At 69.5% G+C, this 48,865-nt stretch carries 32 protein-coding genes, 3 tRNA genes and 2 pseudogenes (1 of these 37 running past the window's edge); 21 read left to right on the plus strand and 16 right to left on the minus strand.

Annotated elements, in window-relative coordinates:
* From ABD848_RS13810 to ABD848_RS13820, 3 genes are all read right to left on the minus strand, one after another.
* Window positions 1-2,847, minus strand: partial view of a type I polyketide synthase gene (locus ABD848_RS13810; protein WP_344971761.1) — the 5' portion only. Its footprint begins 885 nt before the window's first position; only the first 2,847 of its 3,732 coding nucleotides appear in the window; the start codon lies at window positions 2,845-2,847; its stop codon lies off the left edge, out of view.
* A 10-nt stretch (window positions 2,848-2,857) separates the two neighbouring features.
* Entirely contained in the window at window positions 2,858-6,796 is a 3,939-nt protein-coding gene (locus tag ABD848_RS13815; RefSeq protein WP_344971763.1) for a type I polyketide synthase, read from the minus strand.
* A gap of 879 nt (window positions 6,797-7,675) precedes the next feature.
* Window positions 7,676-8,944 carry a styrene monooxygenase/indole monooxygenase family protein gene (locus tag ABD848_RS13820; protein ID WP_344971765.1) on the minus strand — a complete coding sequence of 423 codons (1,269 nt, stop codon included), beginning with the start codon at window positions 8,942-8,944 and terminating at the stop codon, window positions 7,676-7,678.
* 308 nt (window positions 8,945-9,252) lie between these two features.
* Here ABD848_RS13820 and ABD848_RS13825 point away from each other — a divergent pair, with 308 nt between their 5' ends.
* Window positions 9,253-10,026, plus strand: coding sequence for a hypothetical protein (locus ABD848_RS13825; protein ID WP_344971767.1), 774 nt, complete (start codon window positions 9,253-9,255; stop codon window positions 10,024-10,026).
* Between the two features lie 99 nt (window positions 10,027-10,125).
* Here the strand turns inward: ABD848_RS13825 and ABD848_RS13830 are convergent, their stop codons facing one another.
* On the minus strand, window positions 10,126-10,764 hold the full coding sequence (locus ABD848_RS13830) for a TetR/AcrR family transcriptional regulator (protein ID WP_344971769.1): 639 nt from the start codon (window positions 10,762-10,764) through the stop codon (window positions 10,126-10,128).
* A 198-nt stretch (window positions 10,765-10,962) separates the two neighbouring features.
* Between ABD848_RS13830 and ABD848_RS13835 the strand changes: the two genes are divergently transcribed.
* The 3 genes from ABD848_RS13835 to ABD848_RS13845 all read left to right on the plus strand — a co-directional run bounded on the left by ABD848_RS13835 (window position 10,963) and on the right by ABD848_RS13845 (window position 16,744).
* Window positions 10,963-12,138 (plus strand): acyl-CoA dehydrogenase family protein, encoded by a 1,176-nt coding sequence (locus ABD848_RS13835; RefSeq protein ID WP_344971771.1) that lies wholly within the window; start codon window positions 10,963-10,965, stop codon window positions 12,136-12,138.
* 195 nt (window positions 12,139-12,333) lie between these two features.
* Entirely contained in the window at window positions 12,334-15,372 is a 3,039-nt protein-coding gene (locus tag ABD848_RS13840) for an alpha-mannosidase (protein WP_344971773.1), read from the plus strand.
* A gap of 847 nt (window positions 15,373-16,219) precedes the next feature.
* A complete protein-coding gene (locus tag ABD848_RS13845; protein WP_344971775.1) occupies window positions 16,220-16,744 on the plus strand; it encodes a gluconokinase in 525 nt (174 codons plus the stop codon).
* A gap of 114 nt (window positions 16,745-16,858) precedes the next feature.
* Here the strand turns inward: ABD848_RS13845 and ABD848_RS13850 are convergent, their stop codons facing one another.
* Window positions 16,859-17,443, minus strand: coding sequence for a TetR/AcrR family transcriptional regulator (locus tag ABD848_RS13850; protein WP_344971830.1), 585 nt, complete (start codon window positions 17,441-17,443; stop codon window positions 16,859-16,861).
* A 128-nt stretch (window positions 17,444-17,571) separates the two neighbouring features.
* On the opposite strand from ABD848_RS13850, the gene ABD848_RS13855 reads away from it, so the two are divergent.
* Window positions 17,572-19,116, plus strand: coding sequence for an MFS transporter (locus ABD848_RS13855; RefSeq protein ID WP_344971777.1), 1,545 nt, complete (start codon window positions 17,572-17,574; stop codon window positions 19,114-19,116).
* Between the two features lie 155 nt (window positions 19,117-19,271).
* On the opposite strand, the gene ABD848_RS13860 is transcribed toward ABD848_RS13855, so the two are convergent.
* A complete protein-coding gene (locus tag ABD848_RS13860; RefSeq protein WP_344971779.1) occupies window positions 19,272-20,516 on the minus strand; it encodes a molybdopterin molybdotransferase MoeA in 1,245 nt (414 codons plus the stop codon).
* 295 nt (window positions 20,517-20,811) lie between these two features.
* Between ABD848_RS13860 and ABD848_RS13865 the strand changes: the two genes are divergently transcribed.
* The 4 genes from ABD848_RS13865 (at window position 20,812) to ABD848_RS13880 (ending at window position 24,425) form a co-directional block, all read left to right on the plus strand.
* Window positions 20,812-20,883: transfer RNA gene (locus ABD848_RS13865), tRNA-Gly, on the plus strand.
* A 38-nt stretch (window positions 20,884-20,921) separates the two neighbouring features.
* Window positions 20,922-20,992 (plus strand) — tRNA-Cys (locus ABD848_RS13870).
* Window positions 20,993-21,023: 31 nt separating this feature from the next.
* A tRNA-Val gene (locus tag ABD848_RS13875) sits at window positions 21,024-21,098 on the plus strand.
* Between the two features lie 591 nt (window positions 21,099-21,689).
* The gene (locus ABD848_RS13880; RefSeq protein WP_344971781.1) at window positions 21,690-24,425 is read left to right on the plus strand and encodes a cation-translocating P-type ATPase; all 2,736 of its coding nucleotides are present in this window, start codon (window positions 21,690-21,692) and stop codon (window positions 24,423-24,425) included.
* A gap of 459 nt (window positions 24,426-24,884) precedes the next feature.
* On the opposite strand, the gene ABD848_RS13885 is transcribed toward ABD848_RS13880, so the two are convergent.
* Together ABD848_RS13885 and ABD848_RS13890 are read right to left on the minus strand one after the other, a co-directional pair.
* Complete coding sequence (locus ABD848_RS13885; protein ID WP_344971783.1) at window positions 24,885-27,578, minus strand: bifunctional acetate--CoA ligase family protein/GNAT family N-acetyltransferase; 2,694 nt, start codon at window positions 27,576-27,578, stop codon at window positions 24,885-24,887.
* A gap of 36 nt (window positions 27,579-27,614) precedes the next feature.
* Entirely contained in the window at window positions 27,615-28,028 is a 414-nt protein-coding gene (locus tag ABD848_RS13890; protein WP_344971785.1) for an OsmC family protein, read from the minus strand.
* A gap of 787 nt (window positions 28,029-28,815) precedes the next feature.
* Here ABD848_RS13890 and ABD848_RS13895 point away from each other — a divergent pair.
* The 3 genes from ABD848_RS13895 (at window position 28,816) to ABD848_RS13905 (ending at window position 32,318) form a co-directional block, all read left to right on the plus strand.
* A complete protein-coding gene (locus tag ABD848_RS13895) occupies window positions 28,816-29,487 on the plus strand; it encodes a response regulator transcription factor (protein ID WP_344971787.1) in 672 nt (223 codons plus the stop codon).
* A 231-nt stretch (window positions 29,488-29,718) separates the two neighbouring features.
* On the plus strand, window positions 29,719-29,985 hold the full coding sequence (locus ABD848_RS13900) for a hypothetical protein (RefSeq protein ID WP_344971789.1): 267 nt from the start codon (window positions 29,719-29,721) through the stop codon (window positions 29,983-29,985).
* A 608-nt stretch (window positions 29,986-30,593) separates the two neighbouring features.
* Window positions 30,594-32,318, plus strand: a complete 1,725-nt coding sequence (locus tag ABD848_RS13905; RefSeq protein ID WP_344971791.1) for a sensor histidine kinase — start codon at window positions 30,594-30,596, stop codon at window positions 32,316-32,318.
* A gap of 33 nt (window positions 32,319-32,351) precedes the next feature.
* On the opposite strand, the gene ABD848_RS13910 is transcribed toward ABD848_RS13905, so the two are convergent.
* Window positions 32,352-33,323, minus strand: coding sequence for a universal stress protein (locus ABD848_RS13910; protein WP_344971793.1), 972 nt, complete (start codon window positions 33,321-33,323; stop codon window positions 32,352-32,354).
* Window positions 33,310-33,666 (minus strand): hypothetical protein, encoded by a 357-nt coding sequence (locus ABD848_RS13915; RefSeq protein ID WP_344971795.1) that lies wholly within the window; start codon window positions 33,664-33,666, stop codon window positions 33,310-33,312. The genes ABD848_RS13910 and ABD848_RS13915 overlap by 14 nt, the downstream gene beginning before the upstream one ends.
* Window positions 33,667-34,251: 585 nt before the next feature.
* Between ABD848_RS13915 and ABD848_RS13920 the strand changes: the two are divergent.
* From ABD848_RS13920 to ABD848_RS13945, 6 genes and pseudogenes are all read left to right on the plus strand, one after another.
* Window positions 34,252-34,434 (plus strand): annotated as a pseudogene (locus ABD848_RS13920) (pyridoxamine 5'-phosphate oxidase family protein); the annotation flags it as partial.
* A gap of 377 nt (window positions 34,435-34,811) precedes the next feature.
* Window positions 34,812-35,360 carry a hypothetical protein gene (locus tag ABD848_RS13925; protein ID WP_344971798.1) on the plus strand — a complete coding sequence of 183 codons (549 nt, stop codon included), beginning with the start codon at window positions 34,812-34,814 and terminating at the stop codon, window positions 35,358-35,360.
* A 400-nt stretch (window positions 35,361-35,760) separates the two neighbouring features.
* A complete protein-coding gene (locus ABD848_RS13930; RefSeq protein ID WP_344971802.1) occupies window positions 35,761-36,045 on the plus strand; it encodes a CBS domain-containing protein in 285 nt (94 codons plus the stop codon).
* 447 nt (window positions 36,046-36,492) lie between these two features.
* The gene (locus tag ABD848_RS13935) at window positions 36,493-37,266 is read left to right on the plus strand and encodes an HAD family hydrolase (RefSeq protein WP_344971804.1); all 774 of its coding nucleotides are present in this window, start codon (window positions 36,493-36,495) and stop codon (window positions 37,264-37,266) included.
* The gene (locus ABD848_RS13940) at window positions 37,263-39,683 is read left to right on the plus strand and encodes a glycoside hydrolase family 65 protein (protein WP_344971806.1); all 2,421 of its coding nucleotides are present in this window, start codon (window positions 37,263-37,265) and stop codon (window positions 39,681-39,683) included. Before ABD848_RS13935 ends, ABD848_RS13940 begins: the two co-directional genes overlap by 4 nt.
* A 1,996-nt stretch (window positions 39,684-41,679) precedes the next feature.
* Window positions 41,680-41,946, plus strand: coding sequence for a hypothetical protein (locus ABD848_RS13945; protein ID WP_344971808.1), 267 nt, complete (start codon window positions 41,680-41,682; stop codon window positions 41,944-41,946).
* Here ABD848_RS13945 and ABD848_RS13950 read toward each other — a convergent pair.
* The 5 genes and pseudogenes from ABD848_RS13950 to ABD848_RS13965 form a co-directional block, all read right to left on the minus strand.
* On the minus strand, window positions 41,912-42,454 hold the full coding sequence (locus ABD848_RS13950; protein WP_425567539.1) for an MFS transporter: 543 nt from the start codon (window positions 42,452-42,454) through the stop codon (window positions 41,912-41,914). The genes ABD848_RS13945 and ABD848_RS13950 overlap by 35 nt on opposite strands.
* Window positions 42,455-42,479: 25 nt before the next feature.
* Window positions 42,480-43,025: pseudogene (locus ABD848_RS25025) on the minus strand (MFS transporter); the annotation flags it as partial.
* Window positions 42,928-43,296 (minus strand): MFS transporter, encoded by a 369-nt coding sequence (locus ABD848_RS13955; protein ID WP_344971812.1) that lies wholly within the window; start codon window positions 43,294-43,296, stop codon window positions 42,928-42,930. The gene ABD848_RS13955 and the pseudogene ABD848_RS25025, both read right to left, overlap by 98 nt.
* A 62-nt stretch (window positions 43,297-43,358) precedes the next feature.
* Complete coding sequence (locus ABD848_RS13960; protein WP_344971814.1) at window positions 43,359-43,886, minus strand: flavodoxin family protein; 528 nt, start codon at window positions 43,884-43,886, stop codon at window positions 43,359-43,361.
* Window positions 43,887-43,923: 37 nt separating this feature from the next.
* Window positions 43,924-44,379: a hypothetical protein gene (locus tag ABD848_RS13965; RefSeq protein ID WP_344971816.1), complete on the minus strand. Its 456-nt coding sequence runs from the start codon at window positions 44,377-44,379 to the stop codon at window positions 43,924-43,926.
* A gap of 134 nt (window positions 44,380-44,513) precedes the next feature.
* Between ABD848_RS13965 and ABD848_RS13970 the strand changes: the two genes are divergently transcribed.
* Entirely contained in the window at window positions 44,514-45,116 is a 603-nt protein-coding gene (locus ABD848_RS13970; RefSeq protein ID WP_344971818.1) for a TetR/AcrR family transcriptional regulator, read from the plus strand.
* Window positions 45,117-45,381: 265 nt separating this feature from the next.
* Here the strand turns inward: ABD848_RS13970 and ABD848_RS13975 are convergent, their stop codons facing one another.
* A complete protein-coding gene (locus ABD848_RS13975; protein WP_344971820.1) occupies window positions 45,382-46,926 on the minus strand; it encodes an MFS transporter in 1,545 nt (514 codons plus the stop codon).
* Between the two features lie 104 nt (window positions 46,927-47,030).
* On the opposite strand from ABD848_RS13975, the gene ABD848_RS13980 reads away from it, so the two are divergent.
* Together ABD848_RS13980 and ABD848_RS13985 are read left to right on the plus strand one after the other, a co-directional pair.
* Entirely contained in the window at window positions 47,031-47,945 is a 915-nt protein-coding gene (locus ABD848_RS13980; protein ID WP_344971822.1) for a helix-turn-helix domain-containing protein, read from the plus strand.
* A gap of 745 nt (window positions 47,946-48,690) precedes the next feature.
* On the plus strand, window positions 48,691-48,865 hold a 175-nt coding region (locus tag ABD848_RS13985; protein WP_344971832.1), incomplete at its 3' end, for an IS110 family transposase.

Below are 48,865 nucleotides of genomic sequence, written 5' to 3' on the forward strand. Positions count from 1 at the left end.
CAGTGATTCGAGGGCGACCTGGTCGACGGGCAGGTCGGGGTCGATCTGCGTGGGGTCGACGCCGCCGGCGCGGGCCAAGCGCCGGCGCAAGACCTCGAGGACCTCGCCGGCCGTGGCGGGCCGCCGGGCCGGCGACGGGTGGGAGCCGTGGGACGGGGCCGTCTCGTGGTCGGTGAACCAGTGGCGGCGGTGCTGCCACGGATAGTGTTCCAGCTCGACGTGGTGACTGGGCGGCGGCTGGACGGCGGTGAAGTCCACGTCCACCCCGGCTTCGTAGAGTCCGGCCAGGGTGGTGGCGAGGTGGTGGCGCGCGGACTCGCCGCGGCGCATCGTGGCCAGCGGGGGGTGGCGGAACGGGGGGTCGGCGACTTCGGCGAGGCGTTGCAGGTCACCGGCGAGGATGGCGTGTGGGGAGCATTCGACCAGCACGAGATTGCCGCGGTCGGGAAGGGCGGTGATCGCCTGGGCGAAGGAGACGGGCTCGCGCATGTTGCGGCCCCAGTAGTAGGCGTCCAGCGGCTCAGTGTAGCGCCGGCCGGTGACGGTGGAGTGGAACGGCACCGTGGCGGGGCGCCCCTGGATGCCGGCGAGGGCGTCGACGAGTTCACGTTCGACACTGTCGGTGATGAGGCGACAGTGCGAGGCGTGCTCGACGCCGATGCGCTTACAGCGCACGCCGCGCCGCTCCAGGTCGGCGAGGAGCTCGGTGACGGCGGCGGCGGGTCCGGCCACCACTAGGGAGGTGGGGGCGTTGACGGTGGCGATGTCGACGCGGGGGTGCTCGCGCAGGATCTCGCGCATGCGGTCCTGGTCGAGGGTGACGCTGGCCATACCTGCGCCGTGAGTGTTGGCGTGGATGATGCGTCCGCGGTGGGCGAGGATCTCGAACATCTCGGCGCGGTCGAGAGCGCCGGCAAAGGTGGCGGCGGTGACCTCGCCCATACTGTGGCCGACGACCGCTGCGGGGCGAGCGCCCCAGTCGGTGAGCTGGCGCGCCAACGCCAACTGCACGGTGGCCAGGCAGAACTGGGCGCGTTGCAGGTCGGCCAGTGGCTCGGCGCCGGTGGTGCGGCGCAGCTCCTCGCGCAGGGACCAACCGTAGCGCTCGGCGACGATGCTCTCGCAGGCGGCGATCTCGGCGGCACAACCGGGCAGATCTTCCAGGTCGGCTCCCATACCGGCCCATTGGGAGCCCTGGCCGCTGAACACGAGTACGGCGCCGACCGGGTCGGGCGAGGGGTGGGGTGCCGGCGTCCAGGGTTCGGTCAGGGCGGCGCGCAGCTCGTCGGCGGTGTCGCCGGTGACCATGCGGCGCAGCGGGTGGTGGTCGCGATGGTGCATCAGGGCGGCGGCGAGGTGGGCGGCGCCGGTGTCGTCGAGCTCGGCGAGGCGTTTGGCGTAGGCGTCGCTGAGGTCGGCCAGCGCTTGGGGGGAGCGCGCCGACAGCGGCAGCACCATGGGGAGAACGGGGGGCGGGGCGGGGGCAGGCGGCTCGGCTGGGGCGGGGGCGGCTTCGAGCACGACGTGGGCGTTGGCGCCGCCGAACCCGAACGAGCTCACCGCGGCCAGGTCGCCGGCGAGGTCGTTGAGCTGGTCGGGGATGTAGAAGCGGGTGCCGTCGATGTCGATCTCGGGGTTGAGCCGCTGGAAGTGGGCTTGGGCGGGGATGCGGCGGTGTTTGAGGACGAGCACGCTCTTGAGCAGCCCGGCGATGCCGGCCGCGGCTTCGAGATGGCCCACGCGCGCTTTGAGGGAGCCGATGGCGCACGGCAGGCCGTCGGTGCCGTAGGCGTCGGTGATGCCGGTGACCTCGATGGGGTCGCCCACGGTGGTGCCGGTGCCGTGGCCCTCGATGTAGCCGATGTCGGCGGCGGCGACATCGGCGTTGGCCAGGGCGGCGCGCATCACCGCGGTGTGGGCGGCGGGGTTGGGGGCGGTCAGTGCGCTGGCTCTGCCGCCGTGGTTGGTGGCGCTGCCGCGGATGAGGGCGTGGACGCGCCGCCCCTGCTCGCGGGCGCTGCTGTGGCGCTGGAGCACCATGACCGCGGCGCCCTCGCCGCGGGCGTAGCCGTCGGCGTCGGCGTCGTAGCTGCGGCACCGGCCGTCGGAGGCCAGCGGCAGACACTGCTCGCAAATTTCGCTGGAGTGGGGGGTGAGGATAGTGTTGACACCGCCCACCAGCGCGATGTCGCAGGTGCGGGCGCGCAGCGCCTGCACGGCGAGGTCGACGGCGAACAGCGACGCCGAGCAGCCGGTGTCGACGGCGAGGCTGGGGCCGGTGAGGTCGAGGAGGTAGGAGAGCCGGTTGGCGATCATGCAGTGGGCAACCCCGCTGGCGGAGTAGGCGGAGAAGCCGTCGGGGTGCTGGCTTTGCAGCAGGTAGTAGTCACTGCCGTAGACGCCCATGTAGACGCCGCAGGGGCTGCCGCGGAGCTGGCCGGCGGGGATGTTGGCGTCCTCCAGCGCTTCCCATGCGGTCTCCAGCACGAGTCGCTGCTGCGGGTCGATCCAGTCGGCTTCAAAGGGCGAGATGCCGAAAAACTCCGGGTCGAAGCCGTCGACCTCGTCGAGGACCCCGGCCGGGCGCCACTGCTCACGCTGGGGGACGCGGCGGCCGTCGGCGGCGCGGTCGAGCCATCCCATCGGGTCGACGTGGTGGTTGAGGAGGAGGTCCCAGTAGGAGTCGAGGTCGGTGACCCCGCCGGGCAGGCGCAGGCCGACGCCGGTGACCGCGATCGGCTCGCGGGCGGCGCCCTCCAGTTCGCGGATTCGTTCTTGCAGGGCGCGTTGCCGGCTCACCGCACTCTCCAGGGCGCGGCGGGCCTCGGGCGGTAGGTCGGTACTCATCGCGGTCTCCTCACTCAGGGCCGGCCAGCTCGGCAATCAGGTCCTCGGTGGTCATCGCCTCTGGGGCGGTACGCGACGGTGTCGAGGCGCGGTCGGTGGCGGGGGTGGGCTCGACGGTGACCGTTGCGGGCACGGTGGTGGCGTCGGAGTTCATGCGGCTCAACAGGTGGGCGCTGAGCTCCTCGACGGTGGGGTGGGACCAGATGGCGGTGGCGGGGATGCGTTGCCGGCAGGCGGCTTGCAGGGCGTCGCGGGCGCGGATGGCCATGAGGGAGTCCATCCCCAACTCCATGAACGGTCGCCGCAGCGGGACCTGATCGGTCTCGCAGCCCAGTACGTCGGCGACGGTCGCGCGCACGGTCGTGCGCATCAGTTCGGTGCGCGTCGCCGGGGAATCGGCGGCGGCCAGTCGGGTGACCAGGCCGGCCGCCTGCTCCTGGCGGGGCGCCACGGTGGTGGTGTCGGTGGCGGCTGAGACCAGGCGGACCCGTACCCCCTCCAAAACGGCGGCGGGCTGGTCGGTGTCGTCGGCCAGGGTGACGGTGGCGACGAGTTCCTCGGGGTCGGCGCGGGTAAGGCGGGCGTGGCAGGTGAGGCGATCGGGGGCGGCGCCGCTGAACCACACCGCGCTGACACCCACCGGAACGGCCAACTGCACCGGGCCGGGCAGGGCGCGGGTCAGCACCGAGACCAGTTGCAGGCCCGCGTCGAACAGGAGGGGGTGAGGTGCCCCGGGGGCGGGCCGCGTCGCGTCGGTGATCTCGACCGTGGCCACAGCCTCGCCGTCACCGGATGCGACCGCCCGCAGGGGGCGGGCTGTGGGGCCGCACGCCACGCCCAGATCGGCGAGAGCCGCATAGACCTCGTCGACGGTCACGGGGGTGGTACAGCGCGTGTGGGCGGCGGCCACACTCGGTACCGCCCCGACGTCGGCGACGTCGCGGGCGCGGCCTTGCAGGTGCTCGCGTGTGATGCCGTCGGTTGCGCGGGAGGTGACGGTGACGGCGGAGGCTCCGGCGTCGCCGGTCACGGCGAGCTGCACCTGGGGCTGCTGGGCGGTGGTGGCCAGCTCCAGCGGGTCGGTGAGGAGGATGTCGCTCACGCGCCGCCACCGCCCCGGCGCAGGCGGCAGCGCGCGGGCCAGCACCGCCAACAACACTCCCACGGTGGCGGCCCGGTGGCCGTTGACGGTGTAGTCGTCGAGGTAGGGCACGGTCGGTGGGGCGGGGCGCACCGGGAACACGGTGGTGTCGGGCTGGTGCAGGACTTCGACCGGCTCGCCTACGAGGGGGTGGTGCCCCGGCGCGGCGGCGGAGGTGTCCCGGTAGTCGACGCGGTCGATGTGGCGGTGGTGCCAGGGGGCGGGGGGCAGCACCAGCGCCGGTAGGTCCTCGGGCGTGGGCCATGCCACGTCGACGCCGAGGGTGTGCAGGTGGGCGAGCGAGGTCAGCATCGTGTCGCGCTCGTCGCACTCGTGGTGGCCCGAGGCCAGCACCACGCTGCCGTCCTCCTCTGCGGCGGGTTCGCCGGGCTGGGCGGTGATGGTCTCCTCGACGGCGCGGGCGAGCACCGGCCGGGGGGCGAGTTCGACGAAGGCGGTGGGGGTGGTGGCCAGGTCGGCGATGGCCTCGGCGAAGCGCACCGGTTGGCGTAGGTTGTGCGCCCAGTACTCGGTGCCCAGTTCCGGGCCGTCAACGGCGGCTCCGGTCACGGTCGAGCGCATCGGCAGTCGGGCGGGCTGGGCGGTGACCTCCCCGACCATGGTGCGCAGGCGGGGCAGCAGCTCATCGATATAGGGGCTGTGGGCTGGGAAGTCCTCGCCCACACGGGAGGCGTAGGCGCCCATGGCGGCCAGTTCGCGTTGGAGGTCGGTGAGCGCGCTCACCTCGCCGGAGACGACCGTGGTGTGGGCGGAGTTGAGCGCTGCTACGCCGAGCCGGTCGGCGCGTGTGGCGATGTGGTGTTCCACGGTGGCCGGGTCGAGGTCGGTGACGACCATCCCGCCCTGGTCGGCGACCTCGGCCAGGAGTTGACTGCGAGCGTGGACGATCCGGCAGGCGTCAGCCAAGTCCAGCGCGCCGGCGACGTGGGCCGCGGCGACTTCGCCGAGGCTGTGGCCCACGACCACGTCGGGGGTGACGCCCCAGCGGCGCCAGGTGCGGGCCAGGGCCACCTGAACGGCGAAGACGGCGGGCTGGATGAGGTCGACTCCGGCCAGTTCACGCTCGTCGCCGGGGCGCCACAGTTCGTGGCCGAGCGCGGCGAAGCCGGCGCGACACTCGTCGAGAGCCTGGCTGAAGTCGGGGGTGGTGGCGCTGAGCGTCTCGCCCATGCGTATCCAGTGGGAGCCGTGTCCGGAGAAGACGAAGGCCACGCGCGGGCGCTGGGCGGGTACGGGGCGCGGTCCGATCAGGTCGGGGTGGCGTCGTCCGGCGCTGAGCTGCTCCAGGACCGTGGCCGCCTCCTCGGCGGAGCCGGCCAGCAGCGCCGCGCGGTGACTGCGCGGCGTGTGGCGGTGGGCGGCGCTGCCGGCGACCCGGTCGATCTCGCCGGCGGCCACCTGTGGTGCCCATGCGGCGGCCAGGTCGCGTACCTCGTCGGTGGAGCGCGCCGAGATCGGTATGACCACACGCTGGGGCTGCCTGCGCTGCGGTGGCACGGGCGCCGCGGGTGGGGACTCCAAGACGACGTGGGCGTTGGTGCCGCCGAAGCCGAACGAGCTGACGCCGGCCAGCCGGGAGGTATCGCGGTGGGGCCAGGGCTCGGTGGTGTGCTGCACGGCGATGGGCCGCTGGTCGAGGCGCAGGTGCGGGTTGGGATGCTCGTAGTGGATCGTGGCGGGCAGCACCCCGTGGTGCAGCGCCAGCATGGTCTTGATGACGCCGGCGATACCGGCGGCGGCCTCCAGGTGGCCGAGATTGGACTTGACCGAGCCGACCCGAAGCGGGTGGGCGGCGTCGCGGCCCTTGCCCAGGGTGGCGGCCAGCGCTGCCACCTCCATGGCGTCGCCCAGGGTCGTGCCGGTGCCGTGGGCTTCGACATAGTCGACCTGGTGAGGGGCGATGTCGGCGCGGCTGTAGACGTCGCTGAGCAGGTGCTCCTGGCTGAGTCGGTTGGGCGCGAACAGCCCGTTGGACAGCCCGTCGGAGTTGACGCCGCTCTCGCGCAGCAGCGCATAGACCCGGTCGCCTTCGACGTGGGCGTCGTCGAGGCGCTTGAGGATGACTACTCCGGCGCCCTCGCTGCGGACGTAGCCGTTGGCGCGGTGGTCAAAGGGGGTGCAGCGCCCGTCGGGGGCCATGAAGCCGCCCTTGCTGAAGCTGACGGTGAGCATGGGGTTGAGCAGCACGTTGACACCGCCGACGATGGCCACGTCGATCTCGCCGCGTCGCAGCGCGTTGGCGGCCAGGTCGAGGGCCACCAGCGACGAGGAGCAGGCAGTGTCGACGGTGAGACTGGGGCCGCGCAGGTCGTAGCAGTAGGAGATGCGGTTGGCCAGCACGCTGGCCACCGAGCCGCTGAGCGCGTAGGGAGTGGCTTCCTGGCCGGCGGCCAGGCGCAAAACGGCGAAGTCGGGGGCGGCGCTGCCGATGTAGACGCCGGTCCTGCTGGCGCGCAGTCTCGCCTCGGGCAGGGCGGCGTCGTGGAGGGCTTCGGCGACCACCTCCAGCGTGAGGCGCTGCTGGGGGTCCATGTCGCGGGCCTCGCGCGCCGAGATCCGGAAGAAGTCGGCGTCGAAGCCGTCGATGTCGTCGAGAAGACCTGCCCATCGGGTGCTCATGGTGCCCGGATGGTCGGGGTCGGGGTGGTACAGCCGCCCCATCTCCCAGCGTTCGTCGGGGATCTCGCGCACCGCGTCGGTCCCGGTGGTGAGCAACTGCCAAAACTCGTCGAGCCCGCTGGCCTGGGGGAAGCGACACCCCATGCCGATAGCCCCAACTGCCACCATGTACTTGCCCCTATCTCACTAGCCTCCACTGGCACGAGTTTCTTCAGCCTCGTGCGGCGGCACCGGCAGCTCTGCTGAACCCAGGCGCCGATATTGGGGGCGTGGAGGTTCCGGAAACGGATGACCAACTCAGGTGCCGGCGCGGCCGATGTGGCCTGCCGGCGACTGTGGTCGTACCGGTAAGGCAGAGCGCGACGAGACGTCGCGGGAGTGGCGCGCCGCCCTGGGCGAACGTCGACGCTGTGGCCGCACGGCGCGAGCTCCCATGGGGAGAAGTCGCATGCCCTGGGCTGAATGGCGGCGCAAGCGGCTCCGCGGCGGGTGGGTCGAGCGTGGTGAGGAACGCAGTGGGGTGGGGTGGTCGCGGGTGGGACGCGCCGGCGCGGATGGGGCGGCTAGGAGCAGGAACGCTGTGGTGCTGGAGGACGTTTCGCCGGCCCCATAGGGGATATGACCAAGATCGCTGTCCTGAAATGCGGTTTTCCCTAGTTTCGGACAGGAGCACATAACTTTTCGGCGCTCACGACGGATGTGGTGACCATCGATCCCCGGCATCGCCGACGGAGAGCCGCCGACGCTTGAGGAAGAGGGACAATCCTCCCCAGCGCGCGGGCTCCTCCGGTCTCGCATACAGCGCCCTACTCACCGCGGATTGTGTTTCGGACCATAGCAATTCACTATAAAAACACGACAGATCAGCTATAGAGGTGACTATAGACGCATAATTAAGAAAGAGCAATGATCTACCATATTTTGGACGAAATACGGACGATTATAGTTCGGTACCTATGATCTTGCGCACACACGACAACGGCCCCACAACACCGCTCGTCGAAGGCGTTGTGGGGCCTACCGCAGCCGCAGCGACCAGCGCGGCTCCTATCCGTTATTGCTATTACGTGCTTGCACCTCGGCCAGGTAGGCGCGGGTGAGATCCGGCGCGAACAGCCAGTTCTGGTAGTCGGTGGGGTCGTTCCACCCCTGCACCCACCGGTCGGCGACCTCGGGGTAGGTCATGGCCGCGCCGATGAACTCGGCGAAATGCTCAGGCGGCGTGGCGCTTTCCCCCATGGTGGCGATGCTTTGCACGAACTGCTCAGCGTGCTGGCCATACTCCCAGAACCGCTCGAACATGCCCGCGAGGGTGTCGCGGTCAAAGGGCCGATCGCCGTGCTCCAGGATGCTGCTGAGGTAACTTTCCGCACATCGGGTGGAATTGTTCCACCCCTGCCCCCCAGCAGGGTCGGAGGTGATGACCACGTCGGCGATGCCGAGGACGGAGCCGCCCGAGGGCAGGGTTCCCACCGGCTTACGCACCTGCGGGCGCAGCGTTTGCAGCAGCACGCTATTGCCGTCGACCAACGAGGCGTCCTTACACCGCTCGTAGTACTCCGGCGCGCAGCGTTTGAGGACGCCCTTCATCTGGTTCAACACCTCGTCGGGGTCGGGGTGACGGTCGGGCTTGGACAGATCCATGAGGTTGCCCGGCTTGTCGACCACGAACAGCGAGTGGCAGGGACCCTGCGAGGTGAGCACCGGCACGAGGAAGATGTGCCCACCGTTGGAGGTAGAGGCCACCCATCCGGCGTCGCCGTCGCCGTAGCTGTCGGAGGTGACGTCGTAGAGGTAGGCCTGGGTGAGGACGCGGGGACGGGCGCCACTGAACCGATTCGGGTCGTGGTCGAAGAGGTCGCCTAGCTCACCGGCGCCGACGGCGATGACGACGAGATCGAACATTCGGGAGAAGTAGTCGAGGTCGGAGAGCGTCACCCCGTGGATGACGACCTTGCCGCCGCGGTCCTCGAAGTACTCCAGCCAGTCGGCCATTTTGACGCGGCGATCGACCGAGATCGCGTACTGGCCATCACCGAAGTTGCCCCGCAGCGAGACCCCAGGACCACCGCCCGAGTACAGCGACACGTTGAACTCCTCCATCCGAGGAGCCACGCCGGCCCAGAAGTCGAGGTGGTGGGCTTGCTCATACTTGAGGACGGTGGGCAGCGTGAACTGCGTAACCGCCGGACGTCCCGTGCGGATTTCAGTAGAGGTCTTGGCTGTGATCAACGTAACGTCATAGTCGTGGCTCAGCAGTCCGTGGGCCAGATGAAGACCTGACTGCCCCGCCCCAACGACGAGGACCTTGCGCATGTGTGTACACCTTCTCGCAGAGATGGCAAAAGGGGGGAGAAGAGAGGCGTGCCCACCACAGCATGTAAGCGCCGACCTGCCTAAGAGCACCAGTAGCGCACGCCAGCGATAGCGTAACGGCGCCCACCCAACCTGAAACGCCGCCAGATTAGCGCAGAAACCCTATTGGAGCCGACAAATCGCCTTCGAGGGTTGGGACATATAAACCTGCTGAGTAGCAGCCCCAACACGCCGCGGAGTCGCACCCCTGCCCCGGGAGCACTCACTGTTCATCACACTGCGGGTTATGAGAGAGGTCAGTACCCACCGTGGTCTCCCCCACCCCTAATACCGACAGCCCCGAACGCCGGTACTGTCAGGTACCGCTGTGCCTGCATACGCGGGTTGTCACCACTCCAGAAGTGGTGCGACTCGCCAAGATCTTGCTTCCTCCCTCTGCGTATGCGCTCTACGAGCACATCGCCTGCTCACCCACCGGCTTGGCCATCGCCGAACTCGCCCACCGCAGCGAGACACCGGTTGGGGCGACCAAGATCACAGTTCAGTCACTTCTGTCGAGCGGGTTGGCCCATACCCGCGACGAGGACCGGTCGGTGACGGTGGCCGGTGCGAACTTGAAGCGGGAGCAGACCCTCATCTCGACGGTGTGCCCCGATCCCGTCGAGATGAGGGTCCAGATGCCGTTTCGTGGCGAGCGGGCCGTCACGATCACCTCACATTTCGGGCGGGCCCGGTTGTCCAACGGCACCGCGCCGATTTCGCTGACCGGCTCCCCCCGCCACTGGCGCCATCAGGGACAGTGGGACGAGGCCACCCGGGGCACGCTGGGCATGGTGATCCTGGTCGAACCCGACGACCCGCGCGCCACGGACGCCGCGCTGGCCTACTGCCGCAAGCACCGGCTCCCTTATGTCCTGGCCGTTCCCCTACAGGGAGCGATCCACCACGCGCGTCGGCGGATTCGCCGGGAGCTGGAACTCAACGAGACCCCCATCCTCGGCTGCGACCCCCACGACTCCCGCGACGTCACCGAGGTGCTGTGGACCCTGCTGCACTTAGTACGCGCTGCGGACCGGTCCTAGCCACGGGGCGGCGTGGCCGCCCCAGCGGCGCGGGGGTGACGGTTCACGGCAGCGCCATCCCCGCGCTAGGGCGGGGGTACCCGCCCGTCTTAAGCGCGGTCACCCGGCGGATTCCCCGCTGGTCTCGTAGAGGTGGCTGAGTCCGTCCAAGAAGGCGGTCAGCGCCAGTTCAAAGCTGTCGTGGTCGATCTCGGCGGCGTGCTCGGCCAGCCGGTGGGCTTGAGAGAGGTTGGGGTAGCGGTCGCGGTAGACGCGGATGTCGGCGTCGAAGCCGCGGGAGAACGAATGGAGCGCGGCCCCCACCACGAGATACTTCGTGGAGGCACCGATCATGGTGGCCAACCGCGCGGGCCACCCCGCCCCCACCAATCCGCCGTGGACGGCATCGGCCATGCGCAGGGCCGCGTCCCGGCGTCCCGGGCCGCTGGCGATGAACGGGACCATGTTCGGGTGGGCCGACAGCGCCGCAAAATAGGAGCGCGCCCACAGCCTGATCCCCTGGCGCCAATCGCCGGCCTCGAATCCGGAGACGTCGATACCGGCGGCCATCTCCTGGGCTATGTCGGTGAGTAACTCCTCTTTGGTCCGGTAGTGGCTGTACAGCGACGCGGCGCGCACGTCCAACTCTTGGGCGAGTTTGCGCATCGACAGTCCTTCGAGCCCGTCGCGATCGACCAGCGCCAACGCGGTCGAACGGATCACCTCTGGACTCAACAACGGCGTCTTGGGCCGACCCACGAAGCTACTCCCCTCCCCTGTGCGACAGCAGCGTCTCCCATCATCGCCCATCCACGACCATCGCTCTTGCCAAGTGGTCACTGCCGTCATACCCTGCAAAACCGAACACTGTTAGTTTAACGGGGTAGCGCGATCCCAACGGGCCCGTACACGCAGCCGGTCCGGCGACCCCCGAGGCGGCTTGGCAAGGAGAAGTAGATGGTCGACTTTTCACTCAGTGACGAGCAGCGCCAGATCCGTGACTGGGTGCGAACCTTTGTCGAACGAGAGATCATGCCGCTGGAACCCGAGGTGCTGCGCCGGGAGCGCCGCGGCGAGGCCCAGGGACTGACCTCCAAAGAACTGCACGACCTGCAACAGTTGGCCAAGAAGTCCGACTTCTGGGGCGTGCAGACGCCCCCCGAGTATGGCGGCATGGGCCTCGACGCCGTCACTACGGCACTCATCGAGATCGAACTGGGACGTTCCTTCGTCCCCTTCAGCTTCGGCGGCAGCGCCGACAACATCCTCTACTACGCCAACGCTGAGCAACGGGAGCGCTACCTGCTGCCCACCATCGCCGGCGAGCGCAAGTCCTGCTTCGCCATTACCGAGCCCGGCGCGGGCTCCGACGCCAAAGCCATCCGCACCCGCGCCCACAAGGAGGGCTCGGAGTGGGTCATCAACGGCGAGAAGACCTTCATTTCCCGTGGCATGGAAGCCGACTTCACCATGGTCTTCGCCGTCACCGACCCGGAGAAGGGCGCCAACGGCGGGGTCACCTGCTTCCTGGCCGACCGCGAGTCCGGCTGGCGTTCCGAGCACATCGACACCATGGGTGAGTGGGGCCCTGCCTCGCTGATCTTCGAGGACGTGCGCGTGCCCGAAGAGAACGTGCTCGGCGAGGTCGGCCAAGGCTTCGCTTTGGCCATGCAATGGATCGGCCGTGGCCGCTACCTGCTGCCGGCCCGCGCGCTGGGCGCATGCGAGCGGCTGTTGAACATGGCGATCGAGTACGCCAACACACGCGAGACCTTCGGCGCCCCCATCGGCGAACGCCAGGCCATCCAATGGATGATCGCCGACTCCCAGGTCGAGATCGAGGCCCTGCGGCTGCTGGTGCTCAACGCCGCCTGGCAGGTCGACAACGGCGCCGACTCTCGCCACGCCCAGTCCATCGCCAAGCTGTACGGCGGTGAGAAGGCCAACCAGATCGTCGACCGGGTCATGCAGATCCACGGCGGGATGGGCTACACGCGCGAGCTGCCCATCGAACGCTGGTACCGGGAGCTGCGGCTGCTGCGCATCTACGAGGGCACCGACGAGATCCAGCGACGCACGATCGCCCGTGACCTGCTCAAGGGGCGTGTGACCGTGGGACGGACGCTGGAGTAGGGAGCCGCGCTCCCCCGCGAAGGCACGGGCGCGGGGACGTTGGGGACTCGCCCCCGGGCACCGGTGGGTCGCGGTGGGGTCACCAGTGCGGGTGCCCCTGGCCGTCTAGACGGCCAGGGGCACCCGCATGCGTCTTGACGGGACCTCGTCGCCCTGAAAACCTGCACCCGAAACGACGATTTTACGGAGCGTGCGGTGCACGACGACCGCCTACTGGTGGAACAGCGCCTCGATCGGGTCCTGGGACAGCGGATCTGGACCGCGATTTATCCGACCTCGATCCCCCTCACCATCGAACGGTGGGACGTCGCGGGCGAACCGGTGCCGGTCGAGACAGCCCTGGCCGCCCCCTACCGCCCGGCCCGCGTGGGCGAGCCGTGGGGACCGCCCTGGGCGACGACGTGGCTGCGCCTATCGGGCACCGTGCCCCCGCAGTGGGCAGGGTGCACCGTAGAAGCCGTCATCGATCTCGGCTTCGCCCCGGAACGGCCGGGATTTTGCGCCGAAGGGCTCGCCCACCGCCCCGACGGCACCGTCATCAAAGGGCTCAACCCGCGCAACCAGTGGCTACCGGTCGCCGACACCGCACGCGGCGGCGAGGAATTCCAGTGCTACATCGAAGCCGCCGCCAACCCCCTCATCCTGGGCCCCGACGGCTTCACCCCCACCGCGTTGGGCGACGACCGCACCGCCGGCGAACACCCCCTCTACACGCTGCGCCGCCTCGACCTGGCGATCTTCGACCGCACCGTGTGGCATCTGGCCATGGACCTGGAGGTGCTAGGCGGCGTCATGGCCGAGCTGGCGCCCGACACCCCGCGCCGCTGGGAGATCCTGCGGGCCGTCGAACGCTGCCTGGACCGGCTCGACCTGGCCGACGTGGCCGGCAGCGCCGAGGCCGCCCGCGGCGAACTGGCCGAGGTGCTGGCCGCACCCGCTCACGCCAGCGCGCACCGCGTCTCGGCCGTGGGCCACGCCCATATCGACTCGGCGTGGCTGTGGCCGCTGCGCGAGACGGTGCGCAAGGTAGCGCGCACGACCGCTAACGTTACCTCCCTCATGGACGACGACCCCACCCTCGTGTTCGCGATGTCGCAAGCCCAGCAACTGGCGTGGCTGCGCGATCATCGGCCCGACGTCTACGCACGGGTGCGCGAGCGCGCCGCCGAGGGCCGGTTCGTTCCGGTGGGGGGCATGTGGGTGGAAGCCGACACCAACATGCCCGGCGGTGAGGCGATGGCGCGCCAGTTCAGCCATGGCAGGCGCTTCTTTCGCGACGAGTTCGGCGTGGACACCCCTGAGGTGTGGCTGCCCGACTCCTTTGGCTACTCCGCTGCCCTGCCGCAACTCATCCGGCTTTCGGGCGCCTCGTGGTTTTTGACGCAAAAAATCTCGTGGAACCAGCACAACCCCTTCCCACACCACACGTTCTGGTGGGAGGGCATCGACGGCAGCCGCGTCTTCACCCACTTCCCCCCGGTCGACACCTACAACTGTGAACTGAGCCCTGGCGAGCTGGGCCACGCCCAGCGCAACTTCCGCGAGAAGGGGCGCGCTCGCTGGTCGCTGGTGCCCTTCGGCCACGGCGACGGTGGCGGCGGCCCCACCCGGGAAATGCTGGCCCGCGCCGAACGCATGGCCGACCTGGAGGGAGCGCCGCGCGTGCGCCTGGAACGGCCGGCGGAGTTCTTCGCCCGGGCAGCCGCGGAATACCCAGACGCTCCCGTCTGGGAGGGCGAGCTGTACCTCGAACTGCACCGCGGCACCTACACCAGCCAAGCCGCCACCAAGCGGGGCAATCGGCGCAGCGAACACCTGCTGCGCGAGGCGGAACTGTGGGCGGCCACGGCCACCGTGCGTATCGGCGCGCCCTACCCCTACGAGCAGCTTGACCGCCTGTGGAAACGGGTCCTACTCCACCAGTTCCACGACATCCTGCCCGGCACCTCGATCGCCTGGGTCCACCGGCAGGCCGCCCAAACCTACGCCGAGATCGGTGCCGAACTCACCGAGATCATCGACACCGCCCAGCAGGCGCTGGCCGGCGACGCCACCACCGGCCAGCACATCGAGTTCAACGCCGCCCCCCACGCCCGTGACGGTGTCCCCGCGCTGGGCGCCGCCCCCGCCTTCCCTACCGAGGAGGGCGAAGTGACGGTGAGCACCACCTCCGGCGGCCACGTGCTGGACAACGGCCTGCTACGCGTCAGTGTGGACCCGCGCGGCCTCGTAACCTCGGTGCTGGACCTGGCCAGCGGGCGTGAGGCGATCGCGCCGGGAGCCGCCGCCAACCTGCTGCAACTCCACCCCGACTTGCCCAACGCCTGGGACGCCTGGGACGTCGACTCCTTCTACCGCAACCGGGTCAGCGACCTGGTCGAAACCGAGGAGCCGGTCACAGTGCTCCCGGAGGGGCGGGCGGCAGCGGTGACCGTGCGGCGCCGTTTTGGCGACTCGACCGTGCGGCAGACGGTGACGCTGCGCCCGGGCGCGCACCGGCTGGATATGACGGCCGACGTCGACTGGCGCGAGCGCGAAAGCTTCCTCAAGGCGGCCTTCCCGCTGGACGTGCGCGCCGGCACCGCCGCTTCGGAAACGCAGTTCGGACACGTGCACCGGCCCACCCACACCAACACCTCCTGGGACGCGGCGAAGTTCGAGACGTGCGCCCACCGCTGGGTCCGGGTGAGCGAACCCCACTACGGCCACGCCCTGGTCAACGCCGAGACCTACGGCCACGACGTGACCCGTGACGTGCGCGACGACGGCGGCACCACCACGACGGTGCGGCTGTCGCTGCTGCGGGCGCCGCGCTTCCCCGACCCTGAGACCGACCAGGGTCGACACGCCTTCAGCTACAGCCTCGTGCCCGGCGCCGGCATCGCCGACGCCATCCGCGAGGGCTACCGGATCAACTTGCCCGCGCGCCGCGTGGCGGGCGACACGCCGGTGCCGCCACTGGTGACGGTGGACGCGCCGGGCGTGGTGGTGGAGTCGGTCAAGCTCGCCGACGACCGCTCGGGCGACGTCGTGGTGCGCCTCTACGAGGCCCACGGCGACCGCGCCAGCACCGAGGTACGGGCCGGTTTCGACGTCAGCGACGTGTGGACGGTGGATTTGCTGGAGGACTCCCTCGCTGCGGCTGCCCACCTCCGGCGCGACGGCGCGGCGCTCCACTGCGACCTGCGCCCCTTCCAGATCCTGACCCTGCGCTTTGCCCGACAACGGAGCTAGGTTCTGGTTTTCAAACGGCTGGGGTGGGGCCGTGGGCGGTGTTCTCCGTTCGCTCCTGCCTCGAGCGCTGCGCGATCTCAGCAGCCTGGGGCGGACTGTGGCTGAGGTGGGGCGAGTACCACGACAGATGGGCTACGGCTGAAATGAAGCAACTACCACGGCGGGGGAGCTGTGGCTGGGTGGGTGCTACGGATCAACACCTTCTGGGGGCATCTGCCACGGGCGACCACGCCGGGAGAGGCGCACCCACCTGCCTCCCCTAGCCCGAAAGCCCGCCACCCGCCGGTCAGCAGAGCCCTCCCCGAAGCAGGAGCCGCCCCCACCCCGCAGAAATCGCTCTGCCGTAGCCCACCCTCGCGCGTCCGCTGGCTGCCGCTACGGCCGTGTCGGTCCCGTACCCCCCGCTACAGCACCACCATCCCGAGTTAGGGCGAGATCCCACGCTGGAGCGACGTTCTTTCGCCCCGTGGCCACCCGCGTCGTTTCCTGTCGCCTCAGCCACCGCGTCCCCTTGAGGCTGGCGAGATCGCGCAGCGATCGAGGCACGAGCGAACAGCACCCCTTCCAGGTGTGGCCCATCCGCCGGAGGCTACCGAGCTCGCGCAGCGCCTCAGGCGGCACCCCTCAGACTGGCGAGATCGCGCAGCGATCACGGCACGAGCGGACACCACCTCCGCCCCTTTGACACCCCCACAAAAGCCCCCGAGCGGCCGACCTCACGCTTGACCTCGCCTGGCGTGACCGGCGCGGGCGGCTGCGGGGGACATCTGTAACACTGGTAGCACTGTTGGGCGAGAGCGTCGCGGTCGCCGCCGGGCGGCGCGGCCGTCTCGGGAAGGATCGCAGCGTGCATTTCGTGTTCATGGGGGTCTCCGGCAGTGGCAAGACCACAGTGGCCGAGGTGGTGGCCGAGCGGCTGAACCTGCCGTTCGCCGAAGCCGACCACTTCCACCCCCAAGCCAATATCGCGAAGATGTCGAGCGGGGTGGCGCTGACCGACGACGACCGGCGGCCGTGGCTGGAATCGCTCGCCGCGTGGATCGGCGAGCACGAGGCCAGGGGGCAGGCCACCATCATGGCCTGTTCGGCGCTCAAGCGCGCCTACCGGGACATCCTGCGCCAAGGCGCGCCCGATGTGCGCTTCGTCCACCTGGCCGGATCGGTGGAGCTGATCGCGCAGCGGTTGCGCTCGCGCACCGACCACTTCATGCCCGGAGGGTTGCTGGAGTCCCAGGCGGCGACCCTGGAGCCGCTGGCCCCCGACGAGGACGGGGTGACGCTCGACCTGGCCGCACCGATCGAGACGAGCGTCGCCGAAGGGGTGCGGGTGGTGAGCCAGGCGCTGGACCTGCGTGATCCCGCGGGAAGCTGACACGACGGGCCCGTGCCGCGCTCCCTTCCCCACCACGCTTGCACGGAAAGCGGTGCGGCCGAACGTGGCGGACGGGGCTGCGCGTAGGTACCCGCGGTTCCCGCTTCGGGGCGCTCAGCCCTGGCGGGGCTCTTCTGCCGGTACAGCCTCGCGGGAGGAGGCAGGGACGGCGGCCTGCTCAGTGAGGCGGTCGGTGAGCGCGCGCAGCACGGCCGGATCGGGTTGGGGCAGGTCGGCGAGTGCGCTGAGGTAGAGACCGTCACCGACCAGGCGCACGGTCTCGGCCAGCACCGGGTCCCCGATCTCTTCGTGGAGCAGGTGGGACCACCGGGCGAAGATGCCGTGAACAATCTCGCGGGCCTCAGCCGAAATGTCCTCGTTGCCGCGCAGAGCAGCGATGATCGACCAGTACAGCGCCGCCTCCTGTGAGGTCTGGGGCAGCGATACCCGCAAAAACACCCGCGTGACTCCCTCGTCCCCTTCCAGCGCCTGGCGGAACTCCGCCTCGGCGCGTTCGGCCAGACGCCGGATCAGGGCCGTCATCATCTCGGCTTTGGACGGAAAGTGGTAAAGCAGCCCACCTTTGGATACGGCGGCAGCAGTGGCTACGGCTTCCAGCGTCGCCGCCGAGGGGCCGCGCTCGATGAGGATCTGCTGGAGGGCGTCAAGGATACGGTCGCGCGTTGTCGAACTCACGATTGCTACTGTACCGTCCAGACGGTCCAGTACCGTCTGGACGGTACAGAATTTTTGTAAGGTACCCCGCCCCGGGGCTCGTGCGGCCGATCGGGAAAGGGTCAGGGCAAAGCACAAGGAACGGGGGATGTATGAGTACCGCCGCCAGCGCGACCGCGGGCTCGGGGCGCGGCTCTCCGGCCACCGCCGGAGCGCGCGAATGGGCGGCCCTGGCCGTGCTGACGCTGCCGGTGCTGCTGATCACGATCGACATGACCGTCCTGGGCTTCGCCGTGCCCTTCCTCAGCGAGGATCTGGCTCCCAGCGGTGCGCAACTGCTATGGATCGTCGACGTCTACTCGTTCGTCCTGGCAGGGCTGCTGATCACCATGGGCACGCTGGGGGACCGGATCGGCCGTCGCCGGCTTTTGCTCATCGGATGCGCGGGGTTTGGCGCCGCCTCGCTGGTGGCCGCCTACGCCCCCACCGCCGGCGTGCTCATCGCGGCGCGGGCGCTGCTGGGCGTGGCCGGTGCCACGTTGATGCCCTCCACCCTGTCCCTCATCCGCAACACCTTCCACGATCCGCGCCAGCGGCTCATGGCGATCGCGACGTGGGCTTCGATGTTCTCCGCCGGTTCGGCGCTAGGGCCCATTGTGGGCGGCTGGCTGCTGGAGCGGTTCCACTGGGGCTCGGTCTTTTTGATCAACGTGCCAGTGGTAGCGGTGGCGCTGCTCGTGACGCCGCTGCTGGTGCGCGAGTCGCGCAACCCCTCCCCCGGGCGCTACGACCTGGCCAGCGCGGCGCTGTCGCTGCTGGCGGTGCTCGCGGTGGTCTACGGGGTCAAGACCATGGCCGACGAGGGCCCCTCAGTGACAGGTGGCCTGGCCGTGGCACTTGGGCTGGGGGTGGGCTACGCCTTCGTACGGCGCCAACTGCGATTGACCACCCCGCTGATCGACCTGAAGCTGTTCGCGATCCGCGAGTTCGCCGTGGGGGTGGCCACCAACTTCACGGTGGTGTTCACCCTCATCTCCTCTCTGTTCTTCCTCACCCAATATCTGCAACTGGTCCAGGGCATCAGCCCGATGCGGGCCGGTCTGCTGCTGGTGCCGGGCCTGAGTATGGCGGTGGTGATGCACTTCGTCGCGGTCGCCCTGGCGCGGCGGCTGCGCATGGGCACGGTCATCGTCATCGGGCTGGCGCTGGCCGCCACCGGCTACGCGATGCTGACGACGCTGCCTATGACGGATGGCGCCGTGTTCGTGGGCGTGGGGTTCGGGCTGATCGGCATGGGAGCCGGCGTCACCGACACGTTGACCAACGACGCCATCATGAGTGCCGCGCCGCCCTCGCGGGCGGGAGCGGCCTCGGCGGTTTCGGAGACCGCCTACGAGCTGGGGGCGGCTCTGGGAGTGGCGCTGTTGGGCAGTGTGGTCACCGCGATGTATCGCACCGGTCTGGAAAGTGTGCCCGGCGTCGCGGCCTCAACCATGGCCGAGGCCCGTGAAACGCTGGGTGGGGCTGTCAGCGCCGCCCAGGAGGCTCCGCAAGGAGCAGCGGCACTGCTGAACGCCGCACGCGCCGCGTTCACCGATGGTGTTCAGATGGCGAGCCTGATCGCGACGGTCCTGATCGTGGCCATCGCCGTCCACGCCGGTATCATGCTGCGCCGCAGGGGCCAGGAGGAGACGTGACAGCCCTCCATCGGGCGTGCACGGCTAGGGCCGGTGTTATGGATCGGCTGCCCTACGGAGAGGGCCGCTGCCCGGGTGGCCACAGTGCCGGGCGAGGGACGGTTCCCCCGCCCTAGCGTATGCCGCTCGCGACGGACGGGCCCACAACACAGGCCCTAGTGGGGCAGGCGCAGCAGCTCGACCTCGCCTTCCGACCAGCCCGGCGGCACCACGGCCAGGGCGTCGGCCATGGCAGCGCCGCGCAGCGTGGCGGGACGGTCATGGCCCACGGGGTAGGCGCACTCGCCGGCGAGAGCCACCGCCACCAGGCGGGTATCGCGCGGATGCGCGGCGACCTCACCGCGCAACGGCAACCGGGACGGCGTGGCGCGCGTAGGGTCATCACGCCCGGACAGCCCGGCCAGCACGGGAACCAGCAGAGTGAGGGCCGCGGCCAGGGCCGCGTTGGGGTTGCCCGGCAGGCCGACGACGATGGGTCCGGCAGCCTCACCGGCCCCCAGGTGGGCTAACAACTGCGGGTGGCCGGGACGGCAGGCCACCCCTTCGACCAGCACGGTGGCCCCGAGCTCGGTGAGGGCGGCCCGCACGTGGTCGGCGCGCCCCACCGAGGAAGCGCCGCAGGCGACGATGACCGAGGCGCTGTGCTGCTCGGCCGCCGCCCGAAACGCCGCCACCGTGGCCGCCCGGTCGTCGGCGACATGGTGAGTGTGGCTGAGCTCGGCGCCGGCCCAGCCGGCGAGCCCCGGCAGCACGGGGCCGATCGCGTCGCGCACCGCGCCGGCGGCGGGGGCGCCGGAGTGGATCAGCTCGTCCCCGGTCACCAGGGCGGTGACCCGCGGACGCAGCACTGGCAGGGTGTCGTGGGCGAGGCTGGCCGCAAGGCCAAGGACAGCGGGCGTGACGGGGGAGCCCGCCGGCAGCACCGTCTCCCCCGTGGCCGTGTCCTCCCCGGTGCGTCTGATGTGGCGCCCGGCCCGCACCGTGCCGCCGAGATGGGCACCGTCCCGGTCGGCTTCCTCGTAGGGCAGCACCGCTTCGGTGCCCTCGGGAACCGGCGCTCCCGTGGCGATCTCCATCGCCTGGCCGCTCTGGAGCGCGCTTACAGCCGTTGGCGCGGCTCCGGCCGGCACTTCCCCGACAACCGTCCAGGGCGCTGGACCGGCCACGGCGTAGCCGTCCATGGCGGCAGTGTCGTAGAAGGGGATCGCTACGCCCGCCACCAGGTCCTCGGCGAGGGTGGCGCCGAGTGCATCCTGTAACGGTTCGTGGCGACACGGCGGAAAGCCGACGCTGCGCGCGAGGTCGCGTGCGGCCCCACGCGCCCGCTCCCACGCTACGGGGGGCTGGGGCCGCTCGGTAGCCGCACGCTCTGGCCTGGGGGTGTCCCGATGAACTCGCACGTGTTCTGTTCTACCGTCCGCAGCCGGCAACCGGTGGCCGAATCGCTCTCACAACCGTCCAACGGGGCGAGAGAGGGCACGGCTGCGCTGACCCCCCGGCCGTGTCGACAGCGTCATCGCTGCACAACGGGCTGTTGGCGGGAGAGCGCGCAGCGAGCGGGAAGCGGGCATACCGCGGATGAGAGGAAGCGCACCTACGTCACAAGCCCGGCTTCGGTTTGCTGTGTGCGCGGATTCCGCTAGAGTTTTACCCATCGTACAGCGCGGGCTCACAAGGCGCTGGGCTGGACGATACGCGGACGTGGCTCAGTGGTAGAGCATCACCTTGCCAAGGTGAGGGTCGCGGGTTCGAATCCCGTCGTCCGCTCGGAGTTCGGGAAGACACTGTCTCTTCCGCGTGAATCCGGTGGAGTGGCCGAGAGGCGAGGCAGCGGCCTGCAAAGCCGCCAACACGGGTTCAAATCCCGTCTCCACCTCACCGGCGAGGATCTGTAAACGATCAACGCGGGGCGATTAGCTCAGTGGGAGAGCGCTACCTTGACACGGTAGAGGTCGCTGGTTCAATCCCAGCATCGCCCACCATCAGCAGTACAGTTCAGGATTGTTGGTCTCTCATTATTTCTCTCTGGCCTAGTTCAGCCCGCCGTGGGAAATATCTGGGGGACCTTCTTTCGTGTGAGGGCTGTTCGCCCTGTGGGGCAGCCCCATCGCGGTAGTGCTCATCAGCGGGCTCCGAGAGGGACAGCACCGACTTCTGGTGGGGTGAACTCCCCCAAGAAGGACGATAAGCAGCTCAGCCGCGCATTCTTCCTCACCGCCACTGGCTGTTCCAGCCCTCCTCGCGGGCCTACTTCGCCCGCAGGATCATCCCGGGCCCCAACCAAACCCTGCTCCGCCTGGCACGCCGGGGTACGAGATGCTGTTCGCGATGCTCCGGGACGCAGCGTTTTACCAACCAACCGCCCCGCACGCGACCCGATGCCCCTAGCAGCATGTCCTCGCTGTCATCGCTGGAGGTGCAGGGCCACGGCGAGTCCCCCGGACAGCGACCGCGCCCTCCCCCTCCGATAGCCCCGAGGACACGGCTACGGCAACGCTGACGGCCAGAGGACCCCCAACCACAGGGCGAAAGGGCCCTCCCCAGCCACCCCGCCCCCGCACCACCCTGGAACCATGACCGTCTCCGAGACAGCCGGCAGCACCCTCATCCACTCCCGCGCCCACGCCCTGCCAGCGACCGAAGTGGCCCACCAGCTCACCACCGACACCGAACGGGGCCTAACTTCCGAGGAGGCCCTGCACCGCCTCGCCACCCACGGCAGCAACGCACTCCCCCGCGACAACGGCTCCGGTCAGTTCATGCGCCTGCTTCGGCAGTTCCACAGCCCGCTGGTCTACGTGCTGCTGGTCGCCGCAGCGGTGACCCTGGTCATGGGCCACCTCGTGGACTCTGGTGTTATCACCGGGGTCGTGCTCCTCAACGCGACCATCGGCTACATCCAGGAGTCGCGGGCGCGGCGCGCGCTCGACGCGCTTGCGCACATGGTCCGCGTGGAGGCCATAGCCGTGCGCGAGGGTGTGGCGCGGCGGGTCCCGGCCGAGGACCTGGTACCCGGCGACCTCGTGGTGGTGCAGGCCGGCCACAAGGTGCCCGCCGACCTGCGGCTGACCTCCACCAGCGCTTTGGAGGTCGACGAGTCGGCGCTGACCGGCGAAGCGGTCCCGGTCGCCAAAACCTGTGCCCCCGTCGCTCCCGAAGCTGTCCTCGCCGATCGCGCTAGCATGGCCTACTCCGGTACAGTCGCCACTCGCGGCTCGGCATTCGGCATTGTAGTGGCCACTGGCGGCGACACCCAGGTCGGCGCGATCAACCGGCTCATCGGCTCCGCCGAGCGCAACCCGACCCCACTCACCCGTCAACTCGGCGTTTTCAGCCGCCGCCTGACCATCGCCATCGTCGCGCTGGCGGTGCTCGCCTTCGTGCTCGGCACCCTCCACGGCGAGGCGCCGGCCCAGATGTTCACCGCCGCGGTCGCCCTGGCGGTCGGCGCAATCCCCGAGGGTCTTCCGGCCGCAGTGACCATCGTCCTGGCGATCGGTGCGGTCCGGATGGCCCGACGCAACGCCATCGTCCGTAGCCTGACCGCGGCCGAGACCCTCGGCGGAACAACCGTCGTGTGCACCGACAAGACCGGCACGCTCACCGCCAACGAGATGACCGTGAGCCGGGTGCTGGCCGGTGGCGCCGAACGCGAGCCCGGCATTCGCCGTCTGTCCGAGGGGGCCAGGCACGGCGGTGGACACGCGGTACACGAGTGCCTGCTGGCCGGGGTACTGTGCAACGACGCGGAACTCGCCACTCCGGGCGAGCAGCGGCGGGCGGTCGGCGACCCCACCGAGACCGCGCTACTCACCGCCGCGCAGGCCGAGGGTCTGGACCTGGCTGCGGAAGCGGCGCGCGCACCCCGCGTGGGCGCACTCCCCTTCACCTCCGAACGCAAACTGATGGCCACCACACACCGCCGCCCCGATGGCCGGCTGATCGGTTACGTAAAAGGAGCGCCCGAGCGGGTGCTGCCGCTGTGCGCGAACCGGCTTGGCCCCGACGGGCGCGAGCACCGGCTGAGCGCCGAAGACGAGCGGAGCACGGCCGAAAAGTGGGCCCAGCAGGGGTTGCGTGTCCTAGCGTTCGCCCGCTTCACCCCCGCCCACGAAGGCCCCGTCCGCGACGAGGATCTCCCCGGCCGCCTCACCCTGCTCGGCTTGCAGGTGCTGCACGACCCGCCGCGTCCCGAGGCCGTCGAAGCGGTGGCCGCCTGCCGCGCTGCCGGCATCAGCGTGCGGATGCTCACCGGCGACCACAGCGCCACCGCACGTGCCGTCGCCGACCGGTTCGGCATCGAGGGTCCCATGCTCACCGGAGCTGAGATCGACGCCGCCGACGAGGACACCCTCGCCGGGACGAGTGTCTTCGCCCGCGTCTCCCCGGAGCAAAAGCTGCGCCTAGTGCGGCTGTTGCAACGCCGCAGCGAGGTCGTGGCGATGACGGGCGACGGCGTCAACGACGCGCCCGCCCTGCGCCAAGCCGACATCGGCGTGGCCATGGGGCGCGTCGGCACCGACGCCGCCAAGGAGGCCGCCGACATGGTGCTCGCCGACGACGACTTCGCCACCATCGAAGCCGCCGTTGAGGAAGGCCGCGGCGTGTTCGACAACCTGCGCCGCTTCCTCGCCTGGACACTGCCTACCAACCTCGGCGAGGGCCTGGTTGTGCTGGCCGCCGTCGCGCTGGGTGCGGCTCTGCCGATCCTTCCGGTGCAGATCCTATGGATTAATATGACCACCGCGGGCTTCCTCGGCCTCACGCTGGCGTTCGAGCCCAAGGCTTCCGGGATCATGCGGCGCCCGCCCCGACCGCCCCGCGCGCCGATCCTCACCCGCGACCTGGTGCGCCGGCTCGTGCTCGTCTCGCTCATCCTAGTGATAGGAGCCTTCGGAGTCTTCCACTACGCTCTTGGGGCAGGCGCTTCCCTCGAGGAGGCGCGTACCGCCGCGGTCAACGTCTTCGTCGCCGTCGAGGCCGCCTACCTACTCAACTGCCGGTCCCTGGAGCGGCTGCGCGCCCCCGGCCGCAACCTGTGGGTCTACGCCGGAATCGCCGCGATGGCCCTGCTGCAAGGGCTGCTGACCTACACACCGGTGATGAACACCCTCTTCCACACCGCTCCCGTGGGGCTAACCACCTGGGCACTGATCTTCGCCGTAGGCGCCGCCGCCTATAGCGCCGTGGAGATCGACAAGGCGCTCTGGCGCCGCTCCGACGCCCGACGCATGGGGGCACAGCGCCGAGCGGACACGGCCGGCGAAGCTCCAGGCGCGCGAGAACCGCGCATGTCGACCCGCCCTTGACGCTTCGGCTCCCGACTCGACCCGTTCGAGGGCCAGGGTTTGCAAACCACTGCGAGCACAGCACTCATCGTCATCCGTGCATTGATCAGCCGACTCCGAGGCGGTGACGTGTCCGTCTTCTCCGGGGCCTGAAATTGCTCACCGGCAGCGATCGCCGTGGGGAGGTCCCAAGCGTTGCTACGGAAGAACCCATGGCCAGTCACCGCCCGTCCGGCTCGAAGGACGTGGACAAGATGAAGGCGTGTACCAGAGGCTGGCTCTTTCTCGGATACAAGGTGTCCACAGCGAAACCCCTGGTCAATCCAGGGGTTTCGCTGTGGACACAGCATGATCTTGGTAAGGGTTTGCAGGTCGCGGGAAGGGGGTCGGCTCCCCCGCGGACACTCCCGATAGCTCCAGATCGCAGGTTAGAGCTGTCGTTCGGGGAGCCGACCGGCTCGGTATGGGCCCAGCGGACTTTTATACGCCCGACGCTCGCAGGCTGCGGAGGTGGGGGTCCCAGCGGGGCTCGGGGTGGAGACGGACGCGGGCGTCGACGGCGACGACGCCGTCCGCGCGAGCGATGACGGGGTTGAGGTCGAGCTCGACCACGTCAGGATGGTCCTCGGCTAGGCGAGACAGGCGCAGCAGGACGTCGGTCAGCGCGTCGACGTCGACCGGAGGCGGGCCCTCGTGGTCGGGCGTGCCGACCAGCAGGGGCGCGGTGCGCACCGCGCGGATCAGCTCGGCGGCGTCGACATCGGTGAGCGGGCTCAGCCTGGCCGCGCGGTCGTCAAGGGCGTCGGTGGCTGTGCCTCCGGCGCCGAAGACGACCAGCGGGCCGAACACGGGCTCCTGCACCACGCCACACAGCACCTCCACACCCGACTCCGCCATCGGCTGGACGAGGGCACCGCGCATGCGCGCCCCGAAGCGCCCCGCCAGCCGAGCGTAGGCTTCGGCGGCCTGGGAGGCGGGCACGTCTAGCTCCAGCGCGCCCGACGCCGCCTTGTGCACGACACCGGCGACGTCGGCCTTGAGCACGACGGGTCCGCCCAGCTCGGCGGCTACGGCGGCTGCCTGGACCCCCGACTCTGCGAAGCGCCAGGCGGCCATCGGAACGCCGTAAGCGGCGAGCAGCTCCATCGTCGCCGCCGGAGGCAGCCACCCTCCGTCCGGGGTTTCGGTGAGGAAGCCGCGGATGATCGTGGCCGTGTGGTCGGCGTCGACGCCCGCTAGGTCGGGCACCCGCCCTTGGGGCCGGTCGAGCCAGTGCCGGTAGTGCCAGGCGTGCGCCAGGGCCCGCACCGCGTCCTCGGGGTAGGCGAAGGCGGGAACTGCCTGTCCACCCCTGCCGCGACGTACGGCGATCGTCTCGGACTGGTCGAGCAGGACGGCCGCCAGCGGCTTACCGTGCGCGGCGATGCCGTCGGCCCAATCGACGGCAGTGGGCAGCTCCCCGGCGGCGGTGGGCACCGCGACGGCGAGGACGGAGTCAACGCCGGGGTCGGCGGCCACGGCGGAAACGGCGCGTTCGAACACGCGGGGCGCCACGGCGGCGGTGGTGTCGACCGGGTTGGTGGCGGTCGCCCCCACGGGCAACAGGCTCGCCAGCGTCTCGCGGGTATCCGCACTCAGCTCGGGAACGGTCAGCCCGGCATCGGCACAGGCGTCGGCGGCGAGCACCCCGGCCCCGCCGGCGTTGGAGACGACTGCGACGTTCGGACCGTCTGGGATGAGCCGGTAAGCCAGCAGTGTGGCCACGCTGAGCAGTTCGCCAAGGTTGTGCGTGGCGACGACGCCCGCCTGGCGGAACAGCGCCTCCTGGGTGGCCGCCGGGGTCGCTGCTGCCGCGGTGTGGGAGGCCGCGGCGCGCCGTCCCGCGGCCGAGCGGCCCGCCATCACAGTCAGCAGCGGGGTAGTACGGGCGACACGGCGGGCGGTGCGGGAGAACTTGCGGGGGTTACCGAAGGACTCCAAGTAGACGATGCCCAATTGGGTGCGGGGGTCGGCCTCCCACCACAGGGCCATGTCGTTGCCGCTGACGTCGTACTTGTCGCCCACTGAGGCGAAGGTGGAGATGCCCACGCCCAGCCGGGAGAGGTGGTCGACCAGGGCGATACCGACACCGCCGGACTGCACGACGACCCCTGCCATGCCAGGCAGGGGATGGTGGGCGGCGAATGTGGCATCCAGGGCGACGCTGGATTCGGTGTTGGCGATGCCCAGGCAGTTGGGGCCGGCCAGTCGCATGCCGTAACGGTGGCAGGCAGACGTCAGCGCGCGGCTCGTATCGGCATCGAGTCCGGAGGTGACAACTACCAGCGCCTTGGCGCCGCGGCGCCCACACTCGACGGCCGCCGCGGCCACGGCGGGGGCGGGGAGGGCGATGACCGCGAGGTCGGGCGGTTCGGGGAGCTGGGCGACCGAGCCAACCGCCGGTACCTCGGCGACAGTGCCGCGGGCGTGCGGGTTTACCGCGTAGAGCCGGCCGGTGTAGCCAGCGGAGACGATGTTGCGCAGGATCGCGTTACCGACGGAGCCGCGCTTGCGGCCGGCGCCGACCACCGCTACCGAGGCGGGGCGCAGTAGGCCGGTCAGGCTCGCCACGTTGGCGGTGCGCTCGCGCTCGGCCACCGCGTCGAGGTAGCGGTCGTCGGCGTCGAGCGGGATGGTCAGCTCCGTCACTGTCCCGGTCGTTTGGCGCTGCACCTTTAGTCCGGCATCGGCGAAAACCTCCAGCATCGCGGTGTTGTGCACCAGGACGTCGGCCCGGAACGCGCGTACGCCGCGGTCGCGCGCGGCCGAGGCCAAGTGCTCCAGCAGCAGGGTGCCCACCCCCCGGTTGTGCATGTGATCGGCCACGGCCACCGAGACCTCACACGCCCCTGCCTCCTGCGCGGGCTCTAGGCCGGCGACGCCGACGAGGTCGCCGGCAAGCCACGCACCCAGAGCGGTATGGTCGGGGCCGGGGCCGCGGCAGAGTTCGGCGGCGATCCGCTCGGCGATGTCGTGGTTGAAGCCGAAGAAGCGAAAATAGAGGTTCTCGGGGGACATCCGCTCGTGCATACGCTGGACCGCGTCGGTGTCCTCAGCGCGCAGGGGACGGATCGTGATCTGGGTGCCGTCGGCGAGCAATGCGTGGGCCGGGGGCGGTGCGAGCAGTTCGGTCATGGCTGTGGCCTTTCCTGGGTGGGGCGTGCGCCGGTATCAGCGGACCGGTGCCTTGGTTTCGAGGTCGATCCGGACCTCAGGAGGCTGTCGCAAGGATGTGTGCACGGTGCAGTGGTCCACAACGGCGAGCAGGGCCCTGTGCTGGGACGCCGTCAGCTCCCCAGGAACTTCGACGCGCAGGCGGACGTGCTCGACGCGGGCGGGCGGCCGGGGGCTCATGCCGTAGTCGGCCTCGACAGTGAGCCCGTTGCGGTCCAGGTGGTGGCGGGCGAGGTAGCGGTGGGCATAGTGGGCGACGCAGCCGGCGAGGGCGGCAACGAAGACCTCGACGGGGGTGGGTCCGGTGTCCTCTCCACCTTCTGCGAGCGGCTGGTCGAGCCTGATGTGGTGCCCACGGACGGCGGCGGTGAACGCGTCTCCGCCGCAGTGCGTCACGGCGATTGTGGTCATGGTGGTCTCCTCGTCTCCCCCGCCCTCCAGAGGGCGGGAATCGGCTGACGTGTCGGCCCGGCGGAGGCGGCACGGGCTGCCGCCGTGCGGTCCTGAGCAGCGCCGTCGGCGGGGCCACCTCACCTTCCACAGTGGCGTGTACAGAGCTCCGGTGACGGCGCGCTTGGTCCTCGACAGCCAGGACTAAGGCCACGTTCGGAGCGGCCGGTTCGGCCGCGGCCCGAAGGCCCGCAGGCAGTGGCCCGGGGGACAGCGAAGAGAACCCGCTGGTGGTGTCGGTGCGCCGCCGCGGAGCGCGGAGGTCTCGTCCTGGCGACGGTGGGTCGTGCGGCTGGCGGGCACAGGTTCCGTCCGGCCGCGGCCTGGCAGCGGCGGGTGCCTAATCACGAACGTCGTCGCGGCGCGGTCGTCCCGTCAGGGCGCTTTCTCCCAGTTGGGCAGAGTCTTCACCAAAGGACAGGAGTCGGGCGGCGACGTATGGGAGAGCGCGCGGCCGGCGCCGGGCGAAGCTCTGGCCTATGACCGGACGGGCGGACGCCGAATGTCAGTGTGCTCGAGATCTCCGACTCTGTTTTCCCGCGTTCTGCGTCTCCCCGCTGTGACGATCACGGAATCCGCCCTGGTCGGAGCCACTTTCGGAGGCTTCTGCGGTCGAGGTGCCGGCACCCCTCGGAGCGGGTAAAAACAATCGGAAAATGCCACACTTGTGCCGTCACCGGCGCGGCAAATCCTGGGTTGCGCGGTGGCCTGGCGACGGTAACGCCGCAGCGGAGTGAGGTGACCTGCTATGGCCAATAACGACGACTCTATCCGGGTGTTCCTCGTCGACGACCATGACGTGGTGCGTCGCGGTGTCGGCGCACTGCTCAACGACGAATCCGACATCGAGGTGGTGGGCGAGGCCGCTGGTGCGGGCGAGGCCATCGCGCGCATCCCCGCGGTCAGACCCCAGGTGGCGTTACTCGACGTCCGGCTGCCCGACGGCAGCGGCGTTGAGGTCTGCCGCGAGGTCCGCTCACGCCTGCCCGATCTGGCCTGCCTCATGCTGACCTCCTACGCCGACGACGACGCGCTCTACGACTCGGTGATGGCCGGCGCCTCGGGCTACGTGCTCAAGCAGATCCACGGCTCGGACCTGGTGAGTGCCATCCGTACGGTCGCCTCCGGCGAGTCGCTGCTGGACCCGCGCAGCACGGCGCGGATGATGCGCCGCATGCGCGAGGAGGCTGAGCGCACGGACCCGCTGGCCGCGCTATCGGACCAGGAGCGGCGCATCTTCGAGCTGATCGGCGAGGGGCTGACCAACCGTCAGATCGGCGAGCGCATCTTCCTGGCCGAGAAGACCGTGAAGAACTACGTCTCCAGCGTGCTGTCGAAGCTGGACATGCAGCGCCGCACCCAGGCAGCCGCTTACGCCGCCCAGATGAAGTCACAGGCGTCCCGCCGCAGCTCCGACTGAGGCCCCGGGCGCCCACCGCGCCGAAAGTCCCCCTCCCCTAGGATCGCAAGCCCCGGCCGCGTCCCTTTAGTCCTTACCCGGCCATGCACGGGCTATCTAGCGGCGGCTCCAACAACTCCAGGTGTCGGTTGGAGGCCGCAATGAGCGAAAGGGCAGGCGCGCCGGTACTGGCTGCGGTAAACGGAAACAGCGGAGAGTCTGCGCGCCCTCGACCGGGCCGCCGAGGAGACAGTGCTGCGCGGCCAGCGCCGACTCAGCGCGGTGCTGTTGGACTCGACCGGGATGGAGCTAGCCGTCACGGACCGCTGCCCAGTGGTCGTTGTGCCCGACCGCGCCCCAAACCGCCGGCGGGGCGGATCGTCGTCGGGGCTCGACGGATCGGCCTCGGCGCGGTTAGCGGCGGCGTGGGCCTTCGCCGCCGCTGCTGAACGCGGTACCGAGGTGCGCGCCGCTACCGCACACGGTCACTTCTCCCAGAGGCGTTCCAGGGGCGTTTGAGTTCGGCTGGAGGTCTCGACGCACTACGACTCCGAATCCATCAAGGAGGCACTCGCCAAGGAGGAGGCTCGCCGCTTGCAGTCGGAGTCCTTGGTCGGCTACCGGGAGCGCTACCCGCAGGTCGCGGTGGAGGAGGTCTTGACCGCTGGACATCCGGCTTGGGTGCTGGTCGACGCAACCGAGGACGCCGACGGTGCCGGTGGTCGGCGGCGCCGCCCACCTTTCCCGTCGGGGAGCCGCCCCGGAGCAGCGCCACACAGCGGCGAACATCGCCCGCACGATTCCCCGCCTTGCCGGGCCTCCGGCGTCCCGCTGAGATGGCGGCTACGCCTTCGAGTAGGGATTCACGCCGCGGAGTGTACGGACGAGGTGTCTGGGGCTGGATGGCTGGTTCGGGACCGGCCGCGTCGCGTAGGGCGATATCCTTTGGCTCGTTGTCGGCGTCGCGGACCCCGCGTGCCGGCGGCACCGGACCAGCACCTCGAAACCGCTGCCGCCGGAAGGGTTAGCCGCCGTTTTGGGAAAGCGGGTTCCCTTTAGAATCGCGCTAAAGGCGCTGCTAGAGTGCCGTCCCGCATCCCGCCACCAGTGTGGCTCGGAGGTAGAGCATGTCCGGCGAGAATTCTGAGACCGAGCACACGCGGATGCTTATCCCACAGATGCAGCTCGACCAACTTCTCGCGGAACTGCAAAGTCGCCTCAGCGCCGTCATGCTCGCCCGCGACCGTGTGCACTCCCTGCTTAACGCGGTCGTGATGATCGGCACTGGCCTAGAACTAGAGACCCTGCTGCGCCGCATCGTCGAGGCTGCGATGGACCTGGTCGACGCACGCTACGGCGCGTTGGGCGTCGTCAGCGACGATGGCGAGCTGGAGCGGTTCATCCCCGTGGGGCTGGACGAGGAACAGATCGCCGCTATCGAGCACTGGCCCGAAGGCCACGGCCTCCTCGGCCTCCTCATCAAGGACCCCCGGCCGCTGCGGCTGCGGGACCTGGCCGGCCATCCCGAGTCCCACGGCTTCCCCGCCGGCCATCCGCCCATGCACGGTTTCCTCGGCGTTCCGATCCGGGTGCGCGACGAGGTCTTCGGCAACCTCTACCTCACCGAGAAGGCCGGAAGGGCCGACTTCGACGAGGACGACGAGGCCATCGTGATCGCGTTGGCCACAGCGGCGGGTGTGGCCATCGAGAACGCCCGCCTGTACGAGGAGACCCGGCGTCGCGAGACCTGGCTGGCGGCCTCCGACGAGATCACCGCCCGATTGCTGACCGGGGCCGCCCTCGACGAGGTGCTGCACCTGGTCGCGCAGCGGGCCCGCAGCATGTCCGATGCCGACTTGGTGGCCATCGCCGCATCCGACCAGACCGGCGAGCATCTGACCGTTCGAGTCGCCGACGGCCCAACCGCTTCCCCCCTCCACGGACGCGTCGCAGACATCGAGGGGACCCTCACGGGACGGGCCTTCCGCAGCGATGCGCCGATCAGCATCGACCTCAGCCGAGCCAAGGACGATCCCGCGCCGCTGCTGGAAGGGCTGGGCCTGGGGCCGACGCTGCTGGTACCGCTGGGATCGGGGGAGAACGCCCGGGGCGTGCTGATGCTGGGGCGCAACGAGGGTGCAGCGATGTTCCTCCCGAGTACCGTGCGCATGCTGCACACCTTCGTCGGCCACGCGGCGGTGGCCCTGGAGTTGGCCGAGGCGCGCAGCGACGCCGAGCGGCTGAGCATCCTGGAGGACCGCGACCGCATCGCCAGGGACCTGCACGATGTGATCATCCAGCGGATGTTCGCCATCGCGATGTCGCTAATGGGCTGTATCCGCCGTATCGACAACCCCGAGCCGGCCCAACGGGTGCAGCAGGCCGTGGACGACCTGGATGACACGATCCGCCAAACCCGCTCGACCATCTTCGCGCTGCAACATGTGGGCGAGGAGCGGCGCTGGCTGCGTAACCAGATCCTGGACGTGGTCAACGCCGCAAGCGAGCCGCTGGGGTTCTCGGCCAATCTGCGGCTGGAGGGCCCCATCGACAGCCGGGTGCCCGACGACGTGGGCGAGCACGTGCTCGCGGTGCTGGGCGAGGCGCTGTCCAACATCGCCCGCCACGCCGGCGCTTCGCGTGTGGAGATCCGGGTCCTCGTCGACGACGGCATCAGCGTGGAGGTCGAGGACAATGGGGTCGGCCTGCCCGAGGATGGCCGCCGCAGCGGGCTGGCCAACCTCGCCGAACGCGCCGAGCAGTGCGGCGGCGCGTTCGAGGCGAGTCGGCGTCCCGGCGGCGGCACCCGGCTGCGCTGGCACGCCCCCATCGAGGAGGAGGCTCTCGGCTGAGGGCTCACCGCGCCGCCTGGTGAGGAGCGCCGGTCAGCGGGCGCTGTGGAAACGGTCCCGGACCACGACGACCGGCACTGGGGCGTGGTGCAGCACTGTCTGACTCACCGACCCCAGCAGCAGCCCGGTGAAGCCGCCGCGCCCTCGCGACCCCACCACAACGAGGTCAGCGCCTGCGGCCTCGGCCAGCAGTGCATGGGCAGGCTGGTCCTCGACCACCGTGATCCGCACAGAGACCTTGGCGGTGTCCTCCGAGCGCACCTCCTCCACCAGTTCGCGGACGTACTTGTCGGCACGCATGACGAGGTACTCGTGGTCGACGGCAGCGACATAAGCCGTGAACGCCGTGGTATCGAGCGGCGCGGGGACCCTCCAGGCGTGCACCGCCACGAGTTCGGCGCCCGTCCGGGCGGCCTCCTCGAAGGCATAGCGCAGCGCCTCTTCAGAGCCGTAGGAACCGTCCAAGCCCACTACAACACATCCGCGGCGCACGGGGGTTCGATCCCCGCTGTCCGCCTCTGGCGCGGGCTCGGGGACCACGGCCACAGGACAGGCGGCGTGGGCGCTGAGGCGGATGCTCACCGACCCCAGCAGCGCCGAGGTGAAGCCGCCCATGCCGCGCGCACCCACGACCACTATCGATGCGGTACGCGCCGCCGCGAGCAGCGCCGGTTCCGGCCCCAGGGAGGAGACGCTGGTCTGCACGCTCAGGTCGGTGTGCGTTCGGGCAACGTGGTCGACGGCCTGCCGCAGCAGGCGCTCGGCCCGATCGACGACATCGGGCGACGGCGTGGCTGGCACCGGGTGGCCGAATGGGGCGGCGAAGACGGGCATGCTTGGGGCGTGCAGGAGCAGCAGTCCCAGGCCGCGGCCCGCGGCCTGGCGGGCCGCGCAATCCAGCGCAGCGCGGCTGGAGGGCGAGCCGTCGATGCCGACGACGATCTGGTTCGTGTGGTCGCGTTCCTCGGCCGGCCCGCCGCCGCGGACGCTGTCAGTGCCGTTCATGGAGTCGTCCTCTCCTCCGAAACGGTTCGGTCTCGCTCGGAGCGGCGAGCCCCCGGTCGCGACGGGAAAGCAACCAGCGCCACCATCGCCGGCGCTTGTGCTCCTGCCGGCCGCTGAGTGCTCGGCCAAGCGCAGGCACAATCGCTCGCGGACCCTTGTCCGTAGCCGCGAAGACGCTGTCGGCCTCGGCACGGACCTGCACGCGGCCGGTCGGGATATCGGCGCAGACCTCACCCCAGATCAGGCCTCCGTAGTCCGGAACCGCGACGACTTGGACAACGGCGACGACGTCGTCCAAGGGCTCGGAGGTGTAATAGCGCAGGGAGGCGGGACGGTCCTGCACGTGCGCGGCGACCGCTCCGTCGGCTCCGTTCAGATGGCAGACCGCTATACGCGCAACAGTGTCGGGGGACCCATGTACGCCTCCTCCGGATGCACTGGTCTGTTCGTTCCCGTGCTGACGGCATCAGTCTCGACACTGCGCTCACCCTGCGTTAGCGCCGTCGTTCCCGCGGTCGCGTGTCCTACGTCCCGACCGCCTGCGCGTGACGGGGGACCTCCGGCCCGGCCACCGGCCCCGAACGCCCCTGGCCTCACATGTGCCCCACTCGTGACGATGCGCCGGAAAGAGCAGTATGACCAGCACGGACATGTCGCGGAGATTAACCCAGTGACGCAAGCGCACTACACACGGCGACAAACGACATCGGGTGCCGTGTCAGGCAATGCCGCCGCGAACTTGGGCTGAGCCGCGCCAAGGTGGTCGAACGCAGGGGGATGGGCGCCGACTGCGTGGCGTATCTGGAGGAGCCCCCGGCCCGCTTCAGCCGGGACTCGCTCTACCGCCTGGCACAGGCGCTGGAGACCTCCTCGGACAGCCTGCTGGGGCTCGACAGCGACACGCCGCCCGGCAAGCTCGGTCACCGCGATGCCGGTACCGGAGATCCAGGGGCTCTCCGCCAAAGAGCGCCGGAGCCTGATCTCCCGAGGTGGGGTGGGACGCGCCGCCTTCGTCGGCTCCGACGGCGCCGCCCCGCTGGTACTCCCGGTCAACTTCGCCCGCAACGATGGCGCCGTGATCTTGCGCACCGCAGCAGCCGGGATCGCCGTCCAACACCTCCCCGGGCCGATGAGCGTCGAGGTCGACCGGATCGATAGCGCCATGAGCGCGGGGGAGCGTGCTCGTGAGCGGGCGAGGCCGTGTGGTCAACGGGGTCGCCGAGATGACGGCCCTGCGCCAGCGCTATCCGTCGCGCCCATGGGCAGGCGGGAAGCGCGATGCGTGGGTCTGCCTCGAACCGAGCGAATCACAGGACGGCCGGGAGTCCAGCGCTGCGCCGTCGCGGCCCCGCGACGCGGACGACGGTCCGATGGCCCGCCGGTAGGGGGACCTCGGTCCCGCCGCGGCGGTGCGGCTGCCCCTGCCACGCAAGGGGGGCTAGGGCGTTTTCTGGAATCGCCACCGCACCCCCCTGAAAGGACACGGACATGGCGACGCAGAACATCGACCGGGCCCCTGCCACAGCCGGCACGGAGCGCGACATCCTCGCCTCTCCCACCGCCCGCGGGGTCTTCGCCGCAGCCCGGCTGGCGATCGGCTGGATCTTCCTCTGGGCTTTCCTGGACAAGGCATTCGGCCTGGGCTTCGCCCCCCCCGCCGAAGGGGCCTGGATCAATGGGGGCAGCCCGACCCAGGGCTTCCTGGCCGGGGCGGCCCAAGGTCCCCTGGCCGGCTTCTACGGCTCCTTCGCCGGCGCCGTGTGGGCCGACTGGCTGTTCATGCTCGGCCTGCTCGGTATCGGGCTGGCGTTCCTGTTGGGCATCGGTATGCGCATCGGCGCGGCTTCCGGGGCGCTGCTGCTGGTACTGATGTGGAGCGCGGTTTTGCCGCCGCAGAACAACCCGTTCATGGACGACCACCTCGTCATGGCGTTGACGATGGTCGGGCTCGCCCTCATCCACTCGGGCGACACCGCTGGCTTGGGCCGCTGGTGGGCCGAGTTGCCCATCGTGCGGCGCTACCCGGCTCTGCGCTGATGCCGAAGCAGTCGGGCGGAGGCGAACGGCGCCTCCGCCCGGCGCGCACGTGACGGCCTCGTGGGCGAGTGCTCCCATGAGGTCGTCACGTGCGCGCTGATGTGGCGGGCGCCGATGGTAGACCGGGCGCCCCACGCCGGCGCTGCGGTCTCGGCCCGCCAGGGGTGTGTGGGCGCGACGAGTCCGACGGTCGCCGGCCCCTGGCCAAGGCCAGGACAGCACGGTCAGCGCGCCAACACCCCGAGGACGCTCAGGGACGCCGAGACGGGCAGACCGACGCCGAAGACCAGCAGCGGGGGACAGCCAGGACGCACCCGTCCCCCAGCACAGCCCTAACAACAGGCGATTACCAGCCCGAACGCGCGCAGCGACTATCGGCGGCACCTCTCTTCCCGCCCTGGTGGCGGCGCGCGCTTCAGCCCCTCGGCCGCAGGCGCGGCTCGGCAGCGAGGGTGTCCTGGACGCTTGCACTGAAGAGAAGGCCGCGGGCAGCACTCCCGGCAAGCTGATGACCCGGCCCGCGCGGACGATCGCGCCGACGGCCTCGGCGGTCGAGGCGGCGCGCGTCACGGACACCACCGGGCGACTCGTGGGGATCGTCACCCGCGGGGATCTGCTGTGGATGTTCCCACACACGGACGGCGACATCACCAAAGCGTGGCTGAGCACACGAGCGGCGTGGTGACGAGCGTGGTTAACGCAACCGCGACAGCCGTATCAGTCGATGGCGACATAGTGCCCCTGATGAGGTCAGTCCCGCGCTGGAGCACCGCTGAAATGCCTGCTTCCGTGTGGTCGTCGGCGTGGAATGGCGTGGTGTCGGTCGACAACCGGACCACCGGCCGGGTCGACGGCGCACTGCCGCCCTAGAGCGTTAGCGCGCTCGCTGGTGGGCCTGCCCCGGCGGCCTGCCAAGAGGACGCGGTTCAGCGGGGCGGCGGTAGTGCCCATGGTCCCCTTCCGAAGGACCGTAGCTCCCTCTGCGACTCGCCTTCGGTCGCTCTGCGGCCGACCGACGTACCTGGCCCGGAGACCGGGGGCCGGATGGAATGGGACAAGGAAACGCCGCCGTGAAGCGGTCGCCGGCGAAGCGCGGGACAGCCGGCGACGGCCAGTTGGAAGAAGGTGACGAGTGGATCAGACGAGCGAGACGGTCATCTCACTGAAGGAGATTTCCGCGGCGGCCTTCGACATGGACGGGGTCGTCACCGACACCGCCTCCGTCCATGCTGCCGCCTGGAAGCGCACCTTCGACGACTTCCTGCTGTCGCACACCCGGGCCACAGGCGAACCGTTCGTCCCCTTCGACCTGCGCGACGACTACCTGGCCTTCGTCGACGGCCGCTCGCGGCTCGATGGGGTCCGCACCTTCCTCAGCTCGCGCGGCATCGTGCTGCCCGAGGAGGAGCACCCAAGCGCTGATCCGGCGGCGCTGACCGTGGCGGCACTGGGCGACCGCAAGGAGCGCTATTTCCTCGACTACCTGCGCACCTACGGCGCCACCGCCTACCCCTCGACGCTCGTGCTGCTTCGGACGCTGCGCAAAGAGGGGATACACACGGCGATCGTCTCGGCTAGCCGCAACTGCGCGGCCGTTGTTAAAGCGGCCGGCGCCGCCGAGTTGTTCGACGTGCGGGTGGATGGCCGCGACGCCGCGCGGCTGCGCCTGCCCGGAAAGCCCCACCCCGCCCTGTTCGCCGAGGCAACCCGCCGGATGGGTGCGACCCCCGCACGCACGGCCGTGTTCGAGGACTCCCTGGCCGGGGTGGAGTCGGGCGCGCGCGGCGGCTTCGGCCTGGTGGTCGGAGTGGACCGGTCCGGCCAGAGGACCGAATTGTTCGCGCACGGCGCCGGGTTGGTGGTCTCCGACCTGGCGGAGTTGACAGTGGCAAGGAGACACGGTTGAACACATGGGCACTGGCCTACGAGGGCTTCGCCCCAGAACACGAAGGTCTGCGCGAGGCGCTATGCACCCTCGGCAACGGCTACTTCGCTACACGCGGCGCGGCTCCGGAGTCCCGCGCGGACGGCGTGCACTACCCGGGCACCTACATTGCCGGATGCTACAACCGCACCGTATCCCGGGTGGCGGGCCAGGAGGTGGAGAACGAGGACATGGTCAACGCGCCCAACTGGCTGCCATTGACCATCCGTACCGGTGACGGCCGGTGGCTGGGCGGGGATGACACCGAACTGTCCGACCAGCACCTCGCACTCGATCTGCGCCGCGGCGTACTCACGCGCACCTTCCGCTACCGCGACGGCGACGGCCGCACCACCCGGGTGCGTCAGCGCCGCCTGGTCTCCATGGACGACCCGCACCTGGCCGCACTGGAGACCGAGGTCACCCCCGAGGACTGGAGCGGAACCCTCACGGTGCGCTCCGCTCTGGACGGAACCGTCACCAACGCCGGCGTGGCCCGCTACCGGGACCTGTGCGGACGCCATCTGCAGGTGGGGAGCACAGGCGGCGACGTCCCCGAGGAGACGTGGCTGTACGCCGAAACCAGCACCTCGGGTATTGGGATCGCGCTCGCCGCGCGCACGCGGGTCACCGCTGGGCCCGAGCCGGACGCGACCTCGGTGGCGTCCCGACCCGACTGGATCGGCTGCGACCTGGAGATTCCCGTGCTCCCCGGCCGGACGGTGACCGTGGAAAAGACCGTCGCACTGCACACCTCGCGCGACAAAGCCATCAGCGACCCCCGCACCGCGGCACGCGCCGCGCTGGCCCGGGCGGACGGATTCGCCGAGCTGCTGCGGCACCACACGGCGGCCTGGCGTCGGTTGTGGCAGGAGTGCGCGATCGACATCGGCGGCGAGGAGCAGCGCGTGCTGCGCCTGCACCTGTTCCACCTGTTGCAGACGCTCTCACCGCATACCGCCGACCTGGATGTCGGGGTACCGGCGCGCGGCCTGCACGGCGAGGCGTACCGGGGGCACGTCTTCTGGGACGAGCTGTTCGTCTTCCCCCTGCTAAATCTGCACCTGCCCGAGACCGCGCGGGCACTGTTGCGCTATCGGTGGCGCCGCCTCCCCCAGGCACGCGCCGCAGCGTCTGCCTATGGACTGCGCGGCGCCCTGTTCCCCTGGCAAAGCGGCAGCGACGGGCGCGAGGAGACTCAGCGCCTGCACCTCAACCCGCGCTCGGGACGATGGTTGGACGACCACTCGCACCTACAGCGCCACGTGGATATAGCGATCGCCTACAACGTCTGGCAGCACTACCGCACTACCGGCGACCTGGGGTTCCTGGCGGAGTTCGGCGCGGAGCTGCTGCTGGAGATCGCCCGTGCGCTCTCCGACCTGACGGCTTACGACTCGCACCTGGGCCGCTATGTCATCCGCAGCGTTATGGGGCCTGACGAGTACCACGACGGATACCCGGATCGCGAGGCGCCGGGGCTGGACGACAACGCCTACACCAACGTCATGACAGTATGGGTGCTCCAGCGGGCCCTGGAGGTCCTGGAGGAGCTGCCCGAGGCGGGCCGGCGGCAACTGAGTGAGCGGATCGGACTGACCCGCGCCGAGACCGCACGCTTCGCCTGCATCGCCGCGCGGATGCGGGTGCCCTTCCACGACGGCGTCATCAGCCAGTTCGCCGGCTACGAGGACCTGGTCGAGCTGGATTGGACGGCCTACCGCGACCGCTACGGCGATATCCGCCGCCTCGACCGCATCCTGGAAGCCGAGGGCGACACCTGCAACCGCTACCGCGCCTCTAAGCAGGCCGACGTGCTGATGCTGTTCTTCCTCCTCTCAAAGGAGGAACTGACCGCGATCCTGCGAGGCCTGGGTTACGACCACCACGCCGACGACCCAGACCTCATCCCGCGCACCGTCGTCTACTACCTGACCCGCACCTCCCACGGCTCCACGCTCAGCGCCGTCGTACATGCGTGGGTGCTCTCCCGCACCGACCGGACCTCCTCTTGGCGCTTCCTCTGCGAAGCGCTGCGCTCCGATATCGACGACACCCAGGGCGGCACCACCGCCGAAGGTATCCACCTTGGCGCCATGGCCGGCACTGTTGACGTCCTCATCCGCTGCTACACCGGCCTGGCAGCACAAGACGGGGCCCTGCGGCTAAAGCCCTCCCTGCCCGACGAGCTGGCCCACCTGTCGTTTCGCCTGCGCTATCGCGGCCATCGGGGCATCCAGTTAGACATCGACGCCGCCCAGGTGCGGGTAGCGGTGCCCCCGTCCTCGCTGTCGCCGCTGGAGGTGCAGTGCCGCGGCGAGTCCACCCACATCCCCCCGGGCAGCGACCGCACCCTCCCCCTCCGATACCCACCAAGAACGCGGCCACGGCAACGCTGACGGCCAGACGCCCTCGCGCTTACCGCCTCGGGTATCGCTGAGGAGCGAACAGAGGCGGCCACGATTATGCCGTCACTGACAGCGAGAACAGATCGCACGCCAGGCGGGCTCGCCGTGGCGCAGCGCCGACTCGAACATATGGCCAGCGGGCACAGGCATTAACCGACCGTGGAGCCGGCCGTCTCCACGCCGCCGGCGAGAGACGAACTGGAGACAGGAAGATGACGCCACAGCATCGAACGGCTCCCAATGAGGGATCTGACCCACGCCTCCAGGTTTCGGTGCAGGTCGGCCAGTGCACCGAAGCACATTGACACAGTAGAGGTCGCTGGTTCCATTTCGGCATTGCCCACCAACAAGACCGCGTTCCAGGAGGTTCTCTGGCCTGTGGTCGGATATCACACCGCTCGGATCGGACAACATCCGGGCGGTTTTTGCTGTGTGGACCTTAGAGACGGTTGGTGCGAGCTTCGCGGTACCGCTTTGCACGGAAGTGGCGCCGCGGCGGGCTGTCACCGGTGCTCCTGACACCTACGAAGCGCCGCGTTCCAGGGTATCTGCCGCTGTGTGTGCCCGATCGGGATGGCTGATCTGTGTGCGGGGGACGCGACAAGGCGGGTTGTGCCCGTCCTGTCGGCGACGACGGCGCGCCGGGGCGGTGCCCGCATCGAGCCCGGTCTCGGTCAGGCCCCGTGCTTGTGAGCCATCCCCGATACGTCGGGGATGGGGTCCGAGCTGTGGGGAGGCGACGGGCAGCATCCGCAGGTAGCCGAGCATGCCGCTCTCTCCTGCCTCCCCTCGTAGGGCCGTGGTGTCGCCAGGCGTCCCGGCGGCCTGCCCGGCGTGAGGGGCGCGGTGGCTCGGAGCGGGCTCCTCCCACACGGGTGGGGCCGGGCCGGCTCGTTGTCACCACGAGGGCGCCGGCGCAAAACGGGAGATCGCTGACAGAGCACTACTCGTGTGCGTGCTCTCGTGACGAAAGCTGGCTTCACCAGGCTCCCGCGGCTATTCGAGAGGAGCGGTCAATGACAGCCGGTGACTGTCGTCCCAGTATCGGGATTTCGATGGGAAGATTTCACCTTCGTTGGAGAAGTAAAAAATGACACGAGACCTCAATGTGACTTTTTTTGCGATAGCCGACATGCGACAGGGCGTTGCTTCGACGCGCAGATGCGGCGAATGAAATCACTGTCAGTGAATGTTGTTTGTCTGGTTTATAGTCATTGGCCAGAAATTGTACTGAAAAGTTCCCTACGCGGCTCGTCGTACTCTCGGAAAGCTCCACGCTCCGCCCTGACCTGTGTCGCCGGCGCCGCCGAGCCGGCCGACCCCTATGCCGCGCGTCAGCGGTGGCACAAGCGCGAAGCTCCCGTCAGCTCTGGGACCCGCGCGACACTAACGGGGCCATCGGCCGCCAAGGGTGGCCATACGGGAGCCCCCTCGGCCATGACGTGACGCCGGGCAAAGCGTCGATGGAGTGCCTAGCCGGCCCCGGAGCGAGGCTGGAGCTGGCCGAGGCGCTGCCGGGAAAAGGTGGGGCGCCCCTGTCCCCGCCCCGCCACCGCCTCCCCCACCGCGACTCCCGCCCGCTTCACTACTCTTCGTGATCGCCGGTGAACTACGGCGACGCGGCGGCACCCCCGCCGCTCCTCGCCTTCGGCGGGAAGAGCCGATGAGTGCACAAAAAGTGGGGTGACTAATGAGCTTCACCGGAAAGCCCTTGCCCTTTCTCCTGGAAACAAGGTCACAGCCAATCCCACCCCCAAGAAACGCAAGCCTCTCTCGTATTTGCCATGCCGCAGCCCCTCCAACAGGAGCACCTAAGACAAAGCCCTTGATCAAAAGAACCCAAACTTGAACCGAAAGTGACAATTCAGAACACCAGAGTTCACCCAAATCGACCTTGATAGTCACCCTCCGCTTAAGAGATAGTCTCTTTGCACATGAAAGACACTTCCTATTTTGTCTAGATAAAAATAGACATCGGGAGTTCTACTTGGTGGCCGTAGCGGCCTTCCCCTCGACGTCCCAGCACACAGACGAGACGCGCATTCGTTTCAGCTTCCAAGGAGAGCGGTATGAGCCCATCCCCCGCCCTTTCCGGGCCAGCCCCACCACGGCGGGCTCCCCAGCGCTGACCACCGCGATCCTGGTCACGTTGCGCGCTGACCAGACCAACGTCGACAACCTCCTCGGCCACGTCCACGACCACCACACATCCGTCGCCCTCACCGGCCACCGCCGCGCGGCCGGCACCTCGTAGTGCCCTGACGCGGTTGGTCCTGACTGATCGGCGGACGGCCGGCGGCGGCCCTCGTGCCGCCGGCCGCGCGTCCGTTCCGCCCCCCGCCGCGGGCGGCGAGGTAGGCGGCGCTGGTCCCCGCGGCGATCGCGTTCAACAGGGCGGTGCCCACCGCTTCGCCCACCTGCTGCACGGCGTTGACCATGGCTGAGGCCACCCCGGTGTCGCGGTCCTCGACGTTGCGGGTGGCCATGCTCATGGCCGGCACGAACGCGGTTCCCATTCCCAGCCCCAGCAGCACCTCGGCGGGCATGACCACGTTCAGGTAGCCGCTGTCGACCTGGAGCAAGGTCAGCAGGAACATGCCGATGGCGGCCACGAGGAAGCCCCCGCACATCAGTACTCGGGGCGAGACCAGGGTCAGCAGCCGTCCGGCGACCTGGGTGGAGCCGATCACCAGCCCCACCACCATCGGCAGGAGCACCAAGCCCGTGACCAACGGGGGAGAACCCTTTGACCGACTGCAAATAGTAAGTAAGGAACAGAAACATCCCGAACATGCTCATCACGGACAGGCCGAGAGCGAGGCACACCCCGCCTCGGTTGCGTTCGGCGACCACCCGCAGCGGCAGCAGCGGGTCGCTCATCTTGGTCTCCACCACGACGAACAGGACCAGTAGCACCACTGCGGCGCCGAGCAGGCCGATCGTCAGAGGCGCTGTCAGGCCGTGACTCTCGGCGTTGGTGAACCCGTAGACGAGGGCGACCAGGCCGCCGGTGACCAGCAGGACACCGGGGACGTCCAGGCAGGGACGCGCGCTGCTACGCTCGGGCTCTCGCACCAGTGCCGCCGCGCCGAGAAAGGCGACCACGGCGATGGGGATGGCGACGTAGAGTGACCACCGCCAGGTGGTGTACTCGGTGAGGACACCACCGAGGATGAGGCCGGTGGCGCCGCCGCTGCCGGCGATGGCGCTGTAGACGCCAAAGGCCCGCGCGCGGTCACGGCCCGCCGGAAAGGTGAGGCTGGCCAGGGCCAGCGCCGAAGGGGCGAGTAGGGCGCCGAAAGTGCCCTGTAGGGCGCGCCCGGCGATGAGCATCGGCCCGTTGAGGGCCCGTGCCGGCCACGGCCGAAGCGACGGCGAAGCCGACGAGGCCGGCCAGGAAGGTGCGTTTGCGACCGACGAGGTCGGTCACCCGTCCCCCGAAGAGCAGCAGCCCGCCGAAGGCGAGAGCGTAGGCGGTGATGATCCACTGCCGGTCGCCGTCGGACATGTTGAGTTCTTGTTGGGCGGAGGGCATGGCGATGTTCACGACAGTGGTGTCGAAGACAATCATGAGCTGAGCCACGGCGATGAAAGAGAACGCCATCCACCGTCGTGGCCGTGCAGGGGAACCCGTTGCCCTCGCCTGCGACTGCTGGCGTGGAAACGTCACTGTTCACCGGGTCTCGTGGTCGACGTCATGGTGCCTGCGAGTTGGCGTCCCCACTCCTGGGCGCGGCGCTGCTCTCCCTCGTTCAACGGGCCGCCCCTACCGGCGACGTGGAAGCTCTCCCCCCGTTCGGCGCCGCCGAAGCCGCGCTTGCGCAAGAGCTTGTACGCCGACTTGGCCGCCGAGCCGCTGAGCATCTTCTCGAAGGAGGTGTCGAAGGTGCGCACGAGCAACTCGGGGCGTGGGGGGAGATTCTCGATCCATTCGCGGACACCGACCCCGTCCCCGTGGGTACCGCCCTTCTCGACCGCCTGTCGCCGGGTCTGCTCCTTGGGCATGGCGAAGTCGTGGGTGGGGGCGCCGACCAGGAGCAGCCCGACCCCGGCGGGGATTTCGCGCGGGGCCTCGCTGGGCGAAACGGTGGTGACCGAGTCGGCCCCGAGGACTTCGCTCAGGCCCGCGGCGACGGCCTGGGCCACGGTGAGCGTGTTGCCGAAGTAGGACTCGACGACGATCAAGATGTTCACGGTCGTTCCTTTCTGTTACTGGCTGGTCGTCCTCACCTCAGGAGCGGGCGGCTCGCCAGAGCAGGACGACGGCGACGAGTCCCGCCACGCAGGGCAACAGGGTGAGACCGCTCCACAGCGCCGGCAGGACCGGTCCGCCGTACTCGCTGATCGTGAGGTTGAAAAGGCCGCCGCCGAGCCCGCAGCAGAAGACGATCGTGGCGAGGACGGCCACCCAGCTTCGGGGGGTGCGGGCGGCGGCGATCAGTAGCAGCCAGGTCACGACACCGATACCGCCGGTGACGTAGAGGTACACGTAGAGGACGGTGGGGTCGGGGACGGTGCCGTGAGGGGCGTAGTGCTCCTGGACGTGGGTGGCGATGCTGCCAACGCTCGCCTGGTCGATAGCCAGGGCCACAAGTACCGCCAGGGTGAGCAGCAGCCCCACCCCCATAGCCGCCATCGGCCCACGCTGACGCTGACTTACCGACGCCGCGTCGGACGGGTTCACCATGATCGTTCCTCCGCCCACAAAATTTGAAAGTGACTTTCTCTCTGAGAGAAACTATCTTTCAAGTGAGCCGTCCTCGTCAAGCGAGTAGGACGCACATCACCACGAACCATTGGAGGTGCACTAGCATTAGCCGCATGTCCACGGGCCTTCGGCAGCGCAATCGGCTGGCCGCCATGCGCCTGATCCAAGAAACGGCGCTTGACCTGTTCGACGAGCGCGGATTCGACTCCGTCACGATCGAAGAGGTCGCGGCTGCGGCCGAGGTGTCCCCCTCGACCGTGTACCGCTACTTCGGCACCAAGGAAGGTCTGATCGTCTCCGACGAGTTCGACTCGCTCAGCGAGGAGGCGCTCGCCGACCTCATCGACCTACGCGACATCGTGGGGACCGCGCGGCGCATCGTCGCCAGCTACGAGTCCTCTGTCGAGTCCACCTCGGCTACGCAGCGTTCCGAACACGGTCCGTGGCGGCGGGTGCGGTACTTCTTCCAGGAACCCTCTGTGCGGTCGGCCATCTACGCCTCCCTCGACCGGGCCAGCGCGCGCATCGCCGAGAACATGATGACCCAAGAGGCCCTGCCCCCCACCCAGGCCCGGGTCGCGGCCCACGCCATCGTGTTCGGTTACTTCGCCGCTTTGGAGCAGTGGCACCTAGACGGCGCCGAACGACCCATCAGCGAGTACGTGGACCAGGGTCTGTCGGTGCTGTGGGGTCCGCCGCCCCCCGCCGGGGAGTGACCGAGCCGCCGACCGGCACGGACGCCCCTTGGGCGGAAAGCGTTCGGATATCGCTTGACGTTTTCACCTTCACCTCGCCGGTGAGGGAGGTCATGGACGGCAGAACCAGATATCGCCAAAACCGCAGCCAGCGGCCGAGAACCAGGTGACTGCCTGCGCCCCGCCCGACAACCGAGTGCCGCAACACTCCCGCGCATCAGGGCGCATCGCCGCTTGCGGGGAGAATCCCCGCAAGCGGCATCGGAAAACGCGCCAGTTCGACCGGTTAGGCGGATTCGATCTCTTCGGCCGTGCGGCTCACCGACTCCGCCTCGGCCGTTTCCTCGCCGGATGCTTGGGGGTCGGTCTTGGGGAGCCACCGCAGCGCAAGCACGCCCAACCCCGCGTGGAGCAGACCGGCCACGATCACCGCCGCGTGCAGGCCGGTGACGAAGGCAGACTTGGCTTCAAGGAGCGCCTCAGACGCCAGGCCGGGCAGCTCCGCCGTCTCGTCCAGCGTGGGGGCCAAGTCCGGCCCCATGACCCGGAAGATGAGAGCGGCCAGGGAGCCCAGCAGAGCGATCCCCAGGGCGTTGCCGACCTCGTTAGAGGTCTCGGCCATCGCAGCCGCCGAGCCGGCCCGCTCGGTAGGCACTGCGGCCACGGCCACGTCGGCCACCACGGCAAAGGAGATCCCGTAGCCGAACCCGGACACGATCATGGCGGCCACGTACCAGCCCGCACCGCCCGTGACGCCGGTCATCAGAAACAGCGACAGACCGGCGGCGATCGCGAAGTGGCAGGCGATCAAGGCGGCCCGGGTCCCGATACGCCCGACGACCATCGGGACGACGATGCAGGTGACGGTGAGCACCAGGGCGCCGGGGACAGCGAGCATGGCGGCTTGGGCGACCGTCATCTCCAGCACCGTCTGTAGGTAGACGCCGGACAGGTAAGCGGTGGCCGACCAAGCCGCCAAGGGCAGCAGGCCGGTGATGATTGCGATAGTGAACACCCGGTCGCGGAAGAGCCCGAAGTCGATCAGTGGATACTCAAGATGGCGCTGACGCCGGGCGAAGGCCACCAAGACCACCAGACCGATGATGCCCGCGACGATCGCAAGGACCGACACTCCCTCGGCGGCCAGGCTCTTGACCGCGTAGATGGCCAACAGCAGGCCCACCGCGGAGAGCACGACGCTCAGCGCGTCGACGCGGCCGGGCCGGGTCACCTTTACCTCACTCAGCAGTATCGGAGCAAAGATCAAAAACAGCACGATCACGGGGATGTTGACCAGGAAGACCGAGCCCCACCAGAAGTGGCTGAGGAGCTGTCCCCCGACGATCGGGCCGATGGCGAAGCCCGCGGCGAAGGCCGAGGCGAAGATCCCGATCGCCTGGGCGCGCCGCTTCGGGTCGGTGAACAGTTCGCTGAGCACGGCCAGAGCCGACGGCAGCAGCGTGGCACCCGCCATACCCATCAGCGCCCGAAAGGCGATCAGCATCTCGGCGTTGGGGGCCATCGCCGCCCCGGCCGAAGCGAGTCCGAAGAGCGAAGTTCCGATCAGCAAGAGCTTAAGCCGACCGTAACGGTCGCCGATGTTGCCGAAGGCCACCAGAAGTGAGCCGACAGCGAAACCGTAGATGTCGAGTATCCACAGTGACTGGTCAGCAGTCGGCACCAGGGCGTCGGTGATTCTGGGCATCGCCAGGAACAGGATCGAGCCGTCCATAGCGACCAGGAGCACCGGGCCGAGAATGATGGCGAGACCGAGCCACGCCTTGATGCCTGGTGCTCGTTGCGCTTCTGGGGATGCGTGTTGCGGGTTCATGTCCACCACGGTGGTGCAGCCCCGACAGGCCAACCAGCCCACAGTGATGGGTACACCCGAGAGGGATACCCACGGTGGCCGGACCGCGGGTTAGGCTCGCGGCTATGGAGCTGGAAACACTCGGCGTGTTCCTCAAATCACGCCGGGATCGGGTCACCCCCGTCGATGTCGGACTGCGGACCTATGGAACCGCCCGCCGCGTGCCGGGACTGCGGCGCGAAGAGCTGGCCCACTTGGCCGGCGTCAGTGCGGGCTATTACACCCGCCTGGAACAGGATCAGGCCGGGACCGCCTCTCAACAGGTACTCGACGCGCTGGCCCGGGTGCTACGGCTGGACCCGGCCGAGCGGCTCCACCTGCGCAACCTCGCCGACCGGCCGACGGTGCCGGGGCTGTCCCGCCCCGAAGCCGAGCAGCCGCACCGGCGGGTGCTGGCGCTGCTGGAGTCGCTGGGCGAGTTCGCCCCGGCCGTGGTCCTAGGGCGCCGCGGTGACGTGCTCGCCTGGAACCGCAGCGGGCACGCGCTCGTGGGCGAGCACACCGACTTCGCGGCCCCCAGCTCCCCGGAGAGGCGCCCGTCCGTGCCGCGGATGTTCTTCCTGGACCCGCTCACCCGCGACCTCCACCGCAACTGGGCGGAACTGGCCCGCGTGCACGTGGGCTACCTGCGGCTGACCGCGGGCCGCTACCCCACCGACGCCCGGCTGGCCGAACTGATCGGCGAGCTGGCCATGCGCAGCGGCGACTTCGCGGCACTTTGGGCTGACGGCGACGTCGCCGACTGCACGGTGGGCCGCATGGACCTGCGCCACCCCACCGTCGGCGAGCTGAGTGTGGATTACCAGGTCTGGCTGCAACCCGACAGCCAGGACCACCGGCTGGAGGTCTACACGCCCAGCGACGAGGCGTCGGCCGACGCGCTGCGCCTCCTGACCAACCAGTTCTCCAAGGAGCGGGGCTCCGGGGCGCTGACCAGCCACCTACCGGTGGGCGTCGAGGAGGGGTGGCCGACGCCCTAAGCCCCGGCTTCCCAGCCGGCGTCCGGGGTGTTTCTCCGGGGGTGTCAAGCCGGGAGTGGGCAGATGGCGCCGTTCGCTCGTGCCTCGATCGCTACGTGATCTCAGCAGCCCGGGGCGGGCTGTGCCTGAGGTGACACGGGTGTCACGACGGGGCTGGGGCCCACGTGGAGCCAACACCACAACAAGGCAAACAGGAACGGGGCCACCACCGCGACCGGACAGACGGGAACGGGGCGAGCACCATGACGGAGCGGACGGGGGTGGGGCGGCTCGGCGGCTTCCGGCACGCCCTCAGCCACCGTCCCACCGAGACACCACCCCACCGGCATGTCCCCCACACCAGCGGCACCCGGCACAACAGCGATGCGTCAAAGACACAGCGCCCCCCGTCAAGGCTGCCGAGATCGCAAAGCGATCGAGGCACGAGCGGACGACGAACACTCCCACCCCAGACACACACCAGGCCCCCCACACCACCCACGCCCCACCCCAACGTGACAACCCCACAGAAACACCCCCCCATTACCTTTTAGGGAGTTCCGCAAGGGAACTCCCGGCCTCTGGTCCCGGCAGGACTGGTCCCCCCTGTCATCGATGATCCGGGGGGTGGTGTCACCGGGCACCAGAGGCACCGCCAGACCGCTGATAGAAGCACGATCCGCCCTGGGCAGGATCTTCGTAATGTGGATGCCGCCAGACGGTGCCCGCTGCGGCCGGGACGACGCACAAGCAGCCAGGAGTACACGTGGCCGACACCCCCGACGAGATCGGCGTCTACCTCGGCCTGGACGTCGGCAAAGGCCAGCACCACGCCCGCGGCGTGACCCCCGCCGGCAAGACCGTGTTCGATAAGCGCCTGCCCAACAGCGAGCCCAAGCTCCGCCAGATGCTGGACAAACTCACGGCCAAGCACGGAACGG

It is taken from the genome of Salinactinospora qingdaonensis (genome assembly GCF_039539445.1).
GTDB lineage: Bacteria > Actinomycetota > Actinomycetes > Streptosporangiales > Streptosporangiaceae > Salinactinospora > Salinactinospora qingdaonensis.

What these genes read in the sequence shown, in the direction of transcription:
- ABD848_RS13925 (WP_344971798.1), top strand. Translation starts at nt 34,812, where the DNA reads ATGGCGACGCAGAACATCGACCGGGCCCCTGCCACAGCCGGCACGGAG.
- ABD848_RS13975 (WP_344971820.1), bottom strand. Translation starts at nt 46,926, where the DNA reads ATGAACCCGCAACACGCATCCCCAGAAGCGCAACGAGCACCAGGCATC.
- ABD848_RS13835 (WP_344971771.1), top strand. Translation starts at nt 10,963, where the DNA reads ATGGTCGACTTTTCACTCAGTGACGAGCAGCGCCAGATCCGTGACTGG.
- ABD848_RS13895 (WP_344971787.1), top strand. Translation starts at nt 28,816, where the DNA reads ATGGCCAATAACGACGACTCTATCCGGGTGTTCCTCGTCGACGACCAT.
- ABD848_RS13955 (WP_344971812.1), bottom strand. Translation starts at nt 43,296, where the DNA reads ATGGCGTTCTCTTTCATCGCCGTGGCTCAGCTCATGATTGTCTTCGAC.
- ABD848_RS13885 (WP_344971783.1), bottom strand. Translation starts at nt 27,578, where the DNA reads ATGACCGAACTGCTCGCACCGCCCCCGGCCCACGCATTGCTCGCCGAC.
- ABD848_RS13880 (WP_344971781.1), top strand. Translation starts at nt 21,690, where the DNA reads ATGACCGTCTCCGAGACAGCCGGCAGCACCCTCATCCACTCCCGCGCC.
- ABD848_RS13980 (WP_344971822.1), top strand. Translation starts at nt 47,031, where the DNA reads ATGGAGCTGGAAACACTCGGCGTGTTCCTCAAATCACGCCGGGATCGG.
- ABD848_RS13905 (WP_344971791.1), top strand. Translation starts at nt 30,594, where the DNA reads ATGTCCGGCGAGAATTCTGAGACCGAGCACACGCGGATGCTTATCCCA.
- ABD848_RS13815 (WP_344971763.1), bottom strand. Translation starts at nt 6,796, where the DNA reads ATGGTGGCAGTTGGGGCTATCGGCATGGGGTGTCGCTTCCCCCAGGCC.
- ABD848_RS13820 (WP_344971765.1), bottom strand. Translation starts at nt 8,944, where the DNA reads ATGCGCAAGGTCCTCGTCGTTGGGGCGGGGCAGTCAGGTCTTCATCTG.
- ABD848_RS13910 (WP_344971793.1), bottom strand. Translation starts at nt 33,323, where the DNA reads ATGAACGGCACTGACAGCGTCCGCGGCGGCGGGCCGGCCGAGGAACGC.
- ABD848_RS13970 (WP_344971818.1), top strand. Translation starts at nt 44,514, where the DNA reads ATGTCCACGGGCCTTCGGCAGCGCAATCGGCTGGCCGCCATGCGCCTG.
- ABD848_RS13855 (WP_344971777.1), top strand. Translation starts at nt 17,572, where the DNA reads ATGAGTACCGCCGCCAGCGCGACCGCGGGCTCGGGGCGCGGCTCTCCG.
- ABD848_RS13890 (WP_344971785.1), bottom strand. Translation starts at nt 28,028, where the DNA reads ATGACCACAATCGCCGTGACGCACTGCGGCGGAGACGCGTTCACCGCC.
- ABD848_RS13965 (WP_344971816.1), bottom strand. Translation starts at nt 44,379, where the DNA reads ATGGTGAACCCGTCCGACGCGGCGTCGGTAAGTCAGCGTCAGCGTGGG.